This is a genomic window from Amycolatopsis sp. NPDC057786 (genome assembly GCF_042797905.1).
Classification (GTDB): domain Bacteria; phylum Actinomycetota; class Actinomycetes; order Mycobacteriales; family Pseudonocardiaceae; genus Amycolatopsis.
Genome location: NZ_JBHVKW010000011.1, coordinates 57,672 through 115,342, shown reverse-complemented (window position 1 = coordinate 115,342; position 57,671 = coordinate 57,672). Strand labels below are relative to the sequence as shown.

The window sequence follows — 57,671 nt, the reverse complement described above, 5'->3', positions numbered from 1 at the left end:
TCGTCTGGCTTACCCGCGGGGCGGGGGAGACCGACGGCACCGACGCCGAGCGGCTCGTCCGGACCGCAGTCCTGGAGGGACCCCAATGAGCGATCGCGAGGTGCTGCTCGTCGTGCACCCGGACCGGGACGCGACCCGGGACGCGGCACGCGAGGTTTCGGCCCGTTTCGCCAAGGCGGGTGTACGGCTTCGGGTGCTCGACGAAGACGTCCGGGAGATGCTGGAAGCCGACGGCGGGATCGGCGCGCCCTGCACGGTCATGGCGCCTGAGCAGGACCCGGCGGCCGGCACCGAGCTGGTCTTCGTGCTCGGCGGCGACGGCACCCTGCTGCGGGCCGCGGAACTGGCGCGGCCGAACGGCGTTCCGGTCCTCGGCGTGAACCTCGGCCGGGTCGGCTTCCTGGCGGAGGCCGATTCGGACAAGCTCGCCGACACCGTCCAGCGCGCCGTCGACGGCGACTACCAGGTCGAAGAGCGGATGACCGTCGACGTCGTCGTGACCGTCGACGGCGAGGAGACCGTCAACACCTGGGCGCTCAACGAGGCCAGTGTCGAGAAGAGCTCACGAGAGCGTGTGCTGGACGCCCTCATCGAGGTCGACGGAAGGCCCGTGTCGTCCTTCGGTTGCGATGGCGTCCTGTGCGCCACTCCGACCGGCTCGACGGCGTACGCGTTCTCCGCGGGCGGGCCGATCATTTGGCCGGACGTCCAGGCCCTGCTGGTGGTCCCGAGCAACGCGCACGCGATGTTCTCCCGGCCGCTGGTCGTCTCGCGGGACTCGGAGATCACCGTCGCCATCGATCCCGACGGTTCGCCCGCCGTGCTGACCTGCGACGGATCGCGGACCTTCGATCTTCCCGCCGGCGCGGCCGTGCGGGTCACCTGCGGCCGGGTGCCGGTGCGCCTGGTCCGGTTGTGGGAAGGCCCGTTCACCGACCGGCTGGTGCACAAGTTCTCGTTGCCGATCAAGGGCTGGCGGGAGCGACACGCCCGCTGACGGATGTCGTGAAAGGGCCTTTGAAGACAACTTTCGTCGTCAAGGCCCCTTTCATGACGTGCCGGGTGCGGGAATGGTCGGGGTGGGCCGCTACGGTGGGCGTCGTGCTGGCCGAGATGCGCATCCAGGGCCTCGGAGTCATCGAGGACGCCCTGCTGGAACTGCACGCGGGCTTCACCGTCGTCACCGGTGAGACGGGTGCGGGCAAGACCATGGTCGTCAGCGGGTTGCACCTGCTCTCCGGCGGCCGAGCCGAAGTGTCCAAGGTGCGGACGGGAATGCTGAAGGCCTTCGTGGAAGGCCGCTTCGAGCTGGGCGGTGCCGAGGGCGCCACCCGGATCGTCACCGACGCCGGGGCGGAGGTCGACGAGGACGGCAGCGTCATCGCGCTGCGCGCGGTCTCGGTCGACGGCCGGTCCCGTGCCCACCTCGGCGGCCGCTCGGTGCCCGTCGGGGTGCTGGCCGATCTGTCCGAGCAGCTGATCGCCGTCCACGGGCAGAACGATCAGCTGCGGCTGCTGCGGCCCGCCGAGCAGCGCGCGGTGATCGACCGGTTCGCCGGTGAGGCCGTCACCGAACCGCTCGAGCGGTACCGCGCGGTCCGGGACGAGTGGCTCGCCGTCGTCGCCGAGCTGACCGAGCGTTCCACCCGCTCCCGCGAGATGGCGCAGCAGGCCGACCTGTTGCGGCATGGCCTCGCCGAGATCGACGCGGTCGCGCCGGAACCGGGCGAGGACACCGAGCTCACCGAGCAGATCAAACGGCTCGCCGCGGTCGACGAACTGCGGGCGTCGGCCAGTGCGGCGCACGCCGCCGTCGCCGGTTCGGCGGACGGGGATCCGGACGCGCCCGGCGCGCTGGGGCTGATCGGGGAGGCGACCCGCCACCTGAACGGTTCCGAGGACGCGGTGCTGCGCGAACTCGGGCCCCGGCTGGACGAGGCTTCGGTGCTGCTGTCCGAAGTGGGCACCGAGCTGGGCAGCTACCTCGAAACGCTCGACGCCGACCCGGCGTTGCTGGAGAAGGTGCTCGCGCGCCAGGCCGATCTGAAGCGGCTCACGCGCAAATACGCGGCTGACGTCGACGGCGTACTCGCCTGGGCCGACGACGCCCGCCGCCGGATGTCCACGATGGACACCTCCGAAGAGGCGCTGGCCGAGCTGGCCAAGCGCCGCGACGAACTCGCCGTCACGCTGGCGGAACACGCCCTCACGCTGTCGGAGGCACGGGTCGAGGCCGCCGCCGAACTGGCCGAGGCCATCACCGCCGAGATGTCCGGGCTCGCCATGGGACAGGCCGAGATCGAGATCACCGTCGAGCGGCGCACCGTGGACGAGAGCGATCCGCACGCGGTGAAGGTCGAGGGCAGGCTCGTGCACGCCGGGCCCGACGGCGTCGACGATGTCGAGCTGCTGCTGAGGGCGCACAACGGCGCGCCTCCGCTTCCGGTGCACAAGGCCGCCTCCGGCGGTGAGCTTTCCCGCGTGATGCTGGCGATCGAGGTCGTCCTCGCGCACGCGGACACCGTGCAGACACTGGTGTTCGACGAGGTCGACGCGGGGGTCGGCGGCCGGGCCGCGGTCGAGATCGGCAGGCGGCTCGCGCGGCTGGCGCGCAGTCACCAGGTCCTGGTGGTCACCCATCTGCCGCAGGTCGCCGCGTTCGCCGATCAGCATCTGGTGGTGGACAAGGGCACCAGTGGCGGCGTGACCCGCAGTGGCGTGCGCGTGCTCGAACAGTCGGAACGTGTCGTCGAGCTCGCCCGCATGCTCGCCGGAATGGAGAGCACCGAGACCGGCCGGGCGCACGCGGAGGAATTGCTCGCCGTTGCCGAGGCCGACAAGAGCGCGCCCGACAAGCCCAAAGCCCGCCGCGGGGGGAAGCGAAAGAAAGCGAAGTAGTGCCCTGTCACGACCGGGTAGCCCGATCCGGTGTGGGTTAATCGGCGTGTTTCCATCGGCGTGGCGGACACGGAAGGCCGCGCGGATTTGTCACTATCGGTCGCATGAAGCTCACCGGCTTGCTCTCGCGTAACCAAGAGACCCTCCCCGGGATCACCGGCGTCGCCAGGGTCGACCGGCGTACGCGCGAGCTGCTCCGCCGGCTGAGCCCCGGCGACATCGTCGTCCTCGACCAGCTCGACCTCGACCGGTCGACGGCCGATGCCTTGGTGGAGGCCGAAGTCGCGGCGGTGGTGAACGCCTCGCCGTCGATCTCCGGCCGTTTCCCCAACCTGGGCCCGGAGATCCTGCTCGAGGCCGGGATCCCGCTGGTCGATTCGGTCGGCGGCGAACTGTTGCGCAAGGTGAAGGACGGCACGAAACTCCGCCTGCACGAAGGTGTCGTCTACATCGGTGAGCGCCAGCTCGGCTCGGGTGTCCAGCAGACGCGGGAAAGCGTCGCGGACCAGATGATCGAGGCCAAGGCCGGGATGTCCACCCAGCTCGAGGCGTTCTCCGCGAACACGATCGAATTCCTTCGCCGGGAACGCAGTCTCATCCTCGACGGTGTCGGTGTCCCGGAGATCCGCGTTCCGCTCAAGGACCGGCACGCCCTCGTGGTCGCGGGCGGAAACGGGCACGCCGAAGACCTCAAGAAGCTGAAGAAGTACATCGGCGAGCACCGGCCGGTGCTGATCGGTGTCGATGCCGGGGCCGACACCCTGCGCGCGCAGGGATATCAGCCGGACGTCATCGTCGGCGACCCGCACGGGATCGGCGCGGAGACACTGCGCAGCGGCGGTGAGGTCGTGGTCCCGGCGCAGCCGGACGGGCACGCGCCGGGGGTCGAGCGCATCCAGGACCTCGGGATCGGCGCGGTCACCTTCCCCGCGACGGGCAACGCCGAGGACCTCGCGCTGCTGCTGGCCGACGCGCACGAGGCGAGTCTGGTGGTCACCGTCGGATTCCAGGCGACTCTGCGGGAGTTCCTCGACCACGGCCGGTCCGGCTCGAACCCGTCGACCTTCCTCACCAGGCTCAAGCTCGGCACGAAACTGGTCGACGGCAAGGCGGTCGCGACCCTGCACCGCAGCCGGGTGTCCATCGGCGCCATCGTCCTGCTGGTCGTCGCGACCCTGGTGGCCGTCGCGGCCGCGCTGCTGGTGTCCGACGTGGGTTCGGTCTACCTCGACTGGATCCGCGACACCTGGAACTCGTTCATCGCCTGGGGCAAGGGACTTTTCACGTGATTTCACTGCGGTACCACATCGTTTCCATCGCCGCCTGCTTCCTGGCGCTCGCCATCGGAGTGGTGCTCGGGTCCACGGCGCTGAACGGTGCCCTGCTTTCCGGTCTCGCCGGCCAGAAGGAGGATCTGGGTTCCCAGGTCGCGGATCTGGAGGCGCAGCGCAACACGCTCAACGCCAGGCTCGGCGACGCGGACGCGTTCGCCGGCGCGATGGGGCCGAAGGTCGTCGCCGGGCAGCTGGACAAGCGTTCGGTGGTGCTGGTGACCACAGAGGACGCGAAGCCCGCGGACCGCGACGCGCTCAAGCAGCTCGTCGGTCAGGCCGGTGCCGCCGTCACCGGGGAAATCCAGCTGACCGAGGCGTTCTCCGACCCGATGCGCTCCGATCAGCTGCGTGACGTCGTTTCACGGCTCCAGCCCGCCGGTGTCCAGTTCCCGACCGCCGGTGACCCCGGCACCCTCGCGGGCGCTTTGCTCGGCTCGGTGGCGTTGCTGAACAAGGACAACGCGCAGCCGCAGTCCACGCCGGTGGAGCTGGCGGCCGCGCTCGGCGGGCTCACCGACGGCGGTTTCCTGAAGACCGACGGGGAGGTGAAGCCCGCGCAGCTCGCGATCGTGCTCACCGGTTCCAAGTACACCGGGGACGGCGCCGGTGACCGTGCCTCGACCATCGCGCGGTTCGCCGCTCAAATGGACCGTTCCGGTGCCGGCACCGTCCTGGCCGGCGACGCGGGATCCGCCGACGGCACCGGCGCGATCGGCGTCGTCCGCGCCGACACCTCGTCGACCTCGATCCTGTCCACTGTGGACAACGCGGAGACCGCGGCGGGCCGGGTCACCACGATCTTGGCGCTGCGCGAGCAGCTCGAAGGTGGCGCTGGCCGCTACGGCATCGCGGGTAACGCCCAGGCTCCGGCCCCCGGTATCGCCGCGGCCGGCAACTGACCTGCGGATCCCAAGGATTCATTGATTCGTACGGCGGATGTGTCGGGTGTTGTGAAGGGGCCTTTCGCCGCATCGGATGCGGGGAAAGCTCCCTTCACTCGGCGACGTCTGGTGACCCGCGGGGGCCGGGGTGGCCGTCTGCGATCGTGTCGCGAAAGCCACTTTCGGGACATCAGACGTCGCGAAAGTGGCTTTCGCGACACGCCTTGGTCGCGAGCTGCGCCATGACTTACATCGGCGAGGTGCGAGCGCACGCAAGCGGCTTGTCAGCGCGCCAACCTTGCTTTACTCCTCGATAACGCGGGGGTGGGGCGTGGGCCAGAGGCGGGTTTTCGGGAGCGGGCGGGCGTAGGAACCGGCCCGGCTGGTCTTGAGGTCGAGAGCGACAAGGGATTCGGCGAGGCGGACGGCGGCGGCGACGCCGTCGATCACCGGGATGTCCAGCATCGCCGAGATCCGGCGATCGAGTCCGGTCATCCCCGCGCAGCCGAGGACGAGGACCTCCGCGCCCGCGTCCCTGGCACGGCGTCCGGCGGTCAGCAGGGCCGATTCCGTCCTGCGTTCGTCGGTCAGTTCGAGGACGCCGAGCCCGGCACCGAGGACGCCGACGCAGTTCTGCGCGACGCCCGCGGCGTGCAGACTGTCTTCGATGAGCCCGCACGTCCGGTCCAATGTGGTCACGACGCCGTAGCGTCTTCCCAGCAGGCAGGCCAGATGCGCGGCCGCCTCGGTGATGTCGACGACCGGGACGTCGAGCAGTTCCCGCGCCCCTTCCCGTCCGTGCTCGCCGAAACCGGCCATCACGAGTGCGTCGAACGGCTCGTCCAGCCCGTTGAGAAGGTCGAGGACGGCCGCGGCGCTGAGGAAGCTGTCCAGCCAGCCTTCCGCGGATTCCGGTCCCCATAGCGGGGTTCTGGCCAGGATTTCGGTGCCGGGGCTCGCCGCGGCGCGGGCGCCCGCCTCGATCTCCTTCGTCATCGCCTCGGTGGTGTTGCAGTTGGTGACCAGGATCCGCATCACGCGACCCGCTGCTTGCGCGTCACCGCGAAATAGAGGGCCGCGGCGGAAGCGGTGCCGATGAACCACGAGTACGGCGCGGCGGGGGCGAAGAACGGCACCAGGGCGATGATCGCGGACAGCGCCGCCGTGGGAAGGAAGGTGACCATCGCGCGCGGGTTGAAACCGCGCTTGTAGTGGTACGGCGACTCGGGCCCGGCCACGAACAGCTTGTCCACGTCGATCCGGCCGCGTTTCACCAGGTAGTAGTCGACGATCATGATGCCGAACAGCGGGCCGAGGAAGGCGCCGAGGCCACCGAGGAAGTAGTTGACGACCGCGGGGGAGGAGTACAGCTTCCACGGCAGCACGCACAGCGCCGCGACCGCGCTGATCATCCCGCCGATGGTGAAGGTGATCCGTTTCGGCCAGATGTTGGCCAGGTCGTAGGCGGGGGAGACGAAGTTCGCGACGATGTTCACGCCCATGGTGGCGATCGCGAAGGTCAGCGCGCCGATGATCAGCACGGGGGTGTTGTCGATGCGGGCCAGCAGTTCGGCGGGGTCGGTGATGGCTTCGCCGAACACCTGGAGGCTGCCCGCGGTCACCAGCACGGACAGCAGCGCGAACGCCGTCGAGTTGATCGGGAGGCCCCAGAAGTTCCCGCGCCGCACCGTTTTCTGGTTCGGGGCGAACCGCGAGAAGTCGCAGAAGTTGAGCATCAGGGTGCCGTAGATGGACAGGATCAGGCCGACGGCGCCGAACCACTGCCGTACTTGTTCCCCTGTGGACAGTGCCTTCGGGTTACTGGTCAAGGAGATGTTCCAGTCGGCGGCGGCCAGGATCCAAACGGCGAGCGCGATCATCACGACCCAGATGCCGGGGCCGCACCAGTCCTGGAACTTGCGCACGGCCTCCATACCGCGGGTGAGCACCAGTGCCTGGGCGAGCCACAACGCGATGAAACAGATCCAGCCGAGGGCGTGCAGGCCGAGGAAACCCACCTCGGTCAACGGTTTCAAGCCCGGATCGATCGCGAGCACGAGCAACGTGATGGCCACGGAGGCGAGGTAGGTCTGGATGCCGTACCAGAAGATCGCGATGATCGCGCGGATCAGCGCCGGCAGGTTCGCGCCGAAGGTGCCGAAACTGATGCGGGCGACCACGGGGAACGGTACGCCGGTCTTCTGGCCGATCCGGCCCATCAGGTTCATGCCGAAGTAGATGAGCACGAAACCGGTCAGGAGCGCGGTGAACACCTGCCATGCCGAGAGCCCGAGGACGAACAGGCCAGCCGCGAAGGTGTAGTTGCCGAGGTTGTGCACGTCCGACATCCACAGCGCGAAGATGTCGTAGACCTTCCAGCGGCGTTCTTTCGCCGGGGCGAGGTCTTCGTTCCAGAGCCGGGGATCGGCGTTCTCGGTGGTAGGCGCTTCGGACCGGGTTGCTGGGGCGGCGGTCATGCGGGGCCTCCGATCGACGGGGACGTCCGGTCGATTTGGTATCCCAAAATTTGGCATCCCAAATATCACCCCGCGGTGGTCCGCCGTCAAGGTTTCTGCCGATAAACTCGGTGTTACAAGCTGTTACGGCGGTGGTGAAGGGGGCTCGGGTGGCCGAGGAAGGACCGCGTCAGCCGCTGGCCGCGACCCGGCAGCGGGTCCGCGACGAGCTGCGTGAACGTATCCTCGCCGGACGGCTGAAGCCGGGGGACAGGCTGGTCGAACGTGAGCTCGCCGAGGATCTCGGCGTCTCGCGGGTCCCGGTGCGCGAGGCCATCCGCAGCCTGGAGGCCGAAGGTTTTCTCGCCGTCCAGTCGCCACGGCGGATCGTCGTGCGTCAGCTGGCCAAGTCCGACGTCGAGGAGCTGTTCGACGTCCGCGAGGCACTCGAAGGGCTCGCCGCCGGACTGGCCGCCGAACGGGCGGGCAAGGCGGAACTCCGCGCGCTCGAACGGCTGCTCACCGAGGCCGCCCGCGCGACCGAAAGCGGCGACCCGGCCAGGATTACCCTGCTCAACACCCGCTTCCACGACCAGATCGTCGCGCTCGCCGGCAACGGGTTGCTGCACGAGATCCTCCGCCCGCTCGAGGGCAGGCTGCGCTGGCTGACCAGCCAGAACGAGCACTGGGGCGAACTGCTCGACGAACATCGCCGTCTCTACGACGCGATCGCTTCGGGCGACGCCGACCGCGCGCGGGCCCACGCCGTCGAGCATGTGCGGGTGAACCGGGAAGTCACGCTGAAGGCGCTGTTCCCCGAAGATGACGGAGAACGCTCCGCCGGGTGAACCGGAGATGCCAGACTCGCGTCATGATCACCGACGAACAACGGGCCGCCCGCACCGCGCGGGCGGTGGCCGCCGCGGTTTCCGCGGGCCGCGACCTCGGACTGACCTTCGACGAACCGGAAGTCCTGTACGACGTCTTCTCGGTCATCGTGCGCTTGTCACCCTTGCCGGTGGTGGTGCGCGTGCCGACCGTCCTGCCGCGGACGACCACGCTGGAGACGCAGCTGACCGACCAGCGGCGTGAGCTGGCCGTGACCGGCTGGCTCGCGCGTCGCGGGCATCCGGTCGTCCCGCCCAGCCCGCTGGTACCGGCGGAACCCGTGCGGCGAGACGGCTTTTCGATGACGTTCTGGCAGTTCGTCGAGCACGACAAGGACGCCGAGATCAGCCCTGAGCGCGGCGCCGAGATCGTCGCCCGGTTGCACGCCGCCCTCCGCCAGTACGACGGCGACCTGGCGTTCATGGGCGGTCTGATCCCGTTCGTCCCCGACGGTCTCGATCAGCTCGCGGACCGCCCGGACCTGCTGGAACCGGCCGATCTTGACCGGGCCCGGCGCGAATGGGACGTGCTCCGGCCGCTGTTCGCGTCGGAGGCGGCGTTCACCAGGGCCTTTCCCGGCGCGACGGTCCAGCCGGTGCACGGTGACGCCCCGGCGTACAACCTGATCGCCACGCCGGACGGCGAACTCTGCTCGGACTTCGAACTCGTCAACCGCGCCCCGGCCGAGCTGGACCTCCCGGCGATGGGCCCGGAGGGCATCGCGGCCTACAACGCGGCCGCCGGCGAGCTGGGGCTGCGCGGAGCGGACGAGCGGGTGCTGCGAGCGCTCGGGGCGTTGGCGACACTGCAAGGAGTGGCCTGCCTGGCGATGGCGCCGGAGCTGCCCATGCTCGTCGACGGTCTCAAGCCGATGATCGAGCAGTGGCGGGAAGCTCCGTTCGCCGGAGGGCTCGGTTAGCCGAGCATCGAGGTCCACGCTTCGGCGAATCCGGGGAAGGTCTTCCCGACCGTCCCCGGATTCTCCACCTCGACGCCTTCGACCTTCAGGCCGAGCACCGCGGCCGCCATCACCAGCCGGTGATCGTCGTAGGTGCGGAACTTCCCGCCGTGCAGCGGCGCCGGCGTGATCCGCAGCCCGTCCTCGGTCTCGCGGACATCGCCGCCGAGCGACGACAGTTCGGTGGCGAGCGCGGTCAGCCGGTCGGTCTCGTGGCCGCGAAGATGCGCCACCCCGGAGATGACCGACGGTCCCTCGGCGAAGCACAGCAGCGCCGCGATGACCGGCGTCAGCTCGCCGACGTCGTGCAGATCCAGTTCGACGCCGGGAATCGTGCCGCTGCCGGTGACCGTCAGGCCTGCCGCGTCGAGTTCGGCGGTGGCGCCCAGAACGGGCGCCAGGCTGCGCAGCCAGTCCCCGGGTTGCGTCGTCCGCTGCGGCCAGCCCGCGATGCGCACCGTGCCGCCGGTCGCGATCGCGGCGGCGACGAACGGCGCGGCCGTCGAGAGATCCGGCTCGACGACGTACTCGGGGCAGGAGAGCCGTGTCGGCGCGACGTGGAACTCGGCGCCCTCACGGTCCACAGTGGCCCCGAACCGGCGGAGCATCTCGACGGTCATCGCGATATGCGGCTCGCTCGGCACCTGGCCGCCCACGAGACGCACGGTGACACCCTGCTGGAACGACGGCCCCGCGAGCAGCAGCGCGGACAGGAACTGGCTCGACGCCGAGGCGTCCAGATCGACCCTGCCGCCCCGCAAGCCGCCTTCGCCGTGGACGGTGAAGGGCGGCGCGTCGCGGCGGTCGTCGTCGATGCGGGCGCCGAGGTCGCGCAGCGCCTTCAGCAGCGGCCCGATGGGACGGCGGCGGATGGCCTCGTCGCCGTCGAACAGCGCCGGACCGGTACCCAGCGCGGCGAGCGCGGGCGTGAACCGGGCGACCGTGCCCGCGTTGCCGAGTTCCACCCGGACGGTGTCGTTCGGATGCACGCGCCCGGGGCCGAGCGGGTGCACGAGGTAGCCGGAGATGCTTTCCTGCGAGTGGGCGCCGAGTGCGTAGATGGCGCCGAGCATCAGGCGCGCGTCCCGGGAGTCGAGCGGGGTCCGCACCCGCGTCGGCGCGCTGGCGAGCGCGGCGAGGACGTAGGCCCGGTTGGTGATCGACTTCGAACCGGGGACACGGATGTCCGCGTCGAGCGGGCCTTCCGCGACCGGTGCGGTCCAGGTGTCGTGCGCGTCTGTCACGTCGCGAGGGTAGCGGTTTTCCACTCCATCGGACGCTTGCGGCGTGGCCGGTGAGCGCCCCGGCGGGCGTGCGATAAGGTGGAAGCCCGTGGGACTTCAGTCGCGGGCTACCAAGTATGTCTTTGTCACCGGAGGCGTTGCCTCCTCTCTGGGTAAGGGACTCACGGCTTCCAGCCTGGGTCAGCTCCTTACCGCACGTGGGCTCCGGGTCACGATGCAGAAGCTGGATCCGTACCTCAACGTCGATCCGGGCACGATGAACCCGTTCCAGCACGGTGAGGTGTTCGTCACCGACGACGGCGCCGAGACCGATCTGGACATCGGGCACTACGAGCGTTTTCTCGACCGGGCTCTCGACGGCAAGGCGAACGTCACCACCGGGCAGGTGTACTCCGAGGTCATCGCCAAGGAGCGCCGCGGTGAGTACCTCGGCGACACCGTGCAGGTCATCCCGCACATCACCGACGAGATCAAGGCGAGGATCACCGCCGCGGCGGGCGCCGACGAGGACGGGAACAGCCCGGACGTCGTGATCACCGAGGTCGGCGGCACCGTGGGCGACATCGAGTCGCTGCCGTTCCTGGAGGCCTGCCGTCAGGTCCGCCACGACGTCGGCCGCGACCAGTGCTTCTTCCTCCACGTCTCCCTGGTCCCGTACCTCGCCCCGTCGGGTGAGCTGAAGACCAAGCCGACCCAGCACTCGGTCGCCGCGCTGCGCAACATCGGTATCCAGCCCGACGCGCTCGTCTGCCGCGCCGACCGTGAGCTGCCGGAGGACCTCAAGCGCAAGATCGGCCTGATGTGCGACGTCGACACCGAAGCCGTCATCGCCTGCCCCGACGCGCCGTCGATCTACGACATCCCGAAGGTGCTGCACCGTGAGGCGCTCGACGCCTACGTGGTGCGCCGTCTCGGGCTGCCGTTCCGCGACGTCGACTGGACCGTGTGGGGCGACCTGCTCGACCGCGTGCACAACCCGTCGGAGACGGTGCGGGTCGCGCTCGTCGGCAAGTACATCGACCTGCCGGACGCGTACCTGTCGGTCACCGAGGCGCTGCGCGCGGGCGGGTTCGCCCACCGCGCCAAGGTTCAGATCGAGTGGGTCCCCTCGGACTCCTGCGAGACCCCGGCCGGTGCGGCGGCGGCGCTGTCCGATGTGGACGGTGTGCTGGTGCCGGGCGGCTTCGGCGTCCGCGGCATCGAGGGCAAGGTCGGCGCCATCGCCTACGCCCGCACCCACGGGCTGCCGCTGCTGGGCCTGTGCCTCGGCCTGCAGTGCATGGTGATCGACGCGGCGCGGAACCTGGCGGGGATCAAGGACGCGAACTCGGCCGAGTTCGAGGACGGCCCGAACCCGGTCATCTCGACGATGGCCGACCAGCGTGACGTCGTCGCCGGCGAGCGCGACATGGGCGGCACCATGCGGCTCGGCGCCTACGTCGCCAAGCTCAAGCCGGGCTCGCAGGTCGCGAAGGCGTACGGCAGCACCGAGGTCTCCGAGCGGCACCGTCACCGCTACGAGGTCAACAACGCTTACCGCAAGCGCCTTTCCGACGCCGGCCTGGTGTTCTCGGGTACCTCGCCCGACGACCACCTGGTCGAGTTCGTCGAGTTGCCCGCCGACAAGCACCCGTTCTTCGTCGGCACCCAGGCGCACCCGGAGCTCAAGAGCCGCCCGACCCGCCCGCACCCGCTGTTCAGCGCGTTCGTGAAGGCCGTCGTCGACCGCAAGGTCGCCGAGCGGCTGCCGGTCGAACTGCCCGAGGCCCCGCAGACGGTGGCCCGGTGACCGAACCCGGTAAGCACGAGTTCACCGTCGCGTCCACAAAGGACGTCCACATCGGACGTGTCGTGGGGCTGCGGGTCGACGAGGTCGTGATGCCCGGCGGCGGCACCGCCCGCCGTGAGGTCGTCGAGCACCTCGGCGCGGTCGCCGTCGTCGCGCTCGACTCGGACGGCATGGTGACGCTGATCCACCAGTACCGCCACCCGATCGGGCGGCGGCTGTGGGAACTGCCCGCCGGGCTGATCGACAAGGCGGGGGAGGACCCCGTCGAGGCGGCCAAACGCGAGCTGGTCGAGGAGGTCGGGCTCAGCGCCGGGCGGTGGGAGACCCTGGTCGACGTCGCGGCGTCGCCCGGCTTCACCGATGAGGTCGTCCGTGTCTACCTCGCCCGCGACCTGTCCGAAGTGGACAGGGAGATCCTCGGCGACGAGGAGGCGGATCTCGTCATGCGGAAGTTCCCGCTCGCCGAGGCGGTGCGGATGGCGCTGGCGGGTGAGCTGGTGAACGGGTCGACCGTCGGTGGCGTGCTCGCGGCGCACGCGGTGCTTTCGGGCGCGGCTTCGTCGCGGCCGGCCGACGCCCCTTGGGAGGACAGGCCGACGAAGTTCGCTTCACGCGGTCTCTGACGCCCTTTCGCGCGCTATGAACGGTCCGTTCCTTGCAAAATTTGCAAGGAACGGACCGTTCATGGCGTTCGGGAGGTGGTCGGTACGGCGCCGGGCCTGTGTTCGGGGAGGCTCCCGAGGCGCTCAGTCCCGGAGACGGCGGCCCTGCGCGTCGGTGCCGCCGTTCGCCAGCAGCACGATCCCGTCGACGATCGGCCAGACCGCCCCGATGCCGCAGGTGACCAGCACGACCGCCAGCTGGCCGATGGCGAGACCGACATGGCCGGTGTAGAAGCGCCCGATCCCGAACGGCAGCACGATCTGCAGCACCCCGGCGGCGACCTTCGACTTCGGTGAATACGGCATGACCGCGGCGGGCTGCTGGTACACGGGCACGAACGGCGGCGGGTCGAACCGCGGCGCGAGGTACGCCGGATGCGGCGCGGGCAGGTCCTGGAACAGCGGCCGGAGTTCGCCGAACGTCACGGCCTCGTACGCGGCGAGGACGCGGCCCTCGTACTCGTCCGGCGTGATCCTGCCCTGGCTGTAGTGGTCGGCGAGCAGCCGCGCCGCCTCCTCGCGTTCGGCGGTGCCGGCGCGCATTTCGTCCGGGTCCGGTTGCTGGGACATGTTCCCAAGGTAGCCCGTTTCACACCCGCGACGCGGTACGCGCGGCGAACCCCCGAACGGGTCGCGGTCGTCCTAGAGTGTCCGTGTGTCACGGGCAGGCGGTACCGGAGTCGCCCAGGTGGTCGCCGCTTACCTCGACCATCTGGTGGTCGAGCGCGGAACCGCGAGGAACACCCTCGACAGCTACTCCCGCGACCTGCGCCGGTACACCGCGTACCTCGGTGACGCCGACGTCGAGTGCTTCAGCGATGTCACCTCGGCGCACATCACCTCGTTCGGCGCGGCGCTGCGCGAAGGCGACGAAGAGCATCGGCCGCTCGCCGCGTCCTCGGCGGCCCGGGCGCTCGTCGCGGTGCGGGGACTGCACAAGTTCGCGCACGCCGACGGCATCACCGAGAACGATCCGGCCCGCGAGGTCCGCCCGCCCGCCGCGGCCAAACGGCTGCCTAAGGCACTGCCGGTGGGCGACGTCCTGAAACTGCTGGAAACCCCGCCGCCCGAGGGTGAACGCCCGCTGCGGGACCGGGCGCTGCTGGAACTGCTCTACTCCACCGGCGCGCGGATCTCCGAGGCCGTCGGGCTCGACGTCGACGACATCGACGACGCCGAACGCACCGTGCTGCTCGACGGCAAGGGCGGCAAACAGCGCATCGTGCCGATCGGCCGCCCCGCGCTGGAAGCGGTGCACGCGTACCTCGTCCGCGCGCGGCCGGCGCTCGCCACCCACGGCAGGGGGACGCCGGCGATGTTCCTGAACGCCCGCGGCTCCAGGCTTTCCCGGCAGAGCGCGTGGCAGGTTCTCAAGGACACCGCGGAATCCGCGGGAATCACGGCGGGCGTCTCCCCGCACACGCTGCGCCATTCCTTCGCCACGCATCTTCTCGAAGGCGGGGCCGACGTCCGCGTCGTGCAGGAACTCCTCGGTCACGCTTCGGTGACCACCACCCAGGTGTACACGCTGGTCACGGTCAACACGCTCCGCGAGGTTTACGCGACAGCACATCCCCGCGCGCTCGGCTAATCGACCCGGTCGGTCCCGGCGTGCCTCGTTGGCTCGACTCGCGGATCGCGCATAGGCTGCCGAGGATCCTGCCGAAGAGGAGCTTTCGCGCCATGTCGACACCGAACGAGCCGGCGAAGCCGTCCGCGTCCGCCGGTTCGGCCGCGGCGAGCCTCAGCCAGGTGACCATCGCAACCCCCGCCGAACACGACGGCGACGAACCGTCGGAGGACACGATCTCTTCCCGCGGCCGCAAGGCCAAGCGCGCCAAAGAAACCAAGCAGCAAGAACTCGAGAGGGAAGGTATCGGCCCCACGGGCCGTCCGTTCCGCGAGATCCCCGATCCGCCGCCGCTGGACCGCCATGGTCCCGCACTGGTGATGGCCATGTGCAACCAGAAGGGCGGGGTCGGCAAGACCACCTCGACCATCAACCTCGGCGCGGCGCTGGCCGAATGCGGCCGCCGGGTACTGCTGGTCGACTTCGACCCCCAGGGCGCGCTCTCGGTCGGCCTCGGCATTCAGCCGCACGAGCTGGACCAGACGGTCTACAACGTCATCATGGAGCGCTCGGTCAGCATCACCGACGTCATCCGGAAGACCAGGGTGGACGGCGTCGACCTGCTGCCGAGCAACATCGACCTGTCCGCGGCCGAGGTCCAGTTGGTCGCAGAGGTAGGGCGCGAACACACTTTGTTACGGGTCCTTCGTCCGGTCATGAACGACTACGACTATGTTCTTGTCGACTGCCAGCCCTCGCTAGGCCTGCTGACGGTGAACGCACTGACCGCCGCGGACGGTGTGATCATCCCGCTGGAGTGCGAGTTCTTCAGTCTGCGAGGCGTAGCGCTCCTGATCGACACCATCGAGAAGGTGCAGGAACGCCTCAACCCCAAACTGGACATCACCGGGATTCTCGCCACCATGTACGACCCGAGAACCCTGCACTCGAAGGAGGTCATGGCGAGAGTGGTGGAGGCATTCGGCGACACCGTGTTCGACACGGTGATCAACCGCACCGTGCGGTTCCCCGAGACGACGGTCGCGGGCGAGCCGATCACGACCTGGGCTCCCAAATCAGCGGGCGCGGCGGCCTATCGCGCGCTCGCCCGTGAGGTGATCGCTCGGTGAGCAGGCGAGCTTCCCTGCCAGGAGCGTCCGAACTCTTCAGGATCACCTCCAGCCCCGCGCTCGATCTCCCGCCCGCGCCCGAGCAGCCCGCCCCCGCGAAGGGGAACGGCAACGGGAACGGTTCCGGGAACGAGCACAAGGAACGGCTGACCCGTGCCGCGCGCAGCGGCTCCGGGCGGACCAAGCACGACGCGAAGATCACCGTCTACGTCTCCGGCGACGAACTGCTGGCGATGGAGCAGGCCAGGCTGAACCTCCGGGCGAAGCACGGTCTCGTACTCGATCGCGGCAGGCTGGTCCGCGAGGCGGTGGCCGTGCTGCTGGCCGACTTCGACGCGGCGGGCGAGGACTCGGTCCTCGTCCAGCGTCTGCGGGCGGGCAGCGAGGACGGGAAAGAGACCGAGAGCTGATGGACGACCCGGCCGCGGCTGCTCCCAGCGGCTCAGAGCCGGTCGAGCGGACAGAGGCAGAAGAGACCCCCGCCGTGCACGAGACCGTGCACGGCGGGATGGTCCCCGAAGGACTCGCCAGCGAAGAGCTGAGCACGTCCAAGTTCAAGGTGAACCTGTCGAATTTCCAGGGTCCCTTCGATCTGCTGCTCCAGCTGATCTCGCAGCACCAGCTCGACGTCACCGAAGTCGCGTTGCACCAGGTCACGGACGATTTCATCGCCTACACCCGTGCGCTCGGCACGGAGTGGAACCTCGACGAGACGACCGAGTTCCTGGTCATCGCGGCGACCCTGCTCGATCTCAAGGCGGCGCGGCTGCTGCCCGCCGCCGAGGTGGAGAGCGAAGACGACCTCGCCCTGCTCGAAGCACGGGACCTGCTGTTCGCGCGTGTGCTGCAGTACCGGGCGTACAAGCAGGTCGCGGCCCTGTTCGGAGAGCTGGAAGCCGGCGCGCTGCGGCGGTACCCGCGGTCGGTCGCGCTGGAGGACCGGTTCATGGGCCTGCTGCCCGAGGTGATGCTGGGCGTCGACCCGGCGAAGTTCGCCGAGATCGCCGTCGCGGTCTTCAAACCGAAGCCGCCGCCGACGGTGTCGATCGCCCATATCCACATGGGCCGGGTCTCTGTGCGCGAACACGCCGCGCTGCTGCGGCTCAAGCTGGCGGAACGAGGCGAAGCGACCTTCGGTGAGCTGGTCGAGGACTGTGAGCACACCGTCGAGATCGTGGCGCGGTTCCTCGCGTTGCTGGAGCTGTACCGGGAGGCCACGGTCCAGTTCGAGCAGCTGGAGGCGCTCGCCGAACTGCACGTGCGCTGGACCGGCGGGTCCGTGGAGGAGGCGTCGGTGGCGGCCGAACACGATCGCGCCGCCGCCGAGGACGAGGAGTACGGGTGAGCCCGGAGAACACCGAAGAGACCGAATCGCCCGAGACCGGGGATGGGCTGAAAGCTCCCATCGCCGAGTCCGACGAGGTGAAGGACGCTTTCGTCGCGTCGGACGAGGTGAAGGACGCTTTCGTCGCGTCGGACGAGGTGAAGGACGCTTTCAGCCCGCCGGAGGCCTCGGAGCCGCCTGCCGACGAGCCGGACGAGCCGGAGGCCGAGGCGGAGCCGCCTGCCGACGAAGGGCTCGTCGCGGCGGGCGACGGCGGCTACCCCGACGTCACCTCCGACGAGGCGCTCGAAGCGGCCCTGGAGGCGTTGCTCCTGGTCGTCGACTCGCCGATCAACGAGGAATCCCTCGCCGACACGGTCGGCCAGCCCGTGTCGCGGGTGACCGTGGCGCTGCGCACGATGGCGCAGAAGTTCACCGAGCGGACCAGCGGAATCGACCTGCGCCGAGTCGGCGAAGGGTGGCGGTTCTACACTAGGGACGTCTATGCCCCGTTCGTGGAGAAGCTTCTGCTCGACGGCCAGCGTTCCAAGCTGACGCGAGCCGCACTGGAGAGCCTCGCCGTGATCGCCTATCGGCAGCCGGTGACCAGGGCCAGGGTCGCCGCCGTCCGAGGGGTGAACGTGGACGGGGTGATCAGGACGCTGCTGGCGCGCGGCCTGATCGAGGAGATGGGGACCGACCCCGAAACCACAGGCACGCTGTACGTGACGACCGAGCTGTTCCTGGAGCGACTGGGCCTCTCGTCCCTGGCCGACCTTCCGCCCATCGCTCCGTTGCTACCCGAAGTGGACACCATCGATGACATCTGACCCGCATCCCGACGGCATTCGGCTGCAGAAGGTCCTTTCACAGGCAGGCGTCGCCTCGCGGCGCGCGGCCGAGGACCTGATCGTGCGCGGTCGCGTGAGCGTGGACGGCAAGGTGGTCACCGAACTCGGCCGCCGGGTCGATCCGGACAACTCCGTGATCCACGTCGACGGCACCCGCGTCCAGGTCCGCGAGGACCTCGTCTACCTCCTGCTGAACAAGCCCAAGGGCGTGCACAGCACGATGAGCGACGACCGCGGCCGTCCGTGCGTCGGCGACTACCTGCGCGGCCGGTACGAGGAGACGCCCGGCATCGTGCACGTCGGCAGGCTCGACGAGAACACCGAAGGGCTCCTGCTGCTCACCAACGACGGCGACCTCGGCCACCGGCTGATGCACCCGTCGTTCCGCGTGCTGAAGACCTACTTCGCCGAGGTCGAGGGCATCGTCCCGCGTGGGCTCGGCAAGGAACTGCGGGCGGGCTTCGAGCTGCCGGACGGCATCGTCAAGGTCGACCAGTTCCGGGTCAAGGACATGCTGGCCGGGCGTACCCAGATCGAACTGGTCATCCACGAGGGCCGCAAGCACATCGTGCGGCGGCTGATGGCGGCCACCGGGCACCCGGTGCGCAAACTGGTCCGGACCGCGCTCGGCGACGTCCAGCTCGGCGCCCAGCGCTCGGGCTCGATCCGGCGGCTGAACCGCGGCGAGGTCGGTTCGCTGTACCGCGCCGTCGATCTGTAACCAAGACTTTCCGCCCTACTGCACGGGTGATCACCGCGTTTAGCTCTCCCTGACGGGCTTTCAGCCGACGGGGAAGGGCTCAACCGTGAAAACAGTTGTGCTGGCAGGGATCTTGGCGGTCGCCGCGGCCGTGGTCGCGGCGCCGCAGGCCGCGGCGAAACCGCGGAGCAGCGAACCGGTCTACGACTTCGCCCAGGCCGTCCGCGAGACGGCTTGGGTGGACATCGGGCTCGACGGGGACGGCGACGGCCGGTCGGACCGGGTCGCCGCGGACATCATCCGGCCGAAGGAACCGGCGGCGCAGGGCAAGAAGGTCCCGGTCATCATGGACGCGAGCCCGTACTACTCGTGCTGCGGGCGGGGCAACGAGAGCGAACTCAAGACCTACGACTCGGCGGGCAGGCCGGTCGGCTTCCCGCTCTACTACGACAACTTCTTCGTCCCGCGCGGGTACGCCGTGGTCCTGGTCGATCTGGCCGGCACCAACAAGTCCCGTGGCTGCACCGACATCGGCGGCCCCTCGGACATCGAATCGGCGCGCAAGGTCGTCGACTGGCTGAACGGCCGCGCGAACGGCTACACGACGGCGACCGGCCCGGCCAGGAAGAACGCGACCTGGTCGACGGGCGCGGTCGGCATGATCGGGAAGTCCTACGACGGCACGGTGGCCAACGGCGTCGCCGCGACCGGCGTCGACGGGCTCAAGACCATCGTGCCGATCGGCGCCATCAGCTCCTGGTACGACTACTACCGCTCCGACGGCGCGAGCCTGCGTCAGGGCAGCCCAGCGGGGTTGGCGCAGACCGTGTCCCGGCGCAACGGTGGGCAGAACTGCGGCGCGGCGAACCAGAAGCTCGCCGCGGGCGCGACCTCGAACGGCGACTACAACGCGTTCTGGCTCAACCGGGACTACGTGCAGAGCGCTTCGAAGGTGAAGGCCAGCGTGCTCGCTTCGCACGGCCTCGGTGACCTGAACGTCAAGACGATCAACTTCGGGCAATGGTGGGAAGCGCTGAACGTCGAGCGCAAGCTCTGGCTGACGCAGGCCGGCCACGTCGATCCGTTCGACTACCGGCGGTCGGAGTGGGTCGACACGCTGCACAAGTGGTTCGACCACTACCTGCTCGGCGTGGACAACGGTATCGAGAAGACGCCGGGCGCGAGCGTGGAACGCGAGCCCGACGTCTGGGTGGACCAGCCGACCTGGCCCGCGGGCAGCGCCGTCACCCTGCGCCCCGCGGCCGGGAACACACCGGGCGTCGGCACGCTCGGCACGACCGTGGGGACGGGCACGGTCTCGTTCACGGACTCGTCGGGCCAGTCGTCGAACAGCTGGGCCGCGAGGCCGACGGAGACCGCGAGCGGCCGCGTGCTGTTCAGCACCGGCGCGCTCGCGAAGGATCTGCACGTGTCCGGGACGGCGAAGGTGACCGTGACCGCGACGCCGTCGACGCCCACCGCGCGGCTCTCGGCGGTGCTGGTCGACTACGGCCTGGCGACGATCCGGAACTACACCGGACCGAAGGAAGGCATCAAGAACGAGCTGACCCAGTCGTGCTGGGGCGCGAGCTCGCCCGGTAACGACGCCTGTTACCTGAACACGAGCACCGACGCCGTCTCGGTGGGGCTGAACATCATCAGCCGCGGGTGGGCGGATCTGGCCAACCACCGGTCGCTGACCCAGGAATCGCCGCTGACTCCGGGGCAGCCGTACACGATGACGTTCCGGCTGGCGAGTACGGATCACGTCGTCCCGGCGGGACATCAGCTCGCGCTGATCATCGGCGGGACGGACGGTTCGTTCATCGGCGGGCCGGCGCAGTACCCGAAGATCACGGTGGATCTGGGCAAGACGTCGCTGGCGCTGCCTGTCTCGGGTGCGGGACCGTCGGCGGTTCCGGCTCCGCTTCCGGCGGCTCCGGCGCAGATCGCGCCGGCGACCGTTTCGGGGCTTGAGCGCGGCTAGGCCTCGACGCTGAGGTCTCGGTCCGGCGGGTGCTGCGAAAGCCATTTCCGCGCCACCCGCCGGAACCCTCGTGTCGTCCGTCTGGTCACGTGAGTTACGTCCCCAATCACGTGAGTCACGTCCTCGATCACGCGAGTTCCGTGCCCGATCACGCGAGCCGTCCGGACCAGTCACGCGTGCTGGCCTTGCGGGACGAGCGAACTCGCGTGATCAGGCGCGTAACTCGCGTGATTGAACGGCGAACTCACCAGTCGCCGCGCGTGTGGGGCGGGGTCAGCCGGCCTGGGAAGCGGGGGTCTTCGAACCGAAGGGCCTCCGCTGCAAGGCTCGCGCCACCGGTTCGACGATCCGCGCGGCCGTCGGGCCGAGGATCGCCATCAGGAGCACGTACGCCGTCGCGAGGGCCGCGAGTTCGCCGGTCACCGCGCCCGCCGCCACCGCCAGCCCGGCGATGACGATCGAGAACTCGCCTCGCGCGACCAACGCGGCCCCGGCGCGGGCACGGCCCATCTTCCCGATGCCCTGCCTCCGCGCGGCCCACCAGCCGGTGCCGACCTTCGTGAGCGTGGTCGCGACCGCCAGGACGACCGCCCAGCCGAGCACGGGCGGGATCGACGCGGGGTTCGTGTTGAGCCCGAACACGACGAAGAACACGGCGGCGAAGAGATCTCGCAGCGGTTCGAGCAGGTGCGTCGCGTTCTCCGCCGTCGAACCCGAGATCGCGATGCCGAGCAGGAACGCGCCGACCGCGGCCGAAACCTGCATCGCCGAAGCGAGGCCGGCGACCAGCAGGGCCGCGCCGAGGACCTTGAGGAGGAACACCTCACGGTCCGGGCTGTCGACCGCGGCGGAGACGTACCGGCCGAACTTCAGCGCGATCACCAGGACGACGGTGATGACCATCAAGGAGATCCCGACGGCCTTCATCCCGCCGAGGAAGCTCACCCCGCCGAGCACCGCGGTGAGGATCGGCAGGTACAGCGCCATCACCAGGTCCTCGAACACCAGGATCGACAGCACCACCGGCGTTTCCCGGTTACCGAGCCTCCCGAGGTCGCCCAGCACCTTCGCGATGATCCCGGACGACGAGATGTAGGTGACGCCCGCCATGACGATCGCGCCGATCGGCCCCCAGCCGAGGATGAGCGCGACGATCGCGCCCGGAGCGGCGTTCAGCACGATGTCCACGAGACCCGCCACCCACGAGCGTTTCAGCCCGGTGAACAGCTCGGCCGCCGAGTACTCCAGGCCCAGCAGGAGCAGCAGGAGGACGACGCCGATCTCGCTGGCGAGGTGGGTGAAGTCGCCGATGTCGCCGAGCGGGATGAACCCGCCCTGCCCGAAGCACAGACCGCCGATCAGGTACAGCGGGATCGGGGACATCCCGATCTTCCCGGCGAGGCGGCCCAACGCGCCCAGCCCGAAGAAGACCGCCCCGAGTTCGATCAAGGACAGTGCGGTGTGATCCATCGGCGATCAGCCGTACTTCAAGATCTTGGCGGCGGCCTCGAGACCTTCGGAGGTGCCGACCGCGACGAGGACGTCGCCCGCGGTGAGGTTGAAGTCCGGCGTGGGGGAGGGGTGGACCTGCCCGGCCCGCATCACCGCGACGACCGAGACGCCCGTACGCGTCCGCATGGCGGTGTCGCCCAGCGTCCGGCCGTCGAACGGCGACGACGCCTTGACCGGCAGCTGCTTGGTGTTGATCCCGGGCAGGTCCCGGTGCTCTTCGGTCAGCTGGGCGACCAGCTGGGGCGCGCCGAGCAGATTCGCCAGCGCGCCCGCTTCGTCGGTGGTGAGCGGAAGTGAGGCCAGGCAGGCGTCGGGATCGTCCGTTTTGGACACGATCAGCTCGACGTGTCCGTCGCGATGGGTCACCACGCCGACGCGGCGGCCGTTGCGGGTGGCGAAGTCCTTGCGGACGCCTATTCCGGGGAGCGGGGTCACTTCGACGTTCACGACGTCAACAGTAACTCACCGTTCGTTTCGCTTCGGGCGGATCAGGAACAGTGCCGAGATCCCGAGCATCAAGGCACACGTCGCGCCGTGGATGCCGAGGGCGGCGCCCACGGAGCCGTTGTGGGTCAACACGATCAGCATGTCGCCGAACGGGATGAACGCCATCGCGAGCATCGCCCAGCCCAGCGCGCGGGCGTTCCGGAACAGGAGCAGCGCGAGCACCACGAGCGCCGTGCCGATGTCGCGGACCCCCTTGACGGCGAGGATCGGGTCACCATCGGACGGCATCACCGGCAGGCCGAATCCGCCCGTCTGGGTCGCCGGGAAGAACACGTAACCGCTCCCGAAGTAGAGGACGAAGAGCACGAGGGCGGCGGACAGGACGTAAGCGATCTTGGTTCTGGTCATGATCTCGACTCCAAGAACTAGCAGTGCTAGGTACGAGAGGGACCTTAGCTCTAGCGTTGCTAGCTTGTCTAGCGGTGCTAGCATGTTCGTATGGTCACCAACCCCCGGCGCGAGCGGGACCGCTCGCAACGCGAACAGCTGATCGTCACCACCGCCCGCGAGATCGCCGAAGAAGAAGGCTGGGACGCGGTCACCACGCGCCGGCTGGCGGCGAAGATCGAGTACAGCCAGCCCGTGCTCTACAGCCATTTCTCCGGCAAGGGGGCGATCATGGCGGCCGCGGCGCTCGAGGGCTGCACCGAAATGGCCGCCGACATGCGGAAGGGCGCCGGGGCGGCGGAGGGCTCCCGGGAGGCGCTGCTGCGGCTGGCCGAGAACTACTTCGACTTCGCAGACCGCAAACCCGCGCTCTACGACGCGATCTTCACCCTCGCCAGCGAGCTGGACTTCGCCAGCCCGGACAGCCCCGAGCCGTTGAAGGACGCGTTCGGCGCGCTGCTCGAAGTCGTGGGCCCGGTCTCCGGCGACTACGACCCCGGCCTCTACACCGAGACCTTCTGGGCGGCCTTGCACGGACTGGTCACCCTCGAACGCAGTCGCCGGCTCCCGGCGCCCGCGCGCGCGGAGCGGATCGGCATGCTCGTCGACCGGTTCGCCGTGGGCGGCTGAGGCGTGTCGCGCGCCACCAGGCAGAATGGTCGTCGATCAGGTGAGCGACGAATGAGCTGAGGAGAGTTTCGGTGACGGGAGCCCTGCGTGGTGTGGTCGCGATGGACGGCCCGTCCGGAACCGGGAAATCCACGGTTTCGCGGAAGCTCGCGACGAAGCTCGGCGCCGGATACCTCGACACGGGCGCGATGTACCGCATGGTCACCCTCGCCGTCCTGCGCGCCGGGGTCGACCCTGCCGACGCGGACGCGGTCGCCGACGTCGCCCTGAAGGCCGAACTCGGCATCGGGACCAGCCCTGACGAAGCGACCGTGACCCTGGCGGGTGAAGACGTCGCCGCCGAGATCCGGGGCGCGGACGTCACCACCGCGGTCTCGCCGGTTTCGGCCGTCCCGGCGGTCCGCGAACTGCTGGTCACCCGGCAGCGCGAGATCATCGCCGAGGTACTCGGCCGGGTCGGCGGCATCGTGGTCGAGGGGCGCGACATCGGCACCGTCGTCTCGCCCGACGCCCCGCTCAAGATCTTCCTCACCGCCTCGGCCGAGGTCCGCGCCGCGCGGCGCAGCGCGCAGGACTCCGCCGCCGGTCGCGAGTCCACTGTGGACGTCGCGAAGGCGGCCGTGGAGCGGCGCGACCACCTCGACTCCACGCGTGCGGCGTCGCCCTTGCGCGCGGCCGAAGACGCCGTCGAGGTGGACACTTCGGCGCTCAACATCGACCAGGTGATCGTCGCGCTGTCCGAACTCGCCCTGCACCGCGGTCTTCTCGAGGGCTGCCCCGCCGAGGCGACGAGGTGACCGCGCAAGGCCTTCCCGATGGCGCGAGCGGCCCGATCCACACGTTCGGCCGGGGCATCGCGAAGTTCGTCGTCCGGCCGGCCTTCCGCGTGCGGGTGCACGGTGCCGAGCGGGTTCCGGCGTCGGGTCCGGTGGTGTTCATCGCCAACCACAGCTCGATGGTGGAACCCCAGCTGCTCTTCGGAATGTTGCCGAGGCGCACGGCGTTCCTGGTCAAGGAGGAACTCTTCCGGGGGTTCGTCGGCTGGTTCTTCCCGAAACTGGGCCAGATCCCGGTGAAGCGGGGGGCGGTGGACCGCAAGCCGCTGATGGCGGCGGTCAAGGTGCTCGAGGACGGCGGTGCGGTGGGGATCTTCCCCGAAGGCACCCGAGGACTCGGTGACGCCGAAAACTTCGAGCGCGGCGCGGCCTTCCTGGTCCGCGCCGGGAACGCGACCGTGGTTCCGGTCGCCACTCGGGGGACGTACAAACCCGCCGGCGCCAAGAGGCGTTGGCGGCCACGCGTCGACATCATGGTCGGCGAACCTTTCACTCCCGCGATCGGGAAGGGAAGGACAGGGCTGGAGGAGGGAACCGAGCGGCTTCGCATCGCGCTCGCGGACCTCGTGAAGGCACTGGACGAATGGCGCTTGGAGCACGGGCTCCGAGACACGCGACAGGATTGAGCACATGACAGAGCTAGACGGAGTCGGCGAGATCGACGGCTCCTGGTCCGACGAATCCGAATTCACCGCGCTCGACGCGCAGATCGCCGCGGGCGAGGCCGAGGAGGAGGCGCAGCTCGCGCAGCCGGTCCTCGCCGTCGTCGGCAGGCCGAACGTGGGCAAGTCGACCCTGGTCAACCGCATCCTCGGCCGCCGCGAGGCGGTCGTGCAGGACGTCCCCGGCGTGACCAGGGACCGCGTCGCCTACGACGCCTTCTGGGCTGGCCGCCGGTTCACGCTGGTGGACACGGGCGGCTGGGAGCCGGACGCGACCGGGCTCCAGGCCTCCGTCGCCGCGCAGGCCGAGATGGCGATGGCCACCGCCGACGCGGTCCTGCTGGTGATCGACGCCAGCGTCGGCGCGACGGCCACCGACGAGGCCGTCTCCAAGGTGCTGCGCCGGTCGAAGAAGCCGGTGCTGCTCGCCGCCAACAAGGTCGACGACGACCGCCTGCTCGCCGACACGGCGTCGTTGTGGTCGCTCGGCCTCGGCGAGCCGTACCCGGTCAGCGCGCTGCACGGCCGCAGCTCGGGCGACCTGCTCGACGCCATCGTCAAGGCGCTGCCGGAGATGCCGCGCGACGGTGACCGCGCCACCACCGGCCCGCGCCGGGTCGCGCTGGTCGGAAAGCCGAACGTGGGCAAGTCGAGCCTGCTCAACAAGCTGTCCGGCGAGGAGCGGTCCGTCGTGGACTCGGTCGCGGGCACCACCGTCGACCCGGTCGACTCGCTGGTCGAGCTGGACGGCGAGACCTGGCGGTTCGTCGACACGGCGGGCCTGCGCAAGCGGGTCAACTCGGCCAACGGCGCGGAGTACTACGCGTCGCTGCGGACCAAGACCGCGATCGACGCGGCCGAGGTCGCGATCGTGCTGCTGGACGCCGCCGAACCGCTTTCCGAGCAGGACCTGCGGGTGCTGACGATGGTCGTCGAGGCGGGCCGCGCCTGCGTGCTCGCCTTCAACAAGTGGGACCTCGTCGACGAGGACCGCCGCCACGCCATGGTCCGTGAACTGGACCGCGGTCTGGTGCGGGTACCGTGGGCGGACAAGGTCAACATCTCGGCGCTCACCGGCCGGTCGGTGCGCAAGCTCGCGCCCGCGCTGCGGACCGCGTTGAAGTCCTGGGACCAGCGTGTCCCGACGGGGCAGCTGAACGGCTGGCTCGCCGACCTCATCGCCGCGACCCCGCCGCCGGTGCGCGGCGGCAAGCAGCCGAAGGTGCTGTTCGCGACCCAGGCCGGTATCCGGCCGCCGACGCTGGTCCTGTTCACCACCGGCTTCCTCGAGGCGGGCTACCGGCGGTTCATCGAACGGAAGTTCCGTGAGCGGTTCGGTTTCGAAGGCACACCCGTCCGGGTGAATGTCCGGGTCCGCGAAAAGAAGCAAAGGCCCAAGGCGGGCGGAAAAGCGGCCGGAAAATCGGCGGGTAAACCGAAAGCGCGCTGACTTCTCACGATGTAGGTGAATGGTTCACTGGGTGGACACGCCGATGACCTCGGGTTTCGGCGTGTCCACCGGTGAGTTTCGACACTCTGCCGAGACCCTCCCGAGATATGTCGTTCACCTGCGGTAAAGTCATAGGTCTGCTAGCGGGCGCCTCATTCGGAGAGCGAGCCCGAATGACGCACTTCGCGAAAGGTGTGTGATGGGCTTGAGCGCCCATGGTTCCGTCCTGCCCGTGGTGACCGCCCGATGACACTGACCGCCGATTCCCGGCCGATCGCCTGTGTCGCCGATGTCACCGTCGCTCCCTCGCCCGCCCCCGTCGCCGACCGTGCCCTGTTCTGGTCCGGTCTCGGAGCCGGTGAGCGCACCCTGCTCGACATCCTCGCCGAGACCGCCGCCCGCCACCCCAACGCGGGCGCGATCGACGACGGCGAGACCACGCTGTCCTACCGCAAGCTCGTCGAGGAGATCGACGCCTACGGCCGCAAGCTGACCGCCAACGGTGTCGGCGTCGGCGACCGGGTCGGCGTCCGGATCTCCTCCGGCACCGCGGAGCTCTACGTCGCGATCCTCGCCATCCTGTCCGTCGGCGCCGCCTACGTGCCGGTCGACGCGGACGACCCGGACGAGCGCGCGGAACTGGTCTTCGGCGAGGCCGACGTCGCCGCGGTCGTCGCCGACGGCGGCGCGATCACCGTCGTCGGCTCGCCGAGCGGCGTCGAGGGCTCGCCCGCGCCGACCGATGACGCCTGGATCATCTTCACCTCCGGCTCGACCGGTAAGCCGAAGGGCGTCGCGGTCTCGCACGCGTCGGCCGCAGCTTTCGTCGACGCCGAAGCCCAGCTGTTCCTCACCGAGGAGCCGATCGGCCCAGGCGACCGCGTGCTCGCCGGCCTCTCGGTCGCGTTCGACGCGTCGTGCGAAGAGATGTGGCTCGCCTGGCGTCACGGCGCCTGCCTGGTCCCGGCGCCGCGTTCGCTCGTGCGCACCGGCGTCGACCTCGGCCCGTGGCTGGTCGCGCAGGGCATCACCGTCGTCTCGACCGTGCCGACGCTGGCCGCGCTGTGGCCCGCCGACGCGCTGGAAGACGTCCGCCTGCTGATCTTCGGCGGCGAAGCGTGCCCGCCGGAATTGGCCGAACGCGTCGCCGTCGAAGGCCGCGAAGTCTGGAACACCTACGGCCCGACCGAGGCCACCGTCGTCGCCTGCGCCGCGCAGATGACCGGCGAGGGCCCGGTTCGCATCGGCCTGCCGCTGGTGGGCTGGCAGCTCGCCGTCGTCAACGAAGCGGGTGAGCCGGTCGCGATGGGGGAGACCGGCGAGCTGGTCATCGGCGGCGTCGGCCTGGCCCGCTACCTGGACCCGGAGAAGGACGCCGAGAAGTTCGCGCCGCTGCCCTCGCTGGGCTGGCGCCGCGCGTACCGCAGCGGTGACATGGTCCGCGCCGAAGCCGAGGGGCTGCTGTTCCTCGGCCGTCTCGACGAGCAGGTCAAGCTCGGCGGCCGCCGGATCGAACTCGGCGAGGTCGACGCGGCGCTCCAGGCGCTTCCCGGAGTGCAGGGCGCCGCCGCCGCGGTCCGCCGCACCAAGGCGGGAAACCAGGTGCTCGTCGGGTACGTCGTGCCCGCCGAAGGCGTCGAGTTCGACCACGACGAGGCCGCGACCCGGCTGCGCGAGCAGTTGCCCGCCGCGCTCGTCCCGCTGCTGGCGCTGATCGACGACCTGCCGACGCGCACCTCCGGCAAGGTCGACCGCAACGCGCTGCCGTGGCCACTGTCCACTGTGGACGCCGCGAAATCCGGGCTGTCCCCGACGGAGAGCTGGCTCGCCGAAGGCTGGGCGGAGATCCTGGGTGTCTCTGTCGACAACCCGAAGGCCGACTTCTTCACCAACGGCGGCGGAAGCCTGACCGCCGCGCAGTTGATCGCGCGGATCCGCACCCGGCACCCGCAGGTGTCGGTGAGCGACATCTACGCCAACCCGAAGCTCGGCGCGCTCGCGTCGTTGCTGGACGCGCTGAGCGGCGAGAAGACCGAACGCCGCGACATCGCGCCCACCCCGCGCAAGGCGGGCATCATCCAGTCGCTGCTGATGGTCCCGCTGATGGGCCTGGTCGGCCTGCGCTGGACGACCATCGCCGCGACGCTGTCGAACGTGCTGTCGCTTGCCGGTTTCGCCTGGGCGCCGACGCTGAGCTGGGTGTGGATCGCCGTCGCGTGGATCGTGCTGTTCAGCCCCGCAGGCCGGATCGCGATCTCGGCGACCGGCTCGCGGCTGTTGCTGCGCGGGGTCCGACCCGGCAGCTACCCGCGCGGCGGGAGTGTCCACTTGCGACTGTGGACGGCCGAGAAGCTCGCCGAGTTCAGCGGTGCGGACAGTGTCGCGGGCGCTTCCTGGATGACGACGTACGCCAAGGCCCTCGGCGCGCGGATCGCCAAGGACGTCGACCTGCATTCCCCGCCGCCGGTCACCGGCATGCTGAAACTCGGCCGCGGTGCCGCCATCGAACCCGAGGTCGACCTGACCGGGCACTGGGTGGACGGCGATCTCGTGCACATCGGCAAGATCCGGATCGGCGCCGACGCGCGGATCGGCGCGCGCAGCACGCTGTTCCCCGGTGCCAGGATCGGCAAGGGCGCGGAGATCGCGGCCGGGTCGACCGTCCGCGGCAACGTGCCCGCCGGGCAGCGCTGGGCCGGTGCCCCCGCCGCCCGTGCCACGAAGGACTCGCTGAAGTGGCCGTCGAGCCGCCCGCCGCGCTCGCGGTTCTGGGCTTCGGTCTACGGCGCGACCTCGGTCGCGCTGGGCCTGCTGCCCGCCGTCGCCGCCCTGCCCGCCGTCGCGGTGCTGGGTTACGCGATCTCCGGTGCTTCGTCCTTGGGTGCCGCGCTCGGGCAGGCGCTGCTGTTCACGCCGCTCGCGACCATCGCGTACTTCCTGTCCTACGCCCTGCTCGTGCTCGCCGGCGTCCGTTCGCTGAGCATCGGCATGGTCGAGGGTTACCACCCCGTTCACGGTCGCGTCGCGTGGCAGGTCTGGGCGACCGAACGGCTGATGGGTATGGCGCGTGAAGGGCTGTTCCCCTTGTACGCCAGCCTGTTCACCCCGGTGTGGCTCCGAATGCTCGGGGCGAAGGTCGGCCGCAACGTCGAGGCGTCCACCGTTCTCGCGCTGCCGAAGATGACCCAGGTGGACAGTGGCGCGTTCCTCGCGGACGACACCATGGTCGCCACCTACGAACTCGGCCACGGCTGGCTGCACGTCGCGCCGGCGCGGATCGGCAAGCAGGCGTTCCTCGGCAACTCGGGGATGGCCGCGCCGGGACGTTCGGTGCCGAAACGCGGTCTGGTCGGGGTGCTGTCGTCGGCCCCGCTCAAGGCGAAGAAGGGCTCGTCGTACCTCGGGATGCCGCCGCTGCCGGTCCGCCGGTCGGTCGGCGCGGCCGACACGAGCCGCACGTACACGCCGCCGCTGCGGCTGAAGGCGGCGCGTGCGCTCGTCGAACTGTGCCGCATCGTGCCGGTGATGTGCGGCGTCGCGCTGACCGTCCTGGTGGCCGCCGGGATCTTCGCGCTCGCGTCGTCCTTCGGGTTCGTGGTCGCGGTGCTGCTCGGCGGGCCGCTGCTGCTCGCCGCCGGTGCCGTCGCCGCGCTGACCGCCACCGCGATGAAGTGGCTGCTCGTCGGCCGGTTCCGCGCGGTCGACCACCCGCTGTGGAGCTCCTTCGTCTGGCGGAACGAACTCGCCGACACCTTCGTCGAGGCGCTCGCCGTGCCGTGGCTGATCGGCTCCCTCGGCGGCACACCGTTGCTGCCGGCGTGGCTGCGGACCATGGGCGTCAAGATCGGCCGCGGTGTGTGGCTGGAGACGTACTGGCTGCCGGAGTCGGACCTGGTGAGCCTGGGCGACGGCGCGACGATCAACCGAGGCTGCGTCGTGCAGACGCATCTGTTCCACGACCGGATCATGACGATGTCGCCGGTGACCCTGGACGAGGGAGCGACGCTCGGGCCGCACGGTATCGTGCTGCCTGGCGCGAGCATCGGCGCGCGGACGACCGTCGGACCGGGCTCGTTGGTGACCAGGGGTGACGCGGTTCCCGCCGATTCGCGCTGGCTGGGCAATCCCATCTCGGCCTGGACGAAGTAGGAAGCGGGGTTCGTTCGCGGGTGATTTCGAAGGCCTCCGCGCAGCCCTCGCCCGGCTCGGACCTTTCCGGCGACTCCTATCTGCCACGGCACGGCAACGGCGGTTACCGTGTCCGGCACTACGATCTGGAGCTCGACTACAAGATCGGTCCCAACCGGCTGTCGGCCTCCGCGGCCATCACCGCGGAGGCGACGCAGGCGCTGTCGCGGCTCACACTCGACTTCGGCGAGTTCCGGATCAACCGCGTGCTGGTCGACGGGAAACCGGCCAAGTACACGCGGCGTGGGCACAAGCTGCAGGTGAAGCCGGCGAAGTCGCTGGCGCTCGGCAGCGAGTTCGTGGTGGAGGTCCACTACGTCGGCAACCCGCGGCCGCTTCCCGGGCTGTGGGGCGACATCGGCTGGGACGAACTGACCGACGGTTCGCTCGTCGCGAGCCAGCCGGTCGGGGCGCCGTCGTGGTTCCCGTGCAACGACCACCCGTCGGACAAGGCGACCTACCGCGTCTCGCTGACGACGTCTTCGCCGTATCTCGTGGCCGTCACCGGGAACCTGGTGGCGCGGCACGAGCGCGCGAGCACCACGAAGTGGGTCTTCGAGCGTCCCGAACCGACGCCGACGTACCTGATGAGCGTCCAAATAGGACGGTACGACGACGTCGAGCTCGTCTCCGGTCCCCAGCCCGGCTGGTTCTCGCAACCGTCCGTCGAGGCGTTCCGGATCAACCTCGACGGCGGCTCCGTGGTCACCTCCGTCCCGCAACGGGCCGCCGTGCCGCCGCGCCTGCGCCGGGCGTTCGCGCGTGATTTCGGGCGGCAGGGCCGGATCATGGATTCGCTGCAACGCCTGTTCGGGCCGTACCCCTTCGGCGAGTACGTCGTCGTCGTCACCGACGACGACCTCGACGACCCGATCGAAGCGCAGGGCATGTCGATCTTCGGCGCCAACCACGTCGACGGGCGGCGCACCCACGAACGGCTCGTCGTGCACGAACTGGCACACCAGTGGTTCGGCAACAGCCTGACCGTCGCCGACTGGCGGCACATCTGGCTCAACGAAGGCTTCGCGACCTACGCGGAATGGCTCTGGTCCGAGGAATCCGGCGAGCAGAGCGCGGACGAGTGGGCGAAGATCTGGCACGCGCGGACGAAGGCGAAACCCGCGGATCTCCGTCTCTCCGACCCCGGCGTGGCGCGGATGTTCGACGAGCGGGTGTACAAACGCGGCGGCCTTCTGTTGCACGCCTTGCGTCGTACCGTCGGCGACGCGGTGTTCTTCCCGATGGTGAAGGCCTGGGCGACGGAGAACCGGCACGGTTTGGTGACCACGGCGGCTTTCGTTGCGCTTGCGGAACGCTTCGCTGGGCGGTCGCTGGGTTCTTTCTTCGACGCTTGGCTGGACGCTCCGGCGCTGCCCCCTCTGCCGCCCGTCTGACTCGCGTGCTCTGGCGGCGGGAGGGGTTCTGCTCCGCGATGGCCCACCTGCCGGTAAATCGGTGGGCCGCGGCCAGGACGCCTCGCTACCGTCTCCCTGTCGAAGCCTGGGGAGGGGCGATGGGAAGGAAGAGTCCGCAGGAGAAGAAGCGGCTGAGCTACGCCAAGGATCGCCGCAACCGCTACGGCGAGAACGACAAGTCCTCACGCAAGAACATCCCGCGCCACAAGCGGCGGGTGAACCGGGCGAACCGGCATCGTGAGCAGCAGGTGCTCAACGGCGCGCGTGGCACCGCGGACATCGAGGGTGCCGCGATCGCCGAGGAGAGCTTGCTCAAGATCCGGCCGCAGCGGTGGCAGAAGTCGGCCGGAGTCACGCTCGGCGCGCTCGTCCAGGGGAAGCTCGCCATGACGGACGAGCGAAGGGTCTTCGAGGCGGAAACCTTGTCGCCGTTGAGCGACGACGAACTGAGCGAGCTGCTGTCGGCGGCGGTGCACCTGCTGCCGCTCAGGTACGCGGCGATCCTGCATCTTCTGTACTACACGGGTCTTCGCGCCACCGAGCTGTCCGCGCTGGCTCTGCGGGACGTGTCGGCCGACGCGGTGATCGTCCGTGGACCGCGGCAGCGTACGGTCCCGATGCCACCCGAGCTCCGGCCGCTGCTCGATGCCTACCTTCGGGAGCGTGTCGACGAAGGGCCGACCTTCTTCCTCAGCGACACCTGCGGTCGTCCTGTGCCGCCTGCCACCGTCAACAGCCTCGTGGTCATCTTCGGATTCCTGATCGGCCTGCCGGGGTTGTCGGCGCGAACGCTGCGCAAGACCTTTGCCGTCAACCTCCTCCGGGCCGGGATCGATCTCGACGACGTCGCCGTGATGCTCGGGCACGCGTCGCCTGAAGCCACTCGCGCGTACCTCGCTCTCTGACCAATAGGTCGGATGTATCTACGGCTTTCCGGGTGAGTGCCCTGGCCAAAGCTCGACTATTTCTGGAAACATGCCGGTCGCCAGGACTTGATCTGCGGTAAACGTAGTATGAATCTGGAGGCGACCCATGGCCGAGCTGTCCAGGCGATCGATGCTGAGGGTCGCGGCGGGAGCGGCCGCGCTCGGTGGTCTTTGGGCTCAGGGGGCTCCGCCGGCACTCGCCGGGCAGGACGTCCATCGCCGGATCGTCGACGACGCCCGCATGGCCTGGAAGCGGATGCCGAAGAACTGGCAGGAGGGCCCGTTCCTCGCCAACGGCTTCCTCGGCGCGCAGTTCTACGCGGACGCGCGGCCGAACGTCCTCAAGGTGATGCTCGGCCATTCCCAGGTCCAGGACCAGCGCGGGCAATGGGAAGCGGCCATCGGGTACTCGCGGCTCCCGATCGGCTACCTCACCCTCACCTTCGAGGGCGCGATCACCGCGGTGGACTGGCATCTGGACCTGTACAACGCCGAGCTCGGCGGCACGATCACCACCACCCGGGGTTCGGTGCGGTTCTCCGCGCTGGTCCACAACGATCAGGACCTCCTCCTCGTCTCGCTCACCGGGGAGGCGTCCGCGGAATGGGGGTTCACGCCGCTCGTATCGGCGACGACCAGGACGATCCGCAAACCGCCCGAGTACACGGCGAATCCTGATCCCACGCTCGCCAGTGCGGGCGAGGTCCGGTACTGCGAGCAGCCGCTGCACGCGGGTGGCGGGTACACGACGGCGTGGCGTGAGCGGAAGATCGGCACGCGACGACTCCTGGCGGCGACGGTCGCGTACGCGTTCCCCGAGGCGGCCCACACCGCCGAGGCGATCAGGAGGGTCGACAGGGCGTCGGCGGTGCACCCGGACGGGCTCGTCGCCGTCCATCGGCGCTGGTGGAACGCCTTCTACCGCCGCAGTTTCGTGTCCGTTCCGGACAAACGGATCCAGCGGTTCTACTGGATCCAGCTGTACAAGACCGCCTGCGCCACCCGTGCGAACGGACCGGTCGTCGCCGAATGGGGCCCGTGGTTCCCGGAGGTCGGCAACAGCTGGACGGCGGTGTGGTGGAACCTCAACGTCCAGGTCACGTACCCGATCGTCAACAGCAGCAACCATCCGGAACTCGACGCCGTCACCGCGACCTTCCGCCGCGACCACGCCAACCTCGAACTCTCGGTCCCTCCCGCGTACCGGGACGGGGACACGTACGCCCTCTCGCATCCGGGCGACTGGCGGCTGCGGCCCGGCGGCACCCGCGCGGTCGGGATTCCGGGGCCCGCCACCAAGAACGACCAGACCGGCAACCTGATCTGGGGCCTGCACAACGTCTGGCTCGCGTACCGGCACAGCATGGACGTCCGCGTCCTGCGCGACGTCCTGTATCCGACGCTCGCCAAGGCACTCAACTACTACCGCCACTTCCTCGCCACCGGCCCGGACGGCGCCTTGCACCTGCCGATGACGAGGTCACCCGAGTACGCCGACGCGGCCGACTGCACCTACGACCTCTCGTTGATCCGCTGGGCCGCGCGCACCCTCGTCGAATCAGCGGCCAAGCTGCGGATCGACGACCCGCGGGTACCGGCGTGGCGGGAGATCGGCGAGAAACTGGTGCCGTACCACCAGGATCCGGCGCAGGGCGTGCTGATCGGCGACGGTGTCCCGCTGGCCGACTCGCATCGGCACTTCTCTCATCTGCTCTGGCTTTATCCGCTGCGTGAGAAGCTCTGGGACCGTCCCGGCGACCGGGACATCATGCGCCGCACCTTCGCGCACTGGTCCGCCGCGCAGGAGAAATGGCACGGCTACAGTTTCGCGGCGGCGTCGTCGATGAGCTCCGTGATGGACGCGCCGGAGGAGGCCCTGCGGTATCTGAAGATCTTCCTCGATGGGACCGTCGTGGCCAACACGCAGCTGACACCGAACACGATGTACCGCGAGGGTGCGAACCTCGCGATCGAAAGTCCCATCACCGCCGCTCAGTCCATAGTGGACATGCTGCTGCAGGGCGATCACGGAGTGCTCAAAGTCTTCCCGTCGGTCTCCTCGACGTGGCCCGACGCGTCCTTCGAGAGCTTGCGCGCGGAGGGCGCCTTTCTTGTGGACGCATCCCGCGCGAACGGCGCGACCGAATGGATCCGCGTCCGCAGCGAGGCGGGGGAGCCGCTCACGCTGCGGCACGGGATCCCCGGTGACATCGAGGTCCGTGACGGGCGCGGACGGCGGCTTCCTTGGCGGCACGCGGGCCCCGGCACGATCTCGATCCCGCTCGGCCGCGGCGGGACGGCCGTCGTCGCGCGACGCGGCACACGTCCGGTGCTGGAGCCGCGGGACGTTCCTGGTGATCGTGGAACTCCGGCATGGGGGATCTGAGGATGGACATCACTCGCAGGACGATGCTCGGCGGGGCCTTGGCGGGCGTGGCGGCGGCCGGGTTCGCGTCGTCGGCTTCGGCGGTGGAGAACGACTTCGCGCTCGGCGGTATCGACTGGCCCGGGTTCCTCGGCGCGGCCGACCTGATCTGGCGCCGCATGCCGAAGACCTGGTACGAAGGCCCCTTCCTGGGCAACGGTTTCCTCGGCTCGGGCATCTACGCCGAACCGGGCCGGAACGCCGTCCGGTTCAACGTCCAGCACAGCGAGGTGCAGGATCACCGGCCGGAGTTCGGGTCACTGTTCGGGCTCGCGCGGCTGCCGATCGGGTACTTCACCCTCGAACCGGTCGGCGCCATCACCGGGATCGACTGGCGGATGGACCTCTGGAACGCCGAACTGAGGGGCACGATCACCACGGCCGTGGGCAGTCTCTCACTGCGCGCGATCGTCCACACCGGACAGTCGCTGCTGGCCGTCGAGATCGAGCCGACCGAGGGGGAGCGCGGCTTCGAATGGATCTTCCATCCGGCCGAGGCGGTGAGCCCGAGAACCGATCCGAAGTTCGGGAAGCCGCCGCCAGCCGGGTACGTGGCCAACCCGCCCGCGACTCTGGAAAGCAGCGGCGACGCCAGGCTTTCCGTGCAGACCCTGCTGTCCGGCGGGGAGCACGTCACGGCGTGGCGTGAGGTCACCCGTGGATCGAAGCGGACGCTGTACACGTCCGTGGCGTGGTCGTTCCCGAAGCGGACGGCCGCGCGAGCGGCGTTGAAGACGGTCCGCCGGGCAGAGCCGTTCTCCGCGTTGACGGCCGGGCATCGTCGCTGGTGGCACGACTACTATCGGCACGGTTTCCTGTCCATTCCGGACACTCGGCTCCAGAGCTTCTACTGGATCCAGCTGTACAAGATCGCCTCCGCCGCGCGCCGGGAAGCGCCGGTGATGGCGACCTGCGGACCGTGGCTGGAGCCGACCCCGTGGCCCGCGACCTGGTGGAACCTCAACGTCCAGCTGGAGTACTGGCTCATCCACGGATCCAATCATCTCGAACTGGACGCGGTGAGCCACGCGCTCGGCAAGTTCCGGGCGAACCTGACGAGCCAGGTCGCCGAGCCCTACCAGCACGATTCGGCGGGTATCCCGCGCACCACCGACATGACCCTGCTCAACGGCGCCGTCGGGACGAACGCGGGCTTCCCGGTGGGCATCCCGGGCAAGGAGACGCCGACTCCGGAGGTCGGCAATCTGACCTGGGCGCTGCACAACGTCTGGCTGTCCTATCGGCACACGATGGACCGGCGTCTTTTACGGGACACCCTGTTCCCGCTTCTGCGCAAGGCGATCAACTACTACCTCCACTTCCTGGCGCCTGGAGCGGACGGGAAGCTGCATCTACCGGCGACGTTCTCCCCGGAGTACGGCGTGAACGCGCCGGACTGCAACTACGATCTCGCGCTGATCCGTTGGGGTTGCAAGACTCTGCTGGAGTCGGCGGCGGAACTGCGCGTCGACGACCCGCTCGCGGGGCGGTGGCGGGAGGTGCTGGCCACGCTGGTCCCGTATCCGGCCGACGCCAGCGGCTACATGATCGGCGCGGGGGTGCCGTTCGCGAAATCGCACCGGCACTACTCGCATCTGCTGCAGATCTACCCGTTGTACGAGATCACCTGGGAGCGGCCGGAGCACCGGCGGATCATCGAGACGTCGCTCGACCACTGGGTGGGCTTCGAAGGCGCGTTGCAGGGCTACACGTTCACCGGCGCCGCGTCGATGTCGGCGCAGATGCTGCGCGGCGACAAGGCGGCGTTCTACCTCGGCGAACTGCAGCGGCGCTACATCCAGCCGAACACGATGTACAAGGAATCCGGCCCGGTGATCGAGACGCCGCTTTCGGCCGCGCAGTCGCTGCACGACATGCTCGTACAGAGCTGGGGCGGGGTGATCCGGCTGTTCCCGGCCGTTCCCGCCGCCTGGGCCGACGCCGCGTTGCGCGACTTTCGCACGGAGGGCGCGTTCCTGCTCAGCGCTTCCCGGCAGGCGGGGAAGACCCGCTGGGTCAAGATCACCAGCGAGGCGGGGGCGCCGTGCGTGCTGCGGACGGACATGGACGGCGAGCTGACCGTCCGCGACCGGTGGGGGCGGCCGAAACGCTGGCGACGGTCGCCGAACGGCGACGTCCACGTCGACCTGCGGCGTGGGGAGGAGGCCGTCGTGCACCGCGCGGGCGACCGGCCGGACCTCGAGATCCGGCCCGTCCCGCCGAACGGGACCAGCGCACCATGGGGGATGCCGTGACGTCGTGAGCGGCGATACGCGAGAGTGTTCCTGTACTTCTTCCGGACGACAGGAGCACAGATGTCCCAGCCACCGCAGCCGGGCGAGCCCGAAGGCCAGGCGCCCGACCCCGGGGCTCCGCAGGGGCAGCATCCCCAGCCGCAGTACCAGCAGCCCTATCCGCAGCAGCCGTACCAGCAGCAAGGCTGGTACGGCGCGCCGCAACAGCCGCCGCCGTCGTCGAACAAGACGGTGCTCTGGGTGGGCCTGGGTGCGCTGGGACTCGTCGTGATCGTCGCCGTCGTGGCGATCACCGGCTTCGTGGCACCGGGGTTCTTCCTGCCGGACTCGAAGGACACGAGCGCGGCCGTGTCGTCTTCGTCCTCGCCGGCTCCGACGTCCACCTCCGAGGAGACGACGACGCAGAGCCCGGTGAACATCCCTTCGAGCAGGGTTCCGATGCCGAAGCGCAGCACGCCGCTGGCGGATCCGACGGACTGCGCCTACCCGGCGGATTCCACCGGTTCGGTGCCGAAGAAGGCGAACCCGCCCGCGGCTGGCCCGACCCCGGCGTCCGGCACGTCGGAGGTCACGGTCAAGACGACCGCCGGTGACATCGGGCTGACGCTGGACCGCGGGCTCGCGCCGTGCACCGTGTCGAACTTCCTCTCGTTGGCGCAGCAGGGATATTTCGACGGAACCTCGTGTCACCGGCTCGGTACCTCGGGACTGCAGATGCTCCAGTGCGGCGACCCCGAAGGTTCTGGAATGGGCGGGCCGGGATACACCATCCCGGACGAGGTCTTCTCCGGGCTGAAGTACGGGCGGGGCATTCTCGCCATGGCGAAGAGGCAGGCGCCGAACTCGGGCGGCAGCCAGTTCTTCATGGTCTACGGAGAAGCCGAGCTGCCGCCGGAGTACACCGTGTTCGGGAGCATCTCGGACGCCGGTCTTCAGACGCTGGACAAGGTCGCGCGCGGTGGCGTGGACGACTCGAAGGGGCCGGGCGACGGGACCGGACCGCCGCGGCTCCCCGTGACGTTCCAGTCGATCGCGGTGGGCTGAACGAGGCTCTCGGGCTCGGTGCCGGTACCCGCCGTCCCTCACGAACCGGATCGGGACGGCGGGTACCGGACACCGAACCACTGCTCCGCGTCGTACTCCTCGAATCGGTCCACTTCAGTGAACCCGAGCTTCGCCGCGAGGCGCATCGAGCCTTCGTTGGCTGTCTGCGTGCAGAGCACCACCGGCTCGTCGGGAAGCGCCTCGGCGAACCAGTCGAGTGCCGCCGCGCAGGCCTCGGTGGCGTACCCGCGTCCCCACGCCCGCGGCAAAAGCAGGTACCCGAGTTCGGTCTCCCCGGCATCCGGACGGATATGCCCGGGGCGCTCCGCTTCACGCTGATCGAGCGTGATCATGCCGATCAGCGACCCGTCGAGCTCGATGACGAACAGTCCCGGTCGCCGGCCCGGAATCGCGGGGCTCGTGCGCTCGAGCTCCTCACGCGGTCGGGCGCCGCCGATGTACGTGCCCACCTCTGGCGAGGCGAAGAGCTCGATGAACGCCGAGCGGTCACGGGCTTCGGACCCGCGGAGGACGAGCCGCTCGGTCTTGATCGGGGCGGGTGGCCAGACGACGTGACCGAGGTGGGTCATGGCCGGCAACCTATCGCACGCCGCCGCCCGGTGCCTGGAAGCCGCCGATCTCCCGTTCGAGCAGTTCGGCCAGCCGCAACGGGGTGCGGTCTTCGAACATCGGACCGACGAGCTGCACCCCGACCGGCAGGCCCTCAGGGGACAGGCCCGCCGGTATGGCGGTGGCAGGCAGGCCCGGCATGGTGGCCAGGCCCGCCCAGACGAGCTGATCGAAGTACGGGTACTCGACGCCGTCGATGTCGATGTGCCGTTCCATCGGATTGGGATGGTGGTCGTGCGGGAACGCGGGAGTCGGCGTGATCGGGCACACCACGGCGTCGAACTCGGCGAACAGCCGCCGCCAGCCGTGGCGGTGGACCTTCCGGCGCTTGTCCGCCTCCATCCAGTCGCTGTGGCTGAACAGCATGGCGTCCAGCCGAACGGCGTCAAGGCTCTTGTCGTCCGCCTCGGCCCGCAACTGCTCGAGCGATTCGATGGGGAAACGCGCGACAGAGCCCGAAATCAGCAACTCCATGTAGAGCTTCGCGGCCTCGGCAAGATCGGGTAGTAGCGGACTACGCCACGCGACGCGGGCTCCGCCGCCAACGAGCGCGTCGGCCACCCGGCGTACGCCCGCCCGCACGGCGGCCCCGGCCGGAATGAGCGGATGGTCGTCGACGACCAGGACCCGGAAATCGCGGAGCCGCTCGTGGCGGGCGGGCGGCAGCGCCGAGCGATGCGCCACGCCGTACGTCAGCGGGTCCGGTCCGGCCATGACGTCGAGCAGGAGCGCGAGGTCGCGCGCGGTTCGCGCCATCGGCCCGACGACAGCGAGGTCGGGTTCGGCCGGGAAGGCGGGCTCGGACGGCGGGACCATGCCGCGGACGGCCGCCAGCCCGAGCGTCGGCTTGTGCGCGTAGACGCCGCAGAAATGCGCGGGCGTGCGCAGGGAGCCGGCGAGGTCGGAGCCGATGGACAGCGCGCCGAACCCGGACGCCAGTGCCGCCGCCGACCCGCCGGATGACCCGCCCGCCGTCCGGCCGTGATCCCACGGGTTGACGGTGGTGCCGTAGATGTCGTTGAAGCTCTGGATGTCCTGCAACCCCAACGGCACATTGGTCTTGCCGAGCACCACCGCGCCCGCGGCCTTGAGCCGCGCCACCTGAACCGCGTCCTCGGCGGGCAGGTAGTCCCGGTGCGGCGGCATACCCCAGGTCGTGGGCAGCCCGGCCATGTCGTACGACTCCTTGACCGTCACCGGGACGCCGAGCAGCGGCCGGTCTTCGCCGCGGGCACGTGCCTGGTCTGCCCGCTGCGCGGCGGCCCGCGCGCGGTCGAAGTCCGGCACGCAGATCGCGTTGATCACCTCGTCTTCGCGCTCGATCCGGGCGATCGCCTCGTCGGTCAGTTCCGCCGATGTCACCGCACCGGTGCGCAATGCGGCAAGGATTTCTTCGGCCGGCTGAAAGCTCCATTCCATGAATCGGAAGCTAGCGGCGTTCCCAAGGGGGCACGAAATTCTGCGCCATGCAACAAAAAACAGCGCTTCTTGGACGCGTTCTGTGACTGCAGGGGGATCGGTGCAGGTCAACATGCTGAAAGTGAGCGACTCCGCCTGTGTGAGCCATGAAATGCCGCCTCGCGCAACGGGATGGACGTCTCAATTCCCTCAAACGCACAGTCTCCTATGTAGAGTCGAGTGCTTTCAGGAGTCGCGCGTATGACTCGTCTTCCCCGATGCCGGTCGTGTCGAGCCGGATCGCGTGCGGGCGTTTGGCCAGATACGCGTCGAGGTGACCGCGGATCCTGTCGATCAGGTCGGAATCGGGATCTTCCAGAACCGCCTGGAGCCGCGCCTCGACAGCGTTGATCGGACGCTTGTCGCGCACGCGGCGTAGATGCTCGCGGTCGTCGACGAGGAGGGCCACTTCGAGGTAAGTGGCTCCAGCCGCACGGACTGCCGCCTCGAAGGCCGGATCCGGATCGCGGTCATGAACGGTCACCAGTTGCGGGAGGATCACGTCGTAACCCTGGCGCAGGTGCCGCATGGCCAGCTCCCGCCCGTGGCCACGGGCCAACTCCAAGGTCGCGAAGAAGTTCTCCTGCCATCCGCCGATCAACCCCGCGAGCACATCCAGGTCGAGCGCGAGCGTTCCTGGATGGTCGTGGGCATACCGGCGGGCGAGAGTCGACTTTCCCACGCGCGAGAGGCCGTTGAGGTGGATCAGGCGCGCCATGCCGCGCTCTAGCTCGGCGGCTGCTGAGTCGGCGGGTTGGACTGCGGGTAGCCGGGCTGTGGCGGCTGGAACCCCGGCTGTGGCGTCATCGGGTAGTTGACCGGCCCCGGGTTGGGCGCGAAACCGGCCGGATACCGAGGCGGATGGCCGCTCTTGGCGACCGCAATGGCGACCAGGAGCCAGGAAAGCAACGCGACGGCGTCGAGCGGGATGCCGACTCCCATGAAGATCCACTGGATCTCGTCGACGGAAAGGCCGCCGGACGAGGCCCAGGACGGCACGTTCACCGACACGAACCGCCAGATGATGCCCGCGGCCGTCGCGACGAGCATGAGCACGAAGGCGGCCACCATCAGACCGGAGACTCCCCGGGAGCGGGCTTTGATCGAAAGGATCAAGCCGAGCAGACCCACGACGAGCTGCAATACCCGCGGGATGACGTCGATGCTCGCGAACGTAAAGGTTGACATACCTGCCTTCCACAGCTTCCCCGCCGGAGGTCGTGACGTCCGGACCGCGCCGAGGTGATCCTATGCGGTAGCAACGTTTCACATGGCGGGTTCAGGGCAGGACGAAGGTCGGGTACACCTGGACGGCATGACCGAACGTGTTCCGTGGCGGCCCGACGCCTACCTCGACCTCGCCCGCCGGGCCTGCTTCGTCTGCGAACTCCTCGCCGGCAACGCCGAATACCCGCATCACGTCGCATACCGGGACGCAGACGCCGTGGTCTTCGCCAGCCGTTTCCCCGTCGTCTTCGGGCACTTCCTCGTGGCCCCGGTCGAGCATCGCGAGCACGTTGTCGGCGACTTCACCGTCGATGAGTACTTGACCATCCAGCGGGTCGTACACCGCGCGGGCAGCGCCTTGAGCGCCCTGCTCTCGATCGAACGGCTCTACGTGCTGTCCTTGGGCAGCCAACAAGCCAACAGGCACGTCCACTGGCACCTCGCGCCTCTGCCGCCCGGCGTCCCTTACGACCAGCAGCAGACCGCGATATTCGACCCGGCGCGTGGCTACTTGGACATCCCCGGAGACGACGTGGCAGACCTCGCGCGCCGTCTCGGCGAACGTATGACCGGCCAGCCGTGAGGCGGGTGTGTGGAAACACGACATTTCCACGCACCCGTCACCCAACGTGAACCGAGACCTCAGAGCGGGTTGTGCGCCCCCAGCGGCGCGGTGCAGAACGGCCCGCCGACGTACTCCGCCGCGATCCCGGTCGGCGCGGGCATGCCTGCCAGCTGGTCGGCGTAGGTCTCCGCGTTGTCGAGCGACTTGTAGCCCAGGGCCTCGGCTTCGGCGAGCGAGTAGACCCGGCGCGTGTTGTCCGAGACGCCCCAGATCAGCCGGTAGCCGGGGGAGGGGTAGCTCAGGCAGGCCTCGAACAGGCGCGCGCCGTCGTCGGGGGAGAGCCAGGTCGTCAGGCCGCGCGGGCCGAGGACGAGCGGGCTTTCGAAGCAGGAGCCGATCCGGATGACGATCACGTCCATGCCGAACCGCGAGTGGTACAGGCTGCCGAGTGCTTCGATGGCCGCCTTGCTGACGCCGTAGTAGGTGTCGGGCCGGGGCGTGGAGTCGGCGGGAAGGCCGTCCTCGCCCGCTTCGTCGTTGCGGCGGAAGCCGACGGAATGGTTGCTGGAAGCCAGGATCACGCGCGGCACACCGGCGGCCCGCGCGGCTTCGAGGACGGTGTGGGTGCCGTTGATATTGACGTCGAGGGTGGCTTCCCACGAGTTCTCGCGGCTGTGCCCGCCGAGGTGGATCACCGCGTCGACACCGGCGCACGCCTCCGCCATCGCCTCCGGGTCGGTCACCGAAGCGGTGATCAGCTCGACGTCCTCGCCGCCCGAGGCTTCGGGTTGCGCGGCCAGGTCGAGCAGCCGCAGTACCCGGCCGGAACGGCGCAGCCGCGGTCGCATCAAGGTGCCGACGATGCCCGCCGAACCGGTGATCAGGACGCGCTGGTCTGCCATGGGAACCCCTTGTCAGTGAAGGAAGTACGGAACGATCAGCGGATACCGGCGCGGCGCAGTTGCTGGCCGAGTTCCGCGGTGATTTCGGCGAGGAGTTCGCCGACGCGCTGGGCGTCGGCGTCGGTGACCTCGGTGACCGGCATGGAGCAGCTGATCGCGTCGGTGCCGGGAATGCGGTACGGGATCACGGCCGCGACGCACCGGACACCGAGGCTGCCTTCCTCGATTTCCGCCGCATAGCCGCGTTCGCGGGTCTTCGCGCATTCGGCGTGCAGCGCTTCGACGGTGGTGATGGTGTTCGGGGTGAGCGCGGACAGCTCTCCGGTCAGGAGCCCGTCGATCTCGTCGTGTGTCAGTTCGGCCAGCAACGCCTTCCCCAGTGCGGTCGCGTGGGTGGGCAGCGTGCGGCCGACGCGGGACACGAGATGCGTCGAGTGCCGCGACTCGCGCGTCTCCAGGTAGACGACGTCGGTGCCCTCGCGGCGCGCGAAATGCGCGGTGTAGCCGGTCTTCTCCCGGATCCGCTCCAACGCCTCGGTCGCGTACGGGACGACCGGGTCGCGGTCCAGGTAGGCCGTGCCGCAGATCAGCGCGCGGACGCCGAGGCGGTAGCGGGCGGTGTTGGTGTCCACCTCCAGCCAGCCTGCTTCGAGCAGGGTGCGGAGCAGTCCGTGCAGGCTCGACCTGGGGAATCCGGTCCGCGCGTGGAGATCCGACAGCGACAGCCACACGTCGTTCGCGGCGAAGGTCTCGATGAGGTCGATCGCCCGCCGGGCCGATTTGACCCCGGCGGGTTCGGCGGCGGGCGCGCCGTTCGCCACGGTGACAGCGGCTTCCTGCTGTGGCATCCGCGCTCCTCCATCCGGCCGTTGACTTGTGACTCCGGCCATATTAGCGTCCCGAACAGCGTTCTTATGGATGAACATAATCACTATAACAGACTCCGTTCATGGATGTGAACAGGTCGGGCTGGACCTTCGTGAACGCGGAGAGGAGTCAACGGTGCACGTACTCGACTGGGCGATGGTCTGCGCGTATTTCGCGTTGATGGTCGTGATCGGCTGGTGGTCGCACAAGCGGATCCACGATGTGAAGGACTTCTTCACCGCCGGGGGGCGAATGCCCTGGTGGCTGACCGGGATCTCGCATCACATGTCCGGCTACAGCGCGGTGCTGTTCGTGGCCTACGCGGGCGTGGCCTACACGAGCGGGATCACCGTCTACTTCTGGGGCATGGCCAGTATCGGCATCGGCGTCGGTATCGGCAGCTGGCTGTTCGCCGCCCGGTGGAACAGGCTCCGGTCGAAACTGGGGGTGGCGTCCCCGCTCGAGTACCTCGCGCGGCGGTTCAACGTCCCGACCCAGCAGGCGCTCGCGTGGAGCGGCAGCCTGCTGAAGATCTTCGACATCGCGGCGAAGTGGTTCGCGATCGCCACGATCCTCAACGTCTTCGCCGGGGTGGACTACACCTGGGGCATCATCATCACCGGTTCGGTCACGCTGGTCTACTGCACCGTCGGCGGTCTGTGGGCCGACGCGCTCACCGACTTCGGCCAGTTCGTGATCCAGGCCATCGCGGCCATCGCCATGCTCTGGGTGGTGCTGGGCAAACTCGGCGGCGTCTCCGGTCTGTGGACGATGTGGGGCGACCTCCCGCCGAGCCACCTCAACCCGACCACGTCGAAGTTCACCACGGTCGTGTTGCTCGTCTATGTGCTCGTGAAGACGCTGGAGTACAACGGCGGTATGTGGAACCTGGCGCAGCGCTACATGGCCGCGCCGGACACGCACGCGGCACGGCGGGGCGCGCGGCTCTCCTCGATCCTGTACCTGGTGTGGCCGCTGTTCATGATGTTCCCGATGTTCGCGGCCCCGCTGCTGATCCCGAACATCGAGAACCCGGACAACGCCTACGCGATCATGACGACGACCTTCCTGCCGCCGGGCCTGATCGGGCTGGTGCTGGCGGGCATCTTCTCCCACACGATGGCGATGGTGTCGTCTGACGCGAACGCGATCTCCGCGGTCATCACCCGCGACATGCTGCCGGTGCTGATCAAGAAGACCCGGCGGTGGACCGAGGCGCAGGGTCTGCTGGCCGCCCGCATCACGACCGCGATCTTCATCGTGCTGACCATGGCGGTCGCCACGCAGGCCCCCAAACTCGGCGGCGTGCTCGGGATCGTGGTGCTCTGGGTCGCGGCCCTGATGGGCCCGATCTCGGTGCCGCTGCTGCTCGGCATGCTCCCGTGGTTCCGCCGGTCCGGCTCCCGCGCGGCGCTGATCTCGTGGGCGGGCGGTCTCATCGCCTACGCGATCGCCTACTACGGCTTCAACGCCACCCTCGCGGTCACCGTGTCCACCCCGATCCTGGTCTCGCTGGGGCTGTTCATCGGGCTCGGCTACCTCATGCCCGAGCGCAAGGCCACCACCGACGAGCTCATCGACACGATCGACCGCGACGACGACGTCCTACCCCGCAAGTCGCAGGACGGCACCACCGTGCCCGCCTGACCGGGCCCGTACCCGGGACCATCCACAAAGAACGAAAGAGAAATCCATGGCACAGCCCAAGATCGAACTCGACGGCCTACTGGCGTTCCCTCTGACCCCCTTCACCGAGGGGCTGGAACTCAACCTCGACGCGTTCGCGGAAACCGTCGAGAGCCACGTGGCCGCCGGAGCCGGTGCGCTGTTCGTCGCCTGCGGTACGGGCGAATTCAGCTCGCTGTCCCCGGACGAGCACGCAGCGATCCTGCGCAAGGCTCGTGAGGTCGTCGCCGGGCGGGTGCCCGTGTGGGTCGGGGCGGGCGGCGGTGCGGCCTCGGCCCGTGCCGGGATCGCGGCGGCGGAGGCGGGCGGCGCGGACGGCGTCCTCCTCCTGCCGCCCTACCTGGTCACCGGCCCGCCGTCCGGCCTGGTCGAGCACGTCCGGTACGCCGTCGGGGAGTCCTCGATCCCCGTGATCGTCTATCACCGTTCCACCGGCGTGTTCACCCCGGATTCGGCCGTGGACCTGCTCGGCATCCCGTCGGTGGTCGGTATCAAGGACGGCTTCGGCGACGTCGAGCTCATGAGCCGGATCATCACCACGATCCGCTCCGTCGGCACCGACCGGGCCAAGGACTTCCTGTTTTTCAACGGTCTTCCGACGGCGGAGGTCTCCGCGCGCGCCTACGCCGCGGTCGGCGTGGCGCGGTACTCCTCGGCCGTGCACTGTTTCGCCCCCGAGATCGCGGCCCGCTTCCACCGCGCGCTCGCGGAGAACGACGACGCCGTCATGGAGGCGCTGCTCGCCGGGTTCTACCTGCCGCTGGTGGCGCTGCGGGACGAAGGGAAGGGCTTCGCCGTGTCGCTGGTCAAGGCGGCCGCGCGTCTGCGGGGTGACAAGGTCGGCTCGGTCCGGCCGCCGCTGGTCGAGCCCACCGCGTACCAGATCGCCCGCCTGGGGAAGATCATCGACGACGGATTCGCCGTCCTCAAGTCCGTCGGGGCCGGTGCCTGAAGATGAAGGTTCTCGACGTCGTCCTGACCCCGGTCGCGTTCGCCGACCCTCCGCTGCTCAACGCGATGGGCGTGCACGAGCCCTTCGCGCTGCGCGGTGTCGTCCAGCTGATCTGCGAGGACGGCGTGGTCGGCCTCGGCGAGTCCTACGGTGACCTCGCGTTCCTCGACCAGGTCCGGAAGGTGCTCCCGGAACTCAGGGGGCACGACGTGTTCGACCTGCCCGGCCTCCGCCGGAAGGTCGCCACCACGCTCGGCGAGGTCGTCTTCGCCGACGCGCACGGGCTCACCGGCGGGTTCTCCGTCAGCAAGACCGTCGCCAGCGTGTACTCCCTGTTCGAGGTGGCCGCACTCGACGCGCAGGGCCACTACCTCGGCAGGCCGGTGGTGGACCTGCTCGGCGGCAAGGCGCGCGACGCCGTCGACTTCTCCGCCTACCTGTTCTACAAGTTCGGCGCCCACATCGGCGCCGAAGAGGACTCGTGGGGCGAGGTGACCACGCCGGAGGCGCTCGTCGGCGAGGCACGCCGCATGGTCGAGGAGTACGGCTTCGGTTCCATCAAGCTGAAGGGCGGCGCCTTCGACCCCGACCAGGAGATGGACGGGATCCGCGCGCTCGCGGACGCGTTCCCGGAGCACCCGCTCCGCATCGACCCGAACGCGGCGTGGACCGTCGAGACCGGGATCCGGGTCGCCGACGAACTCGACGGTGTCCTGGAGTACCTCGAAGACCCCACGCCGGGTATCGAGGGCATGGCGCGGGTCGCGGAGAAGGCGAACATGCCGCTGGCCACGAACATGTGCGTCGTGCGCTTCGCGGACATCGAGCCGGCGTTCCGGCAGCGAGCGGTCGGCGTAATACTTTCGGACCATCATTACTGGGGTGGCCTTCGGGACACCCAAGCCCTCTCGACCACGGCGGAATGCTTCGACGTGGGGCTGTCCATGCATTCGAACAGTCATCTCGGGATCAGTCTGGCCGCTATGGTGCACGTGGCCGCGGCGACGCCGCACCTGACCTACGCCTGCGACACCCACTGGCCGTGGAAGACGGCCGACGTCATCGCCCCGGGTGCGCTGGAGTTCGTCGACGGTGCGGTCGCGGTGCCCGACAAGCCGGGGCTGGGGGTCGAACTCGACCCCGACGCGCTGGCGCGGGCCCATGAAGACTATGTCCGAAGTGGACAGACCAAACGGGATGACGTGACCTATATGCGGAAGTTCGTGGGAAGCTTCGAACCGAACACGGCACGGTGGTGACGAGGTGAAGGTCACCGGATACGCCTACCCCTGGGACGTCGTCGACGATCCCGGCTTCGTCGAGCGGGTACGGGAACTCGGCGTCGACGAGGTCGCCGTCGCCGTGTCGTACCACAGCGCCCGCGCGGCGACGCCCTGGTCGCCCGAGCGCACTTCGATCGTCGCGCGCCACGCGGCGCTGTACCGGCCGGTGCGCGAGGAGGCGTGGGGTGAGCTGAAGCCCGCCGAGCCGGACTGGGTCGAAAGCCGCGACAGCGCGGGCGACGCCGTCCGGATGCTGAACGAGGCGGGGATCCCGGCCGCGGCGTGGCTCGTGCTGACCCACAATTCGCAGCTGGGCACGGAGTTCCCGGATTTCACCGTGCGCAACTGTTTCGGCGAGCGGTATCCGTGGGCGCTGTGCCCAGGCCAGCCCGCCGTCCGCGAATACGCGGCGAACGTGACGGCGGAGAGCCTCGCCGGGCTCGACTTCGCCACGGTCATCCTCGAGGCCTGCGGTCCGCTCGGCGCCGTGCACCAGCACCAGCACGAGAAGACCGACGGCGTCTGGTCGCCCGCGGTGGCCCGGCTGCTCTCGGTCTGCTGCTGCGACGAGTGTCTCGACGCCTGGGCCGCGGCGGGGCAGGACCCGGCGAAGGCGCTGGGCAAGCTGCGGGCCGAGGTCCGGCGGCTGATCGACAGCGGCGACCTCCGGGCGACCGAGGACAAGATCCTCCCCACCCTGCGGCAGGTCCTGCTCGACACGCGCCAGAACGCGACCGACGCCCTCCGGCGCGAGGTGCTCGCGAAGATCCCGTCCGGGCCCCGGATCGTGCTGCACGGCGCGATGGACCCGTGGGTCACCGGCGCGCTGCCGGGGCTGACGCCGTCGGCCCCGGACGACGTCGACGCGGTGGTGCTGCAGAACTGGGCACCCGGCCGTCCCAGCGTCGGCGCCGTCGCGGCGGCACGGGCGAAACTGCCGGAGAAGGTCGCCGTCGGCAGCTACATCACCGCGGTGGCGGCAAGCCCGGTACCCGATATCGAGGCCTACACCATCGAACTCGGCAAGGCAGGCGCCACCGAGCTGCACCTGTACCACCTCGGCCTCGCCGGCCCGGGGCGCTGGGCGGATCTCATCGCCGCCGTCAGCGCCGCGCAAGAACTCTAGGAGACGCAAGAAAATGAGCCAGGCAACGGATCCCGCCACGCTCGAACAGATCCTCGCGGCCGCCGCCGATGCGGCAGGCACGACGGCGGCCGCGACCCCAGCCCAGCGCGCCGGATGGCTGAACGCGGCCGCGGACGCCCTCGACGCGGCCGCCGACGAGCTGATCGCGCTGGCCAACCGGGAGACGCATCTCCCGGTCTCGCCGCGACTGCAGGGTGAGTTGAAGCGCACGACGTTCCAGCTGCGCCTGTTCGGTGAGGTGCTGGCCGACGGCGCGTTCCTCGGCGCCACCGTCGACCACGCGGACGCCGCGTGGCCGATGGGCCCGCGGCCGGACATCCGACGGCTGCTCACCCCGATCGGACCGGTGCTGGTGTTCGCCGCCAGCAACTTCCCGTTCGCGTTCAGTGTCGCGGGCGGGGACACCGCGTCGGCGCTGGCCGCAGGTTGCCCGGTCGTGCTCAAGGCGCATTCGGGGCACCCGGAGCTGTCCGCCCGCACCGGCGAGGTCCTGCGTGAAGCGCTGATCGGGGCAGGTGCGCCGGAAGGGATCTTCGCGGTCATCCACGGCCAGCAGAACGGTGTCACGGCGCTGAAGGATCCGCGGATCCAGGCGGCGTCGTTCACCGGATCGGTGCCGGGTGGGCGCGCGCTGTTCGACATCGCGACCTCGCGGCCGTCGCCGATCCCGTTCTACGGCGAACTCGGCAGCGTCAACCCGGTCGTCGTCACGCGGGCCGCGATCGACGCGCGCGGTGAAGCGATCGCCAAGGGCTACGCGGGTTCGTTCACGCTCGGCGCCGGACAGTTCTGCACCAAGCCGGGGCTGCTGTTCCTGCCCGAGGGCCACGGCCTCGAAGACACGCTGCGCGAAGCCGTCGCGGCGATCCCGGCGCAGCCGATGCTCAACGAGCGTATCGCGGCCGGATTCGCCGACGGGCTGGCGAAGCTGAGCGAGGTCGACGGCGTCGAGGTGCTGTCGGAATCCGGGGGCACGGAGGGGATCTCGCACGGCGCGACCCTGCTCGCCACCACCGCCAAGGCCTTCCTGGCCGACGGCGACACCGTCCGCGAGGAATGCTTCGGCCCCGCGTCGCTGATCGTCACCTACGCCGATCAGGACGAACTGATCAGCCTCCTCGGCGTGATGGAACCAGGCCTCACCGCGACCATCCAGGGTGAAGAGTCCGATGTGGACTGGATCCGCCCGGTGCTCCCGTCGCTGACCAGGGTCGCCGGCCGTCTGCTGTGGAACGACTGGCCGACCGGTGTCACGGTCACCTGGGCACAAGAACACGGTGGTCCCTACCCGGCGACCACCGCGCCGACCAGCACCTCGGTCGGCACCGCCGCGATCGAGCGGTTCCTGCGACCGATCGCCTGGCAGGGCTTCCCCGACGCGCTGCTGCCGGAACCGTTGCAGGAGAACAACCCGTGGGACCTGCCCCGCAGGATCGACGGGAAACGCTAGAAACCTCGTGAGTGGTAAGGACGGTTCTAACCGTCCTTACCACTCACCCGCCGCCGCCCTTGAACCCGTCTCTGACCCCTTGGGAGGCACCGTCATGTCCGGATTCGGTCACTTCGACAGGAGAACGGCTTTGCGGGGAGGCGCGGCCGCGGCCGCTTCGGTGGCGCTCACGACCGCGCTCGCGAGCCCTTCGTCAGCGCAGCCCGCGGCCCGGGGCTCGTCGTCCATCGTGTCCGGCTATCGCGAGCTGCAGACCGGGATCGACCGGCCGTCGGCGGAACGCACCGCCGCGCTCGCGAACCTGGACAGGGTCGCGAAGGCCTACCACGACAGCATGACCGTCGGCGGCGGTCCACTGTGGAAGGACCTCCCGCTCGGCCCGGGCAGCGAGTTCACGACGTCGATGTACGCCCGGCTCCGCGCGGTCGCGGTCAACTGGGGCACCCCCGGCGGCGCGCTCGCCGGCGACCCGGCCGTGCTCGCCCGGATCAAGGGCGCGCTGGAACTGCTGTACACCAGCGATCAGTACAGCGAGAAGACCGCCGAGATCGGCAACTGGTACACCTACGAGATCGGCATCCCGCTCTACCTGTTGCACATTTTGTCCACGGTGGCCGGTGAGCTGACCCGGGACGAACTCGCCAAGTATCTGAAGCCGGTGCTGAAGTTCTCCGGCGACCCGAACCGCCGCACCAACAACCCGAACGTCGTCGAGACCGGCGCCAACCGCGCGGACAAGTCGATGATCGCCATCGTGTCCGGCGCGATGCTCGGCGACGTCGAACGGATCAAGCGGGGCGTCGGCGCGTTCACCGACGTCGAAGGCGGGGGAGCGGCGAGTGTCATCGCCAAACTCCACCGCGCGGCCGGCGACGGTTTCCACACCGACGGCTCGTTCCTGCAGCACGACTCGGTGCCGTATCCCGGGCATTACGGGATCATCCTGCTCACCGCCGTCGCGTCCGCCATCCACGTCACCCAGGGCACGGAGTTCGCACTGCCCGCCGACGTGCGCGAGGCGACGTACGCGCTGGTCTCCGACACGTTCGCGCCGTTCGTCTACGCGGGCGCGATGATGGAGTCGGTCCGCGGCAGATTCCTTTCGCGGCAAGGGGAATCCGCGCACGACATCGGGCATCAGCTCACCGGCGCGGTGGTCCTGCTGGCGCGGTCGGCGAGCGGGAAGCACAAGGACGAACTCGGCGGCCTCGCCGCGAAGTGGATCACCGACGACACTTTCGCGCCGTACCTCGAAATTCCCGATCCCGAACGGTTCGCGCCGGGGCCGGACCTCGTCGGCGTCCCCGGCATCGAGTTCGCGCAAGAGTTGCTGGCGACGAAGATCCGGCCGGCGCGGACGGTCGCGACGCATCGCGTGTTCGGCCAGCAGGACCGGATGGTGCACATCACCGAGGGCTGGTCGGCCTCGCTCGGCGTCGCCTCGACCCGGATTTCGCGGTACGAGTCGATCAACTCGATGAACCTGCACGGCTGGTACGTCGGCGACGGTTCGCTGTATTTGTTCCTGCCCAAGGCGAAAGGGCATTTCACCGACGCCTACTGGCCGACGGTCGACCCGCTGCTGCTCCCGGGCACGACCACCAAGACCGGTCCGACGCCGAAACTGGAGTCGGTGCCGCTGACGACCAAGGATCACTGCGGTGGTGTCCGCTGGGACGCGCGGCACGGCGCGCACGCTCTCGACTTCATCTCCCAAGACGGCACACTGACCGCGAAGAAGTCATGGTTTTTCACGCCGTCGGGTGTGCTGTGCCTCGGCGCCGGGATCACCGACTCCTCCGGTGAGCGGATCCGCACCACGATCGAGAACCGCAACCTCGGCGAGAACGGCTCCGGTGTCCTGCTGGCCGACGGCCGTCTCGTCGTCGGCTCGGAGTCCTTGCGGCGCAAGCGTTGGCTGCATCTGGAGAAGGTCGGCGGGTACGTCCTGCTCGACGGCGCCGAGGTCACCGCGCTGCGCGAGGACCGGACAGGCACCTGGCGCGACATCGACAAGGGCGCCAACACCAAGGGCACCACGGTGCCGTACACGCGGCGCTACCAGAAGCTGGTCATCGAACACGGTGTCAAGCCCGCGAACGCGAGCTACGCGTACGCCGTCCTTCCCACCGCGTCGGTGCTGGAGACGATCGCCTCGGCCTGGTCGTGGCGCGTGCGGTCCAACACCGCGACCGTCCAGGCCGTCCGGCTGTGGGACGCGACGCTGCTGGCGAACTTCTTCGCCGCCGGCTCGGTCGACGAGGTGTCCGTGTCCGGTCCGGCGTCGGTGGCGCTGGGGCGGACCCGCGACGGCTGGCGGCTGGCCGTTTCGGACCCGACGCAGAAGCAGGACGTCGTACGCGTGACCGTGCGGCGTAAGACCGTCGAGGTGCCGGTGAAGGACACCTTCGGCGCCACGCAGGCCGTCCGCGTTTAGCCGACTAACTGCGGGCCGTTCAGGTCAGGACCTTGTCGTGAAGGGGACTTTCACTGCATCGGATGCGGTGAAAGCTCCCTTCACCTCTCCATGCTTGCCAGGGGCCGTGTCGCGAAAGCCACTTCCGGGACATCAGACGTCGCGAAAGTGGCTTTCGCGACCCGCTCGGCCATGAGCACGCCATGAACGACGGTGGCCTCACCGGGAAGGGCCCCTTCACTACCCTCGGGGTAGGTAAGGAGGCCTTCACGGACGCCCGCGCCGCGTTTAGTCGACTAACTGCGGGGTCATTTAGGTCAAGATCTGGCCTGAATGGTCCCTACGGTCACCTCATGACCGACATCGAGCAGTTCCGCATCGACATCCCGCAGTCCGATCTGGACGACCTGACCGACCGGCTGGCCCGCACCCGCTGGCCGTCGGCGCTGCCCGGTGCCGAGTGGAGCAGGGGCGTTCCCGTCGCGTACCTCAAGGACCTGGCCGAATACTGGCGAGACGGCTACGACTGGCGCGCGTACGAGAAGCGGCTCAACGAGTTTCCGCAGTACACCACCGATATCGACGGACAGCGGATCCATTTCCTCCACGTCCGTTCGCCGGAACCGGACGCGATCCCGCTGATCATGACGCACAGCTGGCCGAATTCGATCGCCGAGTTCCTGAACGTCCTGGGCCCGCTCACCGATCCGCGAGCCCACGGCCTCGACCCGTCGTGTGCCTTCCACGTCGTCGCGCCGTCGCTGCCGGGCTTCGGCTTCTCCCCGTTCCCCGAGCCCGCCGACGAGCGGTCGTGGGACATCGCGCGGGTGGCGCGGACCTGGGCGGAACTGATGAGCCGTCTCGGCTACGAACGCTATGGCGCGCACGGGAACGACGCCGGAGCGTTGGTGACACCCTGTCTCGCGGTGCACGCGCCCGAGCAGGTCATCGGCTCGCACATCACGTCCGGACTGGGCGTGCCGACCGGCGATCCCGCCGAGTTCGAGGGGCTCACCGAACGGGATCAGGCGGATCTCGCGGGGCTGTTGGAGCGTTTCGCGGGCGGCAGCGGATACGCGCCGTACCTGACGAACCGGCCGCAGACGCTCAGCTTCGGCTTCCTCGATTCGCCTGTCGCGCAGCTGGCCTACCTGGTCGAGCGATTCAAGGAGTTCGACGGCTGGCCGGAAGGCACGGCGCCCGCCGAGCCGATCGACCGCGACCTGCTGCTCACCAACGCGACGCTGTACTGGCTGACCGGGACCGGCGGCACCGCGCTGTGGCCGTATTACGAGGGCGCGGCCGCGATGCCGATCGACCAGACAGCGGTGCCGACCGGCGTTTCCCACGGCGGGCCGTCCGCGCTGCGCACGATCGCCTCCCGCAAGAACGACATCGCGCGCTGGGCGGATCACGAAAGCCCCAGCCATATGGTCGCGATGGCCGTCCCGGACGACGTGGTGGCCGAACTCCGGGAATTCTTCGGGAATCTCACGAAGTGACGTCGAGCGGTGGTCGTCGGCTCCGACCCAGGGACGAAGCTAAAGTACGAAAGACCCCATGGAGGACCTGATGACCACCTCGTTCGAGACCGTCACCTCGGCCGACGGCACCTCGATCGCCTTCGATCGCACCGGGCAGGGCGGCCCGGTGATCCTGGTCGGCGGGGCGTTCAACGACCGGACGACCGTCGCCGGCCTGGCCGCGACGCTGGCCGTGGACTTCACCGTGATCGCCTACGACCGGCGAGGGAGGGGTGACAGCGGCGCGGGCGCGGTCTATTCGGTGGAGCGTGAGGTCGAGGATCTCGCCGCGCTGGTCGAGCATGTGGGCGGTTCGGCGGCGGTCTTCGGGCACTCGTCGGGCGCCGTGCTGGGGCTGGAGGCGGCGGCCAGAGGCGTCGCCATGACCAGCCTCGCCGTGTACGAGCCGCCGTACGTCGTCGACGACAGCCGTACGCGGCCAGGGGCCGACCTCTTCGATCGCGTCCGGGCCTTGATCGCCGAGGGAGACCGCGACGGCGCGGCCGAGCTCTTCCTGGTCGAAGGAACGGGCACCCCGGCCGAGGTCGTGAAGGGCATGCGGGACGACGCGTTCTGGGCCTGGTTCACCGGACTCGCCCACACGCTGCCCTACGACCTAGCGCTCTGCGGGCCGGGCAACGTGCTCCCCGCGGACAGGCTGGCCAAGATCACGGTCCCCACGCTCGTCATCGACGGCGGGGAGAGCGACGCCTGGATGCGGGCAGGCGCCCGCGCGGTCGCGGACACGGTCGCCGGCGCCCGCTACGCCACCGTCGAGGGGCAGGACCACGGCGTCCTCCACCAGCCGGACACCTTGCGCGACCTGCTCACCGGATTCCTCAGGTGACGACCTTCACCGGTTCGGGGGACAGGCCCATCGCCGCGTAGTGGTCTCGTGCGGCGCGGGTCTGCCCCAACCCGGCCAGCGCGCGGGCTTCCTGCAGCCGGTAGCCGATCCGCCTCGCCGTTTCCAGCGCGAGCCGGTGCTGACGCAGGCCCGTCGTCGTCTCGCCGAGGGCGAGGCAGGCGGTGCCGAGGCTGTTCGCCGCCATGGCCAGCAGCAGCGGATGGTTGAGCCGGGTGAGGATCGCGCACGCGCGTTCGGCCTGCTCGCGCGCGTCACCCGGACGGTGGGCGAGCAGCAGGGCGTCGGCGAGGTCGATCCGGCTCCACGCCTCACCGAACAGGTACCCGAGTTCGCGCGATGAGCCGATCGAACGCTCGATGGTCGCGAAGGCTTCGTCGAAGTGGCCGAGCCGGGCGAGGACCAGGCCGAGCTGGGCCGTACTCAGGATCGTGCCTCGGTCGTCCTCGCGCAGCGCTACCGACCGCCGGGCCGACTCCAGTGCGTCGTCCAGGTCGCCGAGGACCTCCTGCGTGTTGCTGAGGTTGGTCCACAGCGTCGCGGCGGCGTCGGTGCTCCCGCCGGAGACAGCCAGGCCGTCCCGGTAGAACCGGATCGCTTCGGCGTAGTGGCCGAGCATGCTGTGCAGTGCGCCCGCCCGGGACAGGGCCATCGCTTCGGCCGCGCGGTCGCCCGATTTCCGGACGACGTCCAGCCGCTCCATGGCGCAGTCCATCCCCTCCATGAGCCGCCCGTTCTCCCAGAACGCCAGGGTGAGACTCGCCAGGCTCAGCTGGATCGCGTGCGGATCGCCGATCCGGCGGGCCGCGGCGAGCCCGGTCCGCGCCACGGCGAGCAACTCGTCGAGATACCCGCATTCCCGAAGCTGTTCCGTGGTGTCCTCGGCGATCCGCCAGGCGTACTCGTCGAGACCGGCGTCGAGCGCATGGCGCGTCACCGCGACCAGGTTCGCCCGTTCCCCGCGGTACCATCCGGGACCGCCGCCGTCGCGGTAGTGATCGAGCAGCCTGGTCATCGCCGGACCCGATTCCTCGTCGCGTGCGACCGTGCGGGCGTGCTCGGCGATCAGGTCGTGGAACGCGTAACGGCCCAGCGCGGGTTGCCTGAGCAGATGCGCGTCGAGCAGGTCCTCCAGCAGGCGTTCGGCCTCGTGCTCGCCGGTACCCGCCAGTGCGGCAGCAGCGGGCACACTGATGTCGGTGCCGGGATTCCGCCCCAGCAAACGGAACATGCGCTGCTGCGCGGCGTCCAGCTCCCGATAGGACAGTGCGAAGGCCGCGGCCACGTCGCGTCCGGCGACCTTCAGCTCGGCCAGCCTGTCGTGTTCGGAGCCCAGCCGTTCGGCCAGGGTTTTCACAGTCCACTGTGGACGATTCTGCAACCGGGCGGCCGCGATCCGGATCGCCAGTGGCAGGTTTCCGCACAACGCGGCCACGCCGGAGTCGGGTCGCCCGGACGCCGCCGCGAACAGGGCGCCCGCCTGCTCGTCCGGCAGGACTTCGAGGCTGATCGACGCGGCGCCGTCGACGGCGGCCAGGCGGCGCCTGCCGGTGACCACGAGCGCGACCGTGGCGGAACCCGGCACCAACGGTCTCAGCTGTTCGGCGCTCGCGGCGTTGTCGAGCACCACGAGCAGTGACCGGCCCGCCGTTCTGGCGCGCCAGAGCTCGGCTCGCCGCTCCACGCCGCTGGGGAGCCTGCTCGCCGGGATGTCCAGCTGCCCGAGCAGTGCTTCGAGCGCGGCCTCGGGCGAAAGCGGTTCTCGGGCGGGGGAATGCCCGTGCAGATCCA

At 69.5% G+C, this 57,671-nt stretch carries 49 protein-coding genes (2 of these 49 cut by a window edge); 35 read left to right on the top strand and 14 right to left on the bottom strand.

Annotation, left to right across the window (positions count from 1 at the left end; translation table 11 throughout):
• The 5 genes from ACFVM3_RS10230 to ACFVM3_RS10210 all read left to right on the top strand — a co-directional run.
• Nucleotides 1-89, top strand: partial view of a TlyA family RNA methyltransferase gene (locus tag ACFVM3_RS10230; RefSeq protein WP_378437416.1) — the end only. 727 nt of this gene lie to the left of the window's left edge; the window shows 89 of its 816 coding nt (coding positions 728-816); its start codon lies off the left edge, out of view; the stop codon is at nucleotides 87-89.
• Entirely contained in the window at nucleotides 86-997 is a 912-nt protein-coding gene (locus ACFVM3_RS10225; protein ID WP_072026471.1) for an NAD kinase, read from the top strand. Before ACFVM3_RS10230 ends, ACFVM3_RS10225 begins: the two co-directional genes overlap by 4 nt.
• A gap of 104 nt (nucleotides 998-1,101) precedes the next feature.
• The gene (gene recN, locus ACFVM3_RS10220; protein ID WP_378437414.1) at nucleotides 1,102-2,898 is read left to right on the top strand and encodes a DNA repair protein RecN; all 1,797 of its coding nucleotides are present in this window, start codon (nucleotides 1,102-1,104) and stop codon (nucleotides 2,896-2,898) included.
• Between the two features lie 104 nt (nucleotides 2,899-3,002).
• On the top strand, nucleotides 3,003-4,187 hold the full coding sequence (gene steA, locus ACFVM3_RS10215; protein ID WP_034322271.1) for a putative cytokinetic ring protein SteA: 1,185 nt from the start codon (nucleotides 3,003-3,005) through the stop codon (nucleotides 4,185-4,187).
• A complete protein-coding gene (locus ACFVM3_RS10210) occupies nucleotides 4,184-5,131 on the top strand; it encodes a copper transporter (RefSeq protein WP_378437412.1) in 948 nt (315 codons plus the stop codon). The genes steA and ACFVM3_RS10210 overlap by 4 nt, the downstream gene beginning before the upstream one ends.
• Before the next feature lie 285 nt (nucleotides 5,132-5,416).
• Here ACFVM3_RS10210 and ACFVM3_RS10205 read toward each other — a convergent pair whose 3' ends face one another.
• Both ACFVM3_RS10205 and ACFVM3_RS10200 read right to left on the bottom strand, forming a co-directional pair.
• Nucleotides 5,417-6,148 (bottom strand): aspartate/glutamate racemase family protein, encoded by a 732-nt coding sequence (locus ACFVM3_RS10205; RefSeq protein ID WP_378437410.1) that lies wholly within the window; start codon nucleotides 6,146-6,148, stop codon nucleotides 5,417-5,419.
• On the bottom strand, nucleotides 6,148-7,590 hold the full coding sequence (locus ACFVM3_RS10200; RefSeq protein WP_378437408.1) for an NCS1 family nucleobase:cation symporter-1: 1,443 nt from the start codon (nucleotides 7,588-7,590) through the stop codon (nucleotides 6,148-6,150). Before ACFVM3_RS10200 ends, ACFVM3_RS10205 begins: the two co-directional genes overlap by 1 nt.
• Nucleotides 7,591-7,739: 149 nt before the next feature.
• Between ACFVM3_RS10200 and ACFVM3_RS10195 the strand changes: the two genes are divergently transcribed.
• Together ACFVM3_RS10195 and ACFVM3_RS10190 are read left to right on the top strand one after the other, a co-directional pair.
• A complete protein-coding gene (locus ACFVM3_RS10195; protein WP_378437406.1) occupies nucleotides 7,740-8,417 on the top strand; it encodes a GntR family transcriptional regulator in 678 nt (225 codons plus the stop codon).
• Between the two features lie 23 nt (nucleotides 8,418-8,440).
• A complete protein-coding gene (locus ACFVM3_RS10190) occupies nucleotides 8,441-9,376 on the top strand; it encodes an aminoglycoside phosphotransferase family protein (RefSeq protein ID WP_378437404.1) in 936 nt (311 codons plus the stop codon).
• On the opposite strand, the gene aroA is transcribed toward ACFVM3_RS10190, so the two are convergent.
• Complete coding sequence (gene aroA, locus ACFVM3_RS10185; protein ID WP_378437402.1) at nucleotides 9,373-10,659, bottom strand: 3-phosphoshikimate 1-carboxyvinyltransferase; 1,287 nt, start codon at nucleotides 10,657-10,659, stop codon at nucleotides 9,373-9,375. The two genes, ACFVM3_RS10190 and aroA, sit on opposite strands and share 4 nt — an antisense overlap.
• 88 nt (nucleotides 10,660-10,747) lie before the next feature.
• On the opposite strand from aroA, the gene ACFVM3_RS10180 reads away from it, so the two are divergent.
• Together ACFVM3_RS10180 and ACFVM3_RS10175 are read left to right on the top strand one after the other, a co-directional pair.
• Nucleotides 10,748-12,448, top strand: coding sequence for a CTP synthase (locus tag ACFVM3_RS10180; protein ID WP_378437400.1), 1,701 nt, complete (start codon nucleotides 10,748-10,750; stop codon nucleotides 12,446-12,448).
• Nucleotides 12,445-13,071 (top strand): NUDIX domain-containing protein, encoded by a 627-nt coding sequence (locus ACFVM3_RS10175; RefSeq protein ID WP_378437398.1) that lies wholly within the window; start codon nucleotides 12,445-12,447, stop codon nucleotides 13,069-13,071. The genes ACFVM3_RS10180 and ACFVM3_RS10175 overlap by 4 nt, the downstream gene beginning before the upstream one ends.
• A 123-nt stretch (nucleotides 13,072-13,194) precedes the next feature.
• Here ACFVM3_RS10175 and ACFVM3_RS10170 read toward each other — a convergent pair whose 3' ends face one another.
• Nucleotides 13,195-13,680: a DUF1707 domain-containing protein gene (locus ACFVM3_RS10170; RefSeq protein WP_378437397.1), complete on the bottom strand. Its 486-nt coding sequence runs from the start codon at nucleotides 13,678-13,680 to the stop codon at nucleotides 13,195-13,197.
• A 118-nt stretch (nucleotides 13,681-13,798) separates the two neighbouring features.
• On the opposite strand from ACFVM3_RS10170, the gene xerD reads away from it, so the two are divergent.
• From xerD to ACFVM3_RS10135, 7 genes are all read left to right on the top strand, one after another.
• Entirely contained in the window at nucleotides 13,799-14,701 is a 903-nt protein-coding gene (gene xerD / locus ACFVM3_RS10165) for a site-specific tyrosine recombinase XerD (RefSeq protein ID WP_378437430.1), read from the top strand.
• Between the two features lie 92 nt (nucleotides 14,702-14,793).
• Nucleotides 14,794-15,810, top strand: a complete 1,017-nt coding sequence (locus ACFVM3_RS10160) for a ParA family protein (RefSeq protein WP_125685029.1) — start codon at nucleotides 14,794-14,796, stop codon at nucleotides 15,808-15,810.
• Nucleotides 15,807-16,220 carry a cobyrinic acid a,c-diamide synthase gene (locus tag ACFVM3_RS10155; RefSeq protein WP_192741693.1) on the top strand — a complete coding sequence of 138 codons (414 nt, stop codon included), beginning with the start codon at nucleotides 15,807-15,809 and terminating at the stop codon, nucleotides 16,218-16,220. The genes ACFVM3_RS10160 and ACFVM3_RS10155 overlap by 4 nt, the downstream gene beginning before the upstream one ends.
• Entirely contained in the window at nucleotides 16,220-17,155 is a 936-nt protein-coding gene (locus tag ACFVM3_RS10150; RefSeq protein WP_378437394.1) for a segregation and condensation protein A, read from the top strand. The genes ACFVM3_RS10155 and ACFVM3_RS10150 overlap by 1 nt, the downstream gene beginning before the upstream one ends.
• On the top strand, nucleotides 17,152-17,964 hold the full coding sequence (scpB, locus tag ACFVM3_RS10145; RefSeq protein ID WP_378437392.1) for an SMC-Scp complex subunit ScpB: 813 nt from the start codon (nucleotides 17,152-17,154) through the stop codon (nucleotides 17,962-17,964). The genes ACFVM3_RS10150 and scpB overlap by 4 nt, the downstream gene beginning before the upstream one ends.
• Nucleotides 17,954-18,706 carry a pseudouridine synthase gene (locus ACFVM3_RS10140; RefSeq protein WP_005153474.1) on the top strand — a complete coding sequence of 251 codons (753 nt, stop codon included), beginning with the start codon at nucleotides 17,954-17,956 and terminating at the stop codon, nucleotides 18,704-18,706. Before scpB ends, ACFVM3_RS10140 begins: the two co-directional genes overlap by 11 nt.
• A 97-nt stretch (nucleotides 18,707-18,803) precedes the next feature.
• Nucleotides 18,804-20,672, top strand: a complete 1,869-nt coding sequence (locus ACFVM3_RS10135; RefSeq protein ID WP_378437428.1) for a Xaa-Pro dipeptidyl-peptidase — start codon at nucleotides 18,804-18,806, stop codon at nucleotides 20,670-20,672.
• A 273-nt stretch (nucleotides 20,673-20,945) separates the two neighbouring features.
• On the opposite strand, the gene ACFVM3_RS10130 is transcribed toward ACFVM3_RS10135, so the two are convergent.
• From ACFVM3_RS10130 to ACFVM3_RS10120, 3 genes are read right to left on the bottom strand one after another with little or no spacing between them, the layout of a single operon-like run.
• Nucleotides 20,946-22,142, bottom strand: coding sequence for a cation:proton antiporter (locus ACFVM3_RS10130; protein ID WP_378437390.1), 1,197 nt, complete (start codon nucleotides 22,140-22,142; stop codon nucleotides 20,946-20,948).
• Between the two features lie 6 nt (nucleotides 22,143-22,148).
• Entirely contained in the window at nucleotides 22,149-22,631 is a 483-nt protein-coding gene (locus ACFVM3_RS10125) for a cation:proton antiporter regulatory subunit (protein WP_378437389.1), read from the bottom strand.
• Between the two features lie 15 nt (nucleotides 22,632-22,646).
• Nucleotides 22,647-23,039: a DUF4267 domain-containing protein gene (locus ACFVM3_RS10120; RefSeq protein ID WP_378437387.1), complete on the bottom strand. Its 393-nt coding sequence runs from the start codon at nucleotides 23,037-23,039 to the stop codon at nucleotides 22,647-22,649.
• Nucleotides 23,040-23,129: 90 nt separating this feature from the next.
• On the opposite strand from ACFVM3_RS10120, the gene ACFVM3_RS10115 reads away from it, so the two are divergent.
• From ACFVM3_RS10115 to ACFVM3_RS10070, 10 genes are all read left to right on the top strand, one after another.
• Nucleotides 23,130-23,708 (top strand): TetR/AcrR family transcriptional regulator, encoded by a 579-nt coding sequence (locus ACFVM3_RS10115; protein WP_378437385.1) that lies wholly within the window; start codon nucleotides 23,130-23,132, stop codon nucleotides 23,706-23,708.
• 92 nt (nucleotides 23,709-23,800) lie between these two features.
• Nucleotides 23,801-24,505 (top strand): (d)CMP kinase, encoded by a 705-nt coding sequence (gene cmk / locus ACFVM3_RS10110; protein WP_378437426.1) that lies wholly within the window; start codon nucleotides 23,801-23,803, stop codon nucleotides 24,503-24,505.
• Entirely contained in the window at nucleotides 24,502-25,170 is a 669-nt protein-coding gene (locus ACFVM3_RS10105; protein ID WP_378437383.1) for a lysophospholipid acyltransferase family protein, read from the top strand. Before cmk ends, ACFVM3_RS10105 begins: the two co-directional genes overlap by 4 nt.
• 4 nt (nucleotides 25,171-25,174) lie before the next feature.
• On the top strand, nucleotides 25,175-26,656 hold the full coding sequence (der, locus tag ACFVM3_RS10100) for a ribosome biogenesis GTPase Der (protein WP_378437381.1): 1,482 nt from the start codon (nucleotides 25,175-25,177) through the stop codon (nucleotides 26,654-26,656).
• 246 nt (nucleotides 26,657-26,902) lie between these two features.
• Complete coding sequence (locus ACFVM3_RS10095) at nucleotides 26,903-30,805, top strand: Pls/PosA family non-ribosomal peptide synthetase (RefSeq protein WP_378437379.1); 3,903 nt, start codon at nucleotides 26,903-26,905, stop codon at nucleotides 30,803-30,805.
• A 20-nt stretch (nucleotides 30,806-30,825) separates the two neighbouring features.
• Nucleotides 30,826-32,238, top strand: a complete 1,413-nt coding sequence (locus ACFVM3_RS10090; RefSeq protein ID WP_378437377.1) for a M1 family metallopeptidase — start codon at nucleotides 30,826-30,828, stop codon at nucleotides 32,236-32,238.
• Between the two features lie 119 nt (nucleotides 32,239-32,357).
• A complete protein-coding gene (locus ACFVM3_RS10085; protein ID WP_378437375.1) occupies nucleotides 32,358-33,164 on the top strand; it encodes a tyrosine-type recombinase/integrase in 807 nt (268 codons plus the stop codon).
• 127 nt (nucleotides 33,165-33,291) lie between these two features.
• Nucleotides 33,292-35,571: a glycoside hydrolase family 95-like protein gene (locus ACFVM3_RS10080; protein WP_378437373.1), complete on the top strand. Its 2,280-nt coding sequence runs from the start codon at nucleotides 33,292-33,294 to the stop codon at nucleotides 35,569-35,571.
• A gap of 2 nt (nucleotides 35,572-35,573) precedes the next feature.
• Nucleotides 35,574-37,865, top strand: a complete 2,292-nt coding sequence (locus tag ACFVM3_RS10075) for a glycoside hydrolase family 95-like protein (protein WP_378437371.1) — start codon at nucleotides 35,574-35,576, stop codon at nucleotides 37,863-37,865.
• Nucleotides 37,866-37,925: 60 nt separating this feature from the next.
• Nucleotides 37,926-38,909, top strand: coding sequence for a peptidylprolyl isomerase (locus ACFVM3_RS10070; RefSeq protein ID WP_378437369.1), 984 nt, complete (start codon nucleotides 37,926-37,928; stop codon nucleotides 38,907-38,909).
• A gap of 38 nt (nucleotides 38,910-38,947) precedes the next feature.
• On the opposite strand, the gene ACFVM3_RS10065 is transcribed toward ACFVM3_RS10070, so the two are convergent.
• The 4 genes from ACFVM3_RS10065 to ACFVM3_RS10050 form a co-directional block, all read right to left on the bottom strand.
• Nucleotides 38,948-39,499, bottom strand: a complete 552-nt coding sequence (locus tag ACFVM3_RS10065) for a GNAT family N-acetyltransferase (RefSeq protein WP_378437367.1) — start codon at nucleotides 39,497-39,499, stop codon at nucleotides 38,948-38,950.
• A 10-nt stretch (nucleotides 39,500-39,509) separates the two neighbouring features.
• A complete protein-coding gene (locus ACFVM3_RS10060) occupies nucleotides 39,510-40,958 on the bottom strand; it encodes an amidase (protein ID WP_378437365.1) in 1,449 nt (482 codons plus the stop codon).
• A gap of 205 nt (nucleotides 40,959-41,163) precedes the next feature.
• Entirely contained in the window at nucleotides 41,164-41,715 is a 552-nt protein-coding gene (locus ACFVM3_RS10055) for an AAA family ATPase (protein WP_378437363.1), read from the bottom strand.
• A gap of 8 nt (nucleotides 41,716-41,723) precedes the next feature.
• Complete coding sequence (locus ACFVM3_RS10050; RefSeq protein ID WP_378437362.1) at nucleotides 41,724-42,185, bottom strand: hypothetical protein; 462 nt, start codon at nucleotides 42,183-42,185, stop codon at nucleotides 41,724-41,726.
• Between the two features lie 127 nt (nucleotides 42,186-42,312).
• Here ACFVM3_RS10050 and ACFVM3_RS10045 point away from each other — a divergent pair, with 127 nt between their 5' ends.
• Nucleotides 42,313-42,807 carry an HIT family protein gene (locus ACFVM3_RS10045; RefSeq protein ID WP_378437360.1) on the top strand — a complete coding sequence of 165 codons (495 nt, stop codon included), beginning with the start codon at nucleotides 42,313-42,315 and terminating at the stop codon, nucleotides 42,805-42,807.
• 59 nt (nucleotides 42,808-42,866) lie between these two features.
• Here ACFVM3_RS10045 and ACFVM3_RS10040 read toward each other — a convergent pair whose 3' ends face one another.
• Entirely contained in the window at nucleotides 42,867-43,691 is an 825-nt protein-coding gene (locus tag ACFVM3_RS10040) for an NAD-dependent epimerase/dehydratase family protein (RefSeq protein WP_378437358.1), read from the bottom strand.
• Between the two features lie 35 nt (nucleotides 43,692-43,726).
• Nucleotides 43,727-44,539 carry an IclR family transcriptional regulator gene (locus ACFVM3_RS10035; protein WP_378437356.1) on the bottom strand — a complete coding sequence of 271 codons (813 nt, stop codon included), beginning with the start codon at nucleotides 44,537-44,539 and terminating at the stop codon, nucleotides 43,727-43,729.
• A 154-nt stretch (nucleotides 44,540-44,693) separates the two neighbouring features.
• Between ACFVM3_RS10035 and ACFVM3_RS10030 the strand changes: the two genes are divergently transcribed.
• The 8 genes from ACFVM3_RS10030 (at nucleotide 44,694) to ACFVM3_RS09995 (ending at nucleotide 55,862) form a co-directional block, all read left to right on the top strand.
• Nucleotides 44,694-46,205, top strand: a complete 1,512-nt coding sequence (locus tag ACFVM3_RS10030) for a sodium:solute symporter family protein (protein WP_378437354.1) — start codon at nucleotides 44,694-44,696, stop codon at nucleotides 46,203-46,205.
• 46 nt (nucleotides 46,206-46,251) lie between these two features.
• A complete protein-coding gene (locus ACFVM3_RS10025) occupies nucleotides 46,252-47,196 on the top strand; it encodes a 5-dehydro-4-deoxyglucarate dehydratase (protein ID WP_378437352.1) in 945 nt (314 codons plus the stop codon).
• Nucleotides 47,197-47,198: 2 nt separating this feature from the next.
• Nucleotides 47,199-48,455, top strand: a complete 1,257-nt coding sequence (locus ACFVM3_RS10020; protein WP_378437349.1) for a glucarate dehydratase family protein — start codon at nucleotides 47,199-47,201, stop codon at nucleotides 48,453-48,455.
• A 4-nt stretch (nucleotides 48,456-48,459) separates the two neighbouring features.
• Nucleotides 48,460-49,605: a hypothetical protein gene (locus ACFVM3_RS10015; RefSeq protein WP_378437347.1), complete on the top strand. Its 1,146-nt coding sequence runs from the start codon at nucleotides 48,460-48,462 to the stop codon at nucleotides 49,603-49,605.
• Nucleotides 49,606-49,618: 13 nt separating this feature from the next.
• Entirely contained in the window at nucleotides 49,619-51,076 is a 1,458-nt protein-coding gene (locus ACFVM3_RS10010) for an aldehyde dehydrogenase (NADP(+)) (protein ID WP_378437345.1), read from the top strand.
• Between the two features lie 94 nt (nucleotides 51,077-51,170).
• A complete protein-coding gene (locus ACFVM3_RS10005) occupies nucleotides 51,171-53,513 on the top strand; it encodes a polysaccharide lyase 8 family protein (protein WP_378437344.1) in 2,343 nt (780 codons plus the stop codon).
• Nucleotides 53,514-53,845: 332 nt separating this feature from the next.
• Nucleotides 53,846-54,994 carry an epoxide hydrolase family protein gene (locus tag ACFVM3_RS10000; RefSeq protein WP_378437342.1) on the top strand — a complete coding sequence of 383 codons (1,149 nt, stop codon included), beginning with the start codon at nucleotides 53,846-53,848 and terminating at the stop codon, nucleotides 54,992-54,994.
• 58 nt (nucleotides 54,995-55,052) lie between these two features.
• Complete coding sequence (locus ACFVM3_RS09995; RefSeq protein ID WP_378437340.1) at nucleotides 55,053-55,862, top strand: alpha/beta fold hydrolase; 810 nt, start codon at nucleotides 55,053-55,055, stop codon at nucleotides 55,860-55,862.
• Here the strand turns inward: ACFVM3_RS09995 and ACFVM3_RS09990 are convergent.
• Nucleotides 55,855-57,671: the 3' portion of a BTAD domain-containing putative transcriptional regulator gene (locus ACFVM3_RS09990; RefSeq protein WP_378437338.1), read on the bottom strand. 889 nt of this gene lie beyond the right edge of the window; 1,817 of the gene's 2,706 nt are visible here — the last part of the coding sequence; its start codon lies off the right edge, out of view; it ends in the stop codon at nucleotides 55,855-55,857. The two genes, ACFVM3_RS09995 and ACFVM3_RS09990, sit on opposite strands and share 8 nt — an antisense overlap.

Coding starts and splice junctions, on each gene's coding strand:
- ACFVM3_RS10225 (WP_072026471.1), top strand. CDS start 86: ATGAGCGATCGCGAGGTGCTGCTCGTCGTGCACCCGGACCGGGACGCG.
- steA (WP_034322271.1), top strand. CDS start 3,003: ATGAAGCTCACCGGCTTGCTCTCGCGTAACCAAGAGACCCTCCCCGGG.
- ACFVM3_RS10205 (WP_378437410.1), bottom strand. CDS start 6,148: ATGCGGATCCTGGTCACCAACTGCAACACCACCGAGGCGATGACGAAG.
- ACFVM3_RS10200 (WP_378437408.1), bottom strand. CDS start 7,590: ATGACCGCCGCCCCAGCAACCCGGTCCGAAGCGCCTACCACCGAGAAC.
- ACFVM3_RS10190 (WP_378437404.1), top strand. CDS start 8,441: ATGATCACCGACGAACAACGGGCCGCCCGCACCGCGCGGGCGGTGGCC.
- ACFVM3_RS10170 (WP_378437397.1), bottom strand. CDS start 13,680: ATGTCCCAGCAACCGGACCCGGACGAAATGCGCGCCGGCACCGCCGAA.
- ACFVM3_RS10160 (WP_125685029.1), top strand. CDS start 14,794: ATGTCGACACCGAACGAGCCGGCGAAGCCGTCCGCGTCCGCCGGTTCG.
- ACFVM3_RS10150 (WP_378437394.1), top strand. CDS start 16,220: ATGGACGACCCGGCCGCGGCTGCTCCCAGCGGCTCAGAGCCGGTCGAG.
- ACFVM3_RS10140 (WP_005153474.1), top strand. CDS start 17,954: ATGACATCTGACCCGCATCCCGACGGCATTCGGCTGCAGAAGGTCCTT.
- ACFVM3_RS10130 (WP_378437390.1), bottom strand. CDS start 22,142: ATGGATCACACCGCACTGTCCTTGATCGAACTCGGGGCGGTCTTCTTC.
- ACFVM3_RS10120 (WP_378437387.1), bottom strand. CDS start 23,039: ATGACCAGAACCAAGATCGCTTACGTCCTGTCCGCCGCCCTCGTGCTC.
- ACFVM3_RS10115 (WP_378437385.1), top strand. CDS start 23,130: ATGGTCACCAACCCCCGGCGCGAGCGGGACCGCTCGCAACGCGAACAG.
- der (WP_378437381.1), top strand. CDS start 25,175: ATGACAGAGCTAGACGGAGTCGGCGAGATCGACGGCTCCTGGTCCGAC.
- ACFVM3_RS10095 (WP_378437379.1), top strand. CDS start 26,903: ATGACACTGACCGCCGATTCCCGGCCGATCGCCTGTGTCGCCGATGTC.
- ACFVM3_RS10085 (WP_378437375.1), top strand. CDS start 32,358: ATGGGAAGGAAGAGTCCGCAGGAGAAGAAGCGGCTGAGCTACGCCAAG.
- ACFVM3_RS10080 (WP_378437373.1), top strand. CDS start 33,292: ATGGCCGAGCTGTCCAGGCGATCGATGCTGAGGGTCGCGGCGGGAGCG.
- ACFVM3_RS10075 (WP_378437371.1), top strand. CDS start 35,574: ATGGACATCACTCGCAGGACGATGCTCGGCGGGGCCTTGGCGGGCGTG.
- ACFVM3_RS10070 (WP_378437369.1), top strand. CDS start 37,926: ATGTCCCAGCCACCGCAGCCGGGCGAGCCCGAAGGCCAGGCGCCCGAC.
- ACFVM3_RS10065 (WP_378437367.1), bottom strand. CDS start 39,499: ATGACCCACCTCGGTCACGTCGTCTGGCCACCCGCCCCGATCAAGACC.
- ACFVM3_RS10060 (WP_378437365.1), bottom strand. CDS start 40,958: ATGGAATGGAGCTTTCAGCCGGCCGAAGAAATCCTTGCCGCATTGCGC.
- ACFVM3_RS10055 (WP_378437363.1), bottom strand. CDS start 41,715: ATGGCGCGCCTGATCCACCTCAACGGCCTCTCGCGCGTGGGAAAGTCG.
- ACFVM3_RS10050 (WP_378437362.1), bottom strand. CDS start 42,185: ATGTCAACCTTTACGTTCGCGAGCATCGACGTCATCCCGCGGGTATTG.
- ACFVM3_RS10045 (WP_378437360.1), top strand. CDS start 42,313: ATGACCGAACGTGTTCCGTGGCGGCCCGACGCCTACCTCGACCTCGCC.
- ACFVM3_RS10040 (WP_378437358.1), bottom strand. CDS start 43,691: ATGGCAGACCAGCGCGTCCTGATCACCGGTTCGGCGGGCATCGTCGGC.
- ACFVM3_RS10035 (WP_378437356.1), bottom strand. CDS start 44,539: ATGCCACAGCAGGAAGCCGCTGTCACCGTGGCGAACGGCGCGCCCGCC.
- ACFVM3_RS10025 (WP_378437352.1), top strand. CDS start 46,252: ATGGCACAGCCCAAGATCGAACTCGACGGCCTACTGGCGTTCCCTCTG.
- ACFVM3_RS10020 (WP_378437349.1), top strand. CDS start 47,199: ATGAAGGTTCTCGACGTCGTCCTGACCCCGGTCGCGTTCGCCGACCCT.
- ACFVM3_RS10010 (WP_378437345.1), top strand. CDS start 49,619: ATGAGCCAGGCAACGGATCCCGCCACGCTCGAACAGATCCTCGCGGCC.
- ACFVM3_RS10005 (WP_378437344.1), top strand. CDS start 51,171: ATGTCCGGATTCGGTCACTTCGACAGGAGAACGGCTTTGCGGGGAGGC.
- ACFVM3_RS10000 (WP_378437342.1), top strand. CDS start 53,846: ATGACCGACATCGAGCAGTTCCGCATCGACATCCCGCAGTCCGATCTG.
- ACFVM3_RS09995 (WP_378437340.1), top strand. CDS start 55,053: ATGGAGGACCTGATGACCACCTCGTTCGAGACCGTCACCTCGGCCGAC.